General features: G+C 64.8%; 36 protein-coding genes. 21 read left to right on the top strand and 15 right to left on the bottom strand.

The window, feature by feature from the left end; all coding sequences use genetic code 11:
- Nucleotides 1-317: 317 nt before the first annotated feature.
- On the bottom strand, nucleotides 318-1,529 hold the full coding sequence (gene tyrS / locus ACVWWQ_RS17080; RefSeq protein ID WP_133952410.1) for a tyrosine--tRNA ligase: 1,212 nt from the start codon (nucleotides 1,527-1,529) through the stop codon (nucleotides 318-320).
- Between the two features lie 177 nt (nucleotides 1,530-1,706).
- On the opposite strand from tyrS, the gene ACVWWQ_RS17075 reads away from it, so the two are divergent.
- Nucleotides 1,707-3,152, top strand: coding sequence for a peptidoglycan DD-metalloendopeptidase family protein (locus ACVWWQ_RS17075; RefSeq protein ID WP_099654745.1), 1,446 nt, complete (start codon nucleotides 1,707-1,709; stop codon nucleotides 3,150-3,152).
- A 34-nt stretch (nucleotides 3,153-3,186) separates the two neighbouring features.
- The gene (locus ACVWWQ_RS17070; protein ID WP_133952461.1) at nucleotides 3,187-4,305 is read left to right on the top strand and encodes an anhydro-N-acetylmuramic acid kinase; all 1,119 of its coding nucleotides are present in this window, start codon (nucleotides 3,187-3,189) and stop codon (nucleotides 4,303-4,305) included.
- Here ACVWWQ_RS17070 and ACVWWQ_RS17065 read toward each other — a convergent pair.
- The 3 genes from ACVWWQ_RS17065 to ACVWWQ_RS17055 form a co-directional block, all read right to left on the bottom strand.
- Nucleotides 4,269-4,577: a hypothetical protein gene (locus ACVWWQ_RS17065; RefSeq protein WP_457383495.1), complete on the bottom strand. Its 309-nt coding sequence runs from the start codon at nucleotides 4,575-4,577 to the stop codon at nucleotides 4,269-4,271. The two genes, ACVWWQ_RS17070 and ACVWWQ_RS17065, sit on opposite strands and share 37 nt — an antisense overlap.
- A gap of 153 nt (nucleotides 4,578-4,730) precedes the next feature.
- Nucleotides 4,731-6,047, bottom strand: coding sequence for an AmpG family muropeptide MFS transporter (locus tag ACVWWQ_RS17060; RefSeq protein WP_457383494.1), 1,317 nt, complete (start codon nucleotides 6,045-6,047; stop codon nucleotides 4,731-4,733).
- A complete protein-coding gene (locus ACVWWQ_RS17055) occupies nucleotides 6,037-6,807 on the bottom strand; it encodes an exodeoxyribonuclease III (protein WP_133952412.1) in 771 nt (256 codons plus the stop codon). Before ACVWWQ_RS17055 ends, ACVWWQ_RS17060 begins: the two co-directional genes overlap by 11 nt.
- Nucleotides 6,808-6,953: 146 nt before the next feature.
- Between ACVWWQ_RS17055 and pyrE the strand changes: the two genes are divergently transcribed.
- Entirely contained in the window at nucleotides 6,954-7,601 is a 648-nt protein-coding gene (pyrE, locus tag ACVWWQ_RS17050) for an orotate phosphoribosyltransferase (protein ID WP_133952414.1), read from the top strand.
- A 127-nt stretch (nucleotides 7,602-7,728) separates the two neighbouring features.
- A complete protein-coding gene (locus tag ACVWWQ_RS17045; RefSeq protein WP_133952416.1) occupies nucleotides 7,729-8,373 on the top strand; it encodes a DUF4124 domain-containing protein in 645 nt (214 codons plus the stop codon).
- A 135-nt stretch (nucleotides 8,374-8,508) separates the two neighbouring features.
- Here the strand turns inward: ACVWWQ_RS17045 and ACVWWQ_RS17040 are convergent, their stop codons facing one another.
- From ACVWWQ_RS17040 to coaBC, 3 genes are all read right to left on the bottom strand, one after another.
- On the bottom strand, nucleotides 8,509-10,839 hold the full coding sequence (locus ACVWWQ_RS17040; RefSeq protein WP_133952418.1) for a phosphomannomutase/phosphoglucomutase: 2,331 nt from the start codon (nucleotides 10,837-10,839) through the stop codon (nucleotides 8,509-8,511).
- Between the two features lie 61 nt (nucleotides 10,840-10,900).
- Entirely contained in the window at nucleotides 10,901-11,359 is a 459-nt protein-coding gene (gene dut, locus ACVWWQ_RS17035) for a dUTP diphosphatase (protein WP_133952420.1), read from the bottom strand.
- A complete protein-coding gene (coaBC, locus tag ACVWWQ_RS17030) occupies nucleotides 11,356-12,561 on the bottom strand; it encodes a bifunctional phosphopantothenoylcysteine decarboxylase/phosphopantothenate--cysteine ligase CoaBC (RefSeq protein WP_133952422.1) in 1,206 nt (401 codons plus the stop codon). Before coaBC ends, dut begins: the two co-directional genes overlap by 4 nt.
- Nucleotides 12,562-12,659: 98 nt before the next feature.
- Between coaBC and radC the strand changes: the two genes are divergently transcribed.
- From radC to ACVWWQ_RS17010, 4 genes are all read left to right on the top strand, one after another.
- The gene (gene radC, locus ACVWWQ_RS17025) at nucleotides 12,660-13,331 is read left to right on the top strand and encodes a RadC family protein (protein ID WP_133952424.1); all 672 of its coding nucleotides are present in this window, start codon (nucleotides 12,660-12,662) and stop codon (nucleotides 13,329-13,331) included.
- Nucleotides 13,332-13,835: 504 nt separating this feature from the next.
- Nucleotides 13,836-15,524, top strand: a complete 1,689-nt coding sequence (gene argS, locus ACVWWQ_RS17020) for an arginine--tRNA ligase (protein ID WP_099654753.1) — start codon at nucleotides 13,836-13,838, stop codon at nucleotides 15,522-15,524.
- Nucleotides 15,524-16,234, top strand: coding sequence for an SPOR domain-containing protein (locus ACVWWQ_RS17015; RefSeq protein WP_099654754.1), 711 nt, complete (start codon nucleotides 15,524-15,526; stop codon nucleotides 16,232-16,234). The genes argS and ACVWWQ_RS17015 overlap by 1 nt, the downstream gene beginning before the upstream one ends.
- Before the next feature lie 31 nt (nucleotides 16,235-16,265).
- Entirely contained in the window at nucleotides 16,266-17,021 is a 756-nt protein-coding gene (locus tag ACVWWQ_RS17010) for an SDR family NAD(P)-dependent oxidoreductase (protein ID WP_133952426.1), read from the top strand.
- A gap of 87 nt (nucleotides 17,022-17,108) precedes the next feature.
- Here the strand turns inward: ACVWWQ_RS17010 and ACVWWQ_RS17005 are convergent, their stop codons facing one another.
- From ACVWWQ_RS17005 to speA, 3 genes are all read right to left on the bottom strand, one after another.
- The gene (locus tag ACVWWQ_RS17005) at nucleotides 17,109-18,290 is read right to left on the bottom strand and encodes a patatin-like phospholipase family protein (RefSeq protein ID WP_133952428.1); all 1,182 of its coding nucleotides are present in this window, start codon (nucleotides 18,288-18,290) and stop codon (nucleotides 17,109-17,111) included.
- Complete coding sequence (locus tag ACVWWQ_RS17000) at nucleotides 18,287-19,072, bottom strand: 3-hydroxybutyrate dehydrogenase (RefSeq protein WP_133952430.1); 786 nt, start codon at nucleotides 19,070-19,072, stop codon at nucleotides 18,287-18,289. Before ACVWWQ_RS17000 ends, ACVWWQ_RS17005 begins: the two co-directional genes overlap by 4 nt.
- A gap of 109 nt (nucleotides 19,073-19,181) precedes the next feature.
- A complete protein-coding gene (speA, locus tag ACVWWQ_RS16995) occupies nucleotides 19,182-21,071 on the bottom strand; it encodes a biosynthetic arginine decarboxylase (RefSeq protein ID WP_133952432.1) in 1,890 nt (629 codons plus the stop codon).
- A 290-nt stretch (nucleotides 21,072-21,361) separates the two neighbouring features.
- On the opposite strand from speA, the gene speE reads away from it, so the two are divergent.
- The gene (speE, locus tag ACVWWQ_RS16990) at nucleotides 21,362-22,231 is read left to right on the top strand and encodes a polyamine aminopropyltransferase (RefSeq protein ID WP_099654759.1); all 870 of its coding nucleotides are present in this window, start codon (nucleotides 21,362-21,364) and stop codon (nucleotides 22,229-22,231) included.
- A 70-nt stretch (nucleotides 22,232-22,301) separates the two neighbouring features.
- Here the strand turns inward: speE and ACVWWQ_RS16985 are convergent, their stop codons facing one another.
- Nucleotides 22,302-22,496: an antitermination protein NusB gene (locus ACVWWQ_RS16985; protein WP_099654760.1), complete on the bottom strand. Its 195-nt coding sequence runs from the start codon at nucleotides 22,494-22,496 to the stop codon at nucleotides 22,302-22,304.
- A 157-nt stretch (nucleotides 22,497-22,653) separates the two neighbouring features.
- On the opposite strand from ACVWWQ_RS16985, the gene ACVWWQ_RS16980 reads away from it, so the two are divergent.
- The 4 genes from ACVWWQ_RS16980 (at nucleotide 22,654) to ACVWWQ_RS16965 (ending at nucleotide 26,990) form a co-directional block, all read left to right on the top strand.
- Nucleotides 22,654-23,694: a hypothetical protein gene (locus ACVWWQ_RS16980; RefSeq protein WP_133952434.1), complete on the top strand. Its 1,041-nt coding sequence runs from the start codon at nucleotides 22,654-22,656 to the stop codon at nucleotides 23,692-23,694.
- 154 nt (nucleotides 23,695-23,848) lie between these two features.
- On the top strand, nucleotides 23,849-24,481 hold the full coding sequence (locus ACVWWQ_RS16975) for a ParA family protein (RefSeq protein ID WP_133952436.1): 633 nt from the start codon (nucleotides 23,849-23,851) through the stop codon (nucleotides 24,479-24,481).
- 58 nt (nucleotides 24,482-24,539) lie between these two features.
- On the top strand, nucleotides 24,540-25,013 hold the full coding sequence (locus tag ACVWWQ_RS16970; RefSeq protein ID WP_133952438.1) for a SixA phosphatase family protein: 474 nt from the start codon (nucleotides 24,540-24,542) through the stop codon (nucleotides 25,011-25,013).
- Between the two features lie 102 nt (nucleotides 25,014-25,115).
- A complete protein-coding gene (locus ACVWWQ_RS16965) occupies nucleotides 25,116-26,990 on the top strand; it encodes a phospholipase D-like domain-containing protein (RefSeq protein WP_133952440.1) in 1,875 nt (624 codons plus the stop codon).
- A gap of 63 nt (nucleotides 26,991-27,053) precedes the next feature.
- Here the strand turns inward: ACVWWQ_RS16965 and ACVWWQ_RS16960 are convergent, their stop codons facing one another.
- Nucleotides 27,054-27,605 (bottom strand): TonB family protein, encoded by a 552-nt coding sequence (locus tag ACVWWQ_RS16960; protein WP_133952442.1) that lies wholly within the window; start codon nucleotides 27,603-27,605, stop codon nucleotides 27,054-27,056.
- A gap of 15 nt (nucleotides 27,606-27,620) precedes the next feature.
- Nucleotides 27,621-28,907 (bottom strand): acetyl-CoA C-acetyltransferase, encoded by a 1,287-nt coding sequence (locus ACVWWQ_RS16955; RefSeq protein WP_099654766.1) that lies wholly within the window; start codon nucleotides 28,905-28,907, stop codon nucleotides 27,621-27,623.
- A 179-nt stretch (nucleotides 28,908-29,086) separates the two neighbouring features.
- Between ACVWWQ_RS16955 and ACVWWQ_RS16950 the strand changes: the two genes are divergently transcribed.
- Together ACVWWQ_RS16950 and ACVWWQ_RS16945 are read left to right on the top strand one after the other, a co-directional pair.
- On the top strand, nucleotides 29,087-30,229 hold the full coding sequence (locus ACVWWQ_RS16950) for a hypothetical protein (RefSeq protein ID WP_133952444.1): 1,143 nt from the start codon (nucleotides 29,087-29,089) through the stop codon (nucleotides 30,227-30,229).
- A 91-nt stretch (nucleotides 30,230-30,320) separates the two neighbouring features.
- Nucleotides 30,321-32,804 (top strand): GGDEF and EAL domain-containing protein, encoded by a 2,484-nt coding sequence (locus ACVWWQ_RS16945; protein ID WP_133952446.1) that lies wholly within the window; start codon nucleotides 30,321-30,323, stop codon nucleotides 32,802-32,804.
- Between the two features lie 68 nt (nucleotides 32,805-32,872).
- Here the strand turns inward: ACVWWQ_RS16945 and ACVWWQ_RS16940 are convergent, their stop codons facing one another.
- Nucleotides 32,873-33,334: a GNAT family N-acetyltransferase gene (locus ACVWWQ_RS16940; RefSeq protein WP_133952448.1), complete on the bottom strand. Its 462-nt coding sequence runs from the start codon at nucleotides 33,332-33,334 to the stop codon at nucleotides 32,873-32,875.
- Between the two features lie 199 nt (nucleotides 33,335-33,533).
- On the opposite strand from ACVWWQ_RS16940, the gene ACVWWQ_RS16935 reads away from it, so the two are divergent.
- Nucleotides 33,534-42,167, top strand: a complete 8,634-nt coding sequence (locus ACVWWQ_RS16935) for a cyclic beta 1-2 glucan synthetase family protein (RefSeq protein ID WP_133952450.1) — start codon at nucleotides 33,534-33,536, stop codon at nucleotides 42,165-42,167.
- Nucleotides 42,168-42,197: 30 nt separating this feature from the next.
- On the opposite strand, the gene ACVWWQ_RS16930 is transcribed toward ACVWWQ_RS16935, so the two are convergent.
- Entirely contained in the window at nucleotides 42,198-43,193 is a 996-nt protein-coding gene (locus tag ACVWWQ_RS16930; RefSeq protein ID WP_133952451.1) for an integron integrase, read from the bottom strand.
- Between the two features lie 838 nt (nucleotides 43,194-44,031).
- Between ACVWWQ_RS16930 and ACVWWQ_RS16925 the strand changes: the two genes are divergently transcribed.
- The 5 genes from ACVWWQ_RS16925 (at nucleotide 44,032) to ACVWWQ_RS16905 (ending at nucleotide 46,957) form a co-directional block, all read left to right on the top strand.
- The gene (locus ACVWWQ_RS16925; protein WP_133952453.1) at nucleotides 44,032-44,460 is read left to right on the top strand and encodes a hypothetical protein; all 429 of its coding nucleotides are present in this window, start codon (nucleotides 44,032-44,034) and stop codon (nucleotides 44,458-44,460) included.
- Nucleotides 44,461-44,494: 34 nt separating this feature from the next.
- Nucleotides 44,495-45,001 (top strand): hypothetical protein, encoded by a 507-nt coding sequence (locus ACVWWQ_RS16920; RefSeq protein ID WP_133952455.1) that lies wholly within the window; start codon nucleotides 44,495-44,497, stop codon nucleotides 44,999-45,001.
- A gap of 562 nt (nucleotides 45,002-45,563) precedes the next feature.
- On the top strand, nucleotides 45,564-46,076 hold the full coding sequence (locus ACVWWQ_RS16915) for a hypothetical protein (RefSeq protein ID WP_133952457.1): 513 nt from the start codon (nucleotides 45,564-45,566) through the stop codon (nucleotides 46,074-46,076).
- Nucleotides 46,077-46,138: 62 nt separating this feature from the next.
- The gene (locus ACVWWQ_RS16910) at nucleotides 46,139-46,594 is read left to right on the top strand and encodes a hypothetical protein (protein ID WP_133952458.1); all 456 of its coding nucleotides are present in this window, start codon (nucleotides 46,139-46,141) and stop codon (nucleotides 46,592-46,594) included.
- Between the two features lie 54 nt (nucleotides 46,595-46,648).
- Nucleotides 46,649-46,957 (top strand): hypothetical protein, encoded by a 309-nt coding sequence (locus ACVWWQ_RS16905; protein WP_133952460.1) that lies wholly within the window; start codon nucleotides 46,649-46,651, stop codon nucleotides 46,955-46,957.
- Nucleotides 46,958-47,072 lie beyond the last annotated feature (115 nt).

Genomic DNA, 47,072 nt, shown 5'->3' with positions numbered 1-47,072 from the left:
GCGCACACTGTCAAAGATCGTTCGCTTGCATCCCGTTTCCGGTTTGCGCCCCAAGACGTTTCGTCCTAGGTGAGCCGCCCATTCTACATCGCTTTCCGTGTCCGTCAACACCCTTGAGAAGAAATCTTCGAGGTTGTTGCGACCCGTTTGGCGATGTCTGCTGCGGCGGGGAGGCGAATAATAAAGGCTGTGTCGTTTTTGGCAAGCGTTTCTTTAAGGAAATTTTCCAGATATCGCGCAAGCCATGGACAGCACTGGAATTTATTCTTTTCGGAAGCCCGTTTCCGGCGTCCCGCGGGGTTCAAACCCGCCCAGGATCAGCCCTGCACCAGCCTTACCCGGGCAAAGTTGCGCTTGCCTACCTGCAGTACGCCCTCGAAACCGGGCACGTGAGCTTGCTGGCCATCCTCGACCACGACCGCATCGATGCGTACCGCGCGCTCTTTCAGCTTGCGATTGGCTTCGGAGTTGCTGGCGGCTAGCCCGGCTGCCACCAGCAGCGCTGCCAGCCGCAGGCCCTCGGCAGGCACGGCAATCTCGCTCAGGGGCAGCAACGCGGTATCACCCTCCCCACGTACGACCGCATGCCAACCGGCGATGGCCTGTTCCGCGGCGGCGGCGTCATGGAATCGGGTGGTGAGCTCGCGAGCCAGGCGCAGCTTGGCGTCACGCGGGTTGAGCGCGCCACTGGCAATGTCGCGCTTCATGCGGGCCATCTCATCCAGCGACACGTCGAAGCTGAGCAGCTCGAACCAGCGCCACATGAGGTCATCGCCGATCTTCATCGTCTTGGTGACGATATCTATGGCCGGCTCATTGATGCCGATGTAGTTGCCCAGGGACTTGGACATCTTGTTGATACCGTCCAGACCCTCGAGCAGCGGCATGGTCAACACGACCTGCGGCGGCTGTCCGTAGTGCTCCTGCAGGCCACGCCCCATCAACAGATTGAATTTCTGATCGGTGCCGCCCAGTTCGACATCGGCCTTCAGGGCCACCGAGTCGTAGCCTTGGGTCAGCGGATACATGAATTCGTGAATGGCGATCGGCTTTTGCGCGGCATAACGCTTGGCGAAGTCATCGCGTTCAAGCATCCGCGCCACCGTGTGCTGGGCGGCCAGCTTGATCATGTCAGCCGCCGTCATCTGGTCGAACCACTCCGAGTTGAAGCGCAGTTCGGTGCGTTCGCGGTCCAGCACCTTATAGACCTGATTGGCATAGGTCTCCGCATTGACACGCACGTCCGCGCGGGTGAGCGCCTTGCGCGTGGCATTCTTGCCGGTCGGATCGCCAATCATCCCGGTGAAGTCGCCAATCAGGAAGATCACCTGATGACCCAGGTCCTGAAACTGACGCATCTTGTTCAACAGGACCGTGTGACCGATATGCAGGTCCGGGGCGGTCGGATCGAAGCCCGCCTTGATCCGCAGCGGGCGCCCCATCTTGAGGCGTTCAGCCAGATCTTCCCGCTTGATGATTTCGTCGGCGCCACGCGCAATGGTGGCCAGCGCCTGCTCAAGCTCGCTCATGTCGTTTTCTCAGCTCGTGAAAGTGGGTCACGGTCAACCATGTGACCGTGCCGTCAACGTTAATTGTGTGTTAACAAGGAATGTGTTGCAAACCCTTGATGGGAAAGGCGTTGACGCCCTTTACACATCACCGTTATGGTACGCGCAGTTCGTACTTTGTAACGTGGGCGACACAGCATGGCAGAAGAAAAGCAGGGGACGCGGCAAAACCGCAAGCAGGCGATCTGCCGCAAGGCACAGCGCCGACACTCCAACTTCTACGAACGCTGCGCGCACTGGTCGTTCAACCGTTCCACGGAGATCGAACCCATCCGCTGGCATCGCGAGCGGCTGGTGCTGGCCGGCACTGCCCTGCTGATCACCGTTCTATCCGGCTTCATCATGCCGGCCTGGGCCAGCGCGATGCGTCCCTCGCCCACTCCCGAATTGCATTCATTGCTTCCGCTTGCACTGCCCAAGGTAGCGCACGCCGGGGTTACCACGCCGACGGTGGACGACTGGCAAGTGGTTCGGGTGCAGCCCGGCCAAACGCTCTCCGACATCTTCAACGCGCGCGGTCTGGGCATGACCGATCTGCAGCGCGTCATGGATGCTGCCGGCACGGCGAAAACCGCGCTGCACAGCATCCGTCCTGGCCAGGAATTCGACTTCCTGCTCGGTAGCGACGGCAGCCTCAAGGGTTTTCGTTTCGACCAGGACCAGGCCAGTCGCGCCATCGTTCGCCTTGATGGCGCAAAGCCGACGCTGGCGATCCAGAAGAGGGACATGGATCTGCGCGAGCAGGTGGCGCACGGCGTCATTCGCAGCAGCTTGTATGCCGCCGGTGACCAGGCCGGAATGGACGCCTCCATGGTTGGCAAGCTTGCCGACTTGTTCAAATACGACATCGATTTCGTGCAGGACATTCGCTCCGGCGACACCTTTACCGTGATCTACGACGACATCTATCGCGATGGCATGCGTTACGGGCAGGGCAATATTGTCGCCGCCGAGTTCATCAACCAGGGCAAGCGTTACACCGCGTACCGCTTCAAGAAAGGTGACGGCAGCTACGGCTGGTACAGCGAAGATGGCCGCCCCATCCAGAAATCGTTCCTGCGCATTCCGGTCGACTTCACCCGTATCTCCTCCACGTTCAGCACGGCACGTCTGCATCCGATCCTCGGCCGCATGCGCGCGCACAAGGGTGTCGACTACGCCGCGCCCAGCGGCACGCCCATCCATGCCGCCGGCGACGGCGTGATCAAGTATCACGGTTGGGAGCGCGGCTACGGCAACTTCGTGGTGATCCAGCACGACAAGACCATCAGCACCGCTTACGGCCACATGTCTCGCTTCGTGAAGGGACAGCATGTCGGTGAGCGGGTTCGTCAGGGGGAAGTGATCGGTTTTGTCGGCATGACAGGTCTGGCTACCGGTCCGCACCTGCACTATGAGTTCCGTGTCAACGGCCAGCAGCGCAATCCGCAGACGGTCACGTTGCCGAAACCCGAGCCGCTGCCGCCCACGCAAATGGCGCGCTTCAGGGCCGAGGTCGTCAAGCCGCAGATGGCGCGCCTCACCGAACTGGACGCGCGCATCAAGCTGGCTCGCGCCAGCGCCCCGACCAACCACGACAACTGAGCATCGACAGCCCGTGGGTGACGATGCTTCGGCGATGTACCTCGGGCTGATTTCCGGTACCAGCGCGGACAGCATCGACAGCGTGCTGGTCAGCTTCCAGCGCGGTGTTCCGCTGTTGCTGGCCAGTCATTCGCATCCCTGGCCAGATGCCTTGCGCGAACGGATGATTGCCGTTGCGCAGGGTGAAACCGCTCTGGATATCGATGCGCTGGGGCGTCTGGACGTGCAGATCGGCCTCGGCTTCGCCGACGCGGCGCTGGCCCTGCTTGAACACAGTGGTACATCGGCCAGCGCCGTCCGCGCGATCGGCTCGCATGGCCAGACCCTGCGCCATCGCCCTGGCGGCGAACACCCCTTCACGCTGCAACTGGGCGACCCCAGCATCATTGCCGAACGCTGCGGCATCGACGTCGTGGCAGATTTCCGGCGCGCCGATATCGCCGCAGGCGGGCAGGGTGCGCCGTTGTTGCCGGCCTTGCATGCCATGCTGCTGTCCCGCCCCGGCCATACCCGGGTGGTACTCAATCTCGGCGGCATTGCGAACATCACCGTCCTTGCTGCCGACGGCCGCGTGATCGGATTCGACACCGGACCGGCCAATGGCCTGCTCGACGCGTGGTGCCAGCGCCAGCGGGGCGAACCGTTTGATCGGGATGGCGCGTATGCGGCCAGCGGAGATTGCGACGACGAGTTGCTCGCCAGCCTGCTGAGCGACCCCTATTTCGCGCTGGCACCACCCAAAAGCACCGGCCGTGAGCACTTCCATCTGGACTGGCTGGCCCGTCATCGCCGAGCGGCCGCGCTGGCCCCCGCCGATCTGCAGGCGACTTTGCTGGAACTGACCGCCCGGAGCGTTGCCGCAGCCATCGCGCAGCATGCGCCGGAGGCGCAGGAAGTACTGGCTTGCGGCGGTGGCGTGCACAACGGCGCCTTGATGCGACGCCTCGCCGAATTGCTTGCTCCCAGCGTGCTTTTGAGCACCTCGCGCTACGGCATCGATCCGGACTTCCTCGAAGCCACGGCTTTTGCCTGGCTGGCACGCCAGCGGCTGCTTGGACTGCCGGGCAATCTTCCCTCGGTGACGGGGGCACGCGGCCCCCGCGTGTTGGGTGCGGTTTATTCCGCGCCCGCCCCGGCGGCGGGTTCGTTGTAACGGATCCTTTCCGGCGCCAGCTGGGTCGGTCGCGTATGCGCCAGCGCCCGCAACGCCTCCTGGAATACGCCCTGTTCGGCATCTTCCCATTGCCCTTCAAGCATGCCCAGCGCATCAGGATCACGCTGGCTTTCGCTGAACTGATGCGCCACCGAGATACCCAGTCCGCTACGCAATGCCTGCAGCATCACGTCGTTGATGGAACAACGGCGGTGTTTGGCCAGCGACCTGATGCGCTCGGTCAGCAGGCTGTCGACGTGTTGCAAAATCATGTCCGGCACAAGCGTCACTCCATGTTGCACATGCCCTGTGGCTCCGATGCTTGCACAGCTGTCGCACAACGCAGCAGCCGGAGCATAAATCCGTGGGCCAATTGGCAATAGGCTTGTGAACAGCGTCGCGAGAGTGCCTTCAAGGCATGGCCTTCAGCCCTGTTCCTCGCTGGCGATACGCACCCGTTCAACGCCACGGAAATATCGCCAGAGCCACGCGAACAACATCATCGACGGCAACACGGCCAGCACGGTGATCACGAAATAGCCGCCGTAGCCGGTGGCTGTGGCGATGCCGCCGGCAAAAAAGCCGAGCAATTTCCCGGGCAGATTCACCAACGAGCTGAGCAGCGCGTATTGGGTGGCGGTGTGCTTTCGATTGACCAGGGAAGAAAGGAACGCCACGGTCGGCGGCCCGAGCATGCCGAGGGTGAGATTTTCCCCGGAAATCACCAGGGTCAGCACCAGCAGGTTGCCGGGGTGCGCGATCAGCAACAGGTACAGCAGGTTGCTGCAGCCACACAGCACGATCGTGACGCCCAGCGGTCGCCAGGCACCCCAGCGCGCCACCGCGGCGCCGCCGAGAAACACGCCGACGATGCCGATCCAGATCCCGTAGATCTTGGTGATCGTGCCGATCTCGGTCTTGGAAAAGCCCATGTCGCGGTAGAACGGGCTCATGATGCCGCCGATGGTCGCCTGCTCCGGCATCTTGAACAGCAGCAGGAACAGCAGGATCACGCCCGCCAGTATCCAGCCGTAGCGACGAAAGAAGTCAGCAAACGGGTCGATCACGCTTTCCCGCATCGCATCGCGCCAGCGCGCCGCGCGGACCCGCAACACGTCCGGCTCGCGCGCCATCAGCGTCGTTGCCACCGGCACCGCCATCGACAAGGCCATCAATGCATACACCGTTCGCCATGGCAGGTGATCGGCCAGGATCAGGGCCACGGCACCGGCCAGCAGCAGACCGATCCGGTAGCCGAGCGAGTAGGTCGCCACCAGCGCGCCCTGGGCCTCGATCGGGGCGATCTCGATGCGGTATGCGTCGACCGCGATGTCCTGGGTCGCGCCAAAAAATGCCACGACCAGGGTTGCCACGACGAACGGGGTCAGCTGGGCCGGCGTCAGCAGCGCCATGGCCAGCAGCCCGACGATCACGCCCAACTGCGCGAACAGCAGCCAGCCGCGGCGCTGCCCCAATCGGGCGAAGCCAGGAATCCGGCCATGGTCGAGCAAAGGCGCCCAGACAAACTTGAACGCGTAGGTCATGCCCGCGCTGGCGATCATCGTGATGTCCGCCAGCTTGATGCCGTTTTCCTTCAGCCAGTACGCCAGCGTGCCCGCCACCAGCAGGAACGGCAGCCCCGACGAAAAGCCGAACAGGAACATCGTCCACGCGGCCGGTTGGGCAAAGGCGCGCCATATCGACGGCTTGGCCGGTCGGGCCGGCGCGAGCTCAGTCGGCATAGTCGACGATGTACGGTGCGTGGTCCGAGAAACGCTGGTCACGGTAGACCGAGCAGGCCTGCATGCGTTCGCGCAACGACGGCGTGCAGACCTGGTAGTCGATCCGCCAACCCACGTTGTTGGCGCGTGCCTGACCACGGTTGGACCACCACGTGTATTCGACCGCATCGGGCTTGATCGCGCGGAAGCTGTCGACCCATCCGCGCTGCTGGAACAGCAGATCCAGCCATGCGCGCTCCTCGGGCAGGCAGCCGGAATTCTTCTGGTTGGACGACCAGTTCTTGATGTCGTTCTTCGTGTGGACGATGTTCCAGTCGCCGCAGATCACGTAGTCGCGGCCACTTTCCAGCCACTTCTGGAAGATCGGCGTGATCCATTCCATCGCCTTGAATTTGAACTGTTGGCGTTCCTCGCCGGACGAACCGGAAGGGAAGTACAGCGACACCACGCTGAGGTTGCCGAAACGCGCTTCGATGTAACGCCCTTCATGGTCGAATTCGTCCCAGCCCAGCTCGGTCAGCACCTGGTCCGGCTCGCGCTTCGCATAGATCGCCACGCCGCTGTAGCCCTTCTTGCTGCTGGCGTCGCGATAGAAACAATGATGACCATCCGGACGAAACATCGGGTCGGTCAACTGGTGTTCCTGCGCCTTGGTCTCCTGCAGGCAAACCACGTCGGCATCCTGCAAGCGCAGCCAGTCGAAGACACCCTTGGTTGCAGCTGAACGGATGCCGTTGGCATTGAGGCTGATGATGCGCATGAAAGCTCCCGAAGCGAATGAGCCATCATAACAATCATGCCCGCCGTCCCCGTCATCCGCATGGCGGCAGTGACGGCTGTACCATGGCGCCCGCGACGCGCCGCACACGGCGGACGCGGCAACGAATCGACTTGCACGAGACCACCATGCACGCTTATCAACGCGATTTCATCGAACTGGCCTTGCAGCGCGACGTGCTGCGCTTTGGCGAATTCACCCTGAAGTCCGGTCGCCAGAGCCCGTATTTCTTCAACATGGGTCGCATCGATTCTGGCGCCGCACTGGCCCAGTTGGGGCGGGCATACGCGTCCGCACTGGTCAACGCGGACATCGGCGTCGACATGCTGTTCGGTCCGGCCTACAAGGGCATCGCGCTGGCCGCAGCCACTGCCATCGCTCTGGCCGAGCAGCACCAACGCGACCTGCCGTGGGCGTACAACCGCAAGGAAGCCAAGGCCCATGGCGAGGGCGGCATGCTGGTGGGTGCTCCGCTGAAGGGGCGCGTGCTGATCGTCGACGACGTGATGACCGCGGGAACCGCGGTGCGGGAATCGTTGGCGCTGATCCGCGAGCACGGCGCCACGCCGGCCGGCGTGCTGATCGCTCTGGATCGGCAGGAACGCGGTTTGGGCGAACGCTCGGCCGCCCAGGAAGTGGCCGCCGACCACGGCATTCCGGTCATTGCGATCACCAGCCTCGACGACGTGCTGGCCTACGCCGGCGAGCAGCCCCAACTGGCGAACGAGCACCACCGACTGGTCGCCTATCGGCAGAGCTACGGGGTTCAGCGTTGAGTTCAGCCAGCATCGATACACTGCGGCGACACCGGTCACAATCGCGACAGTTGCCCTTGCATCCCGCCAGGGTAGTGGCTAGCCAGTGCAATGAGCACGGCTATACTGGCCCACGAGGGGGGAATCCATGCGTAAACCATTGATCATCATTGCTGCCTTGGTGCTGGGCGCGAGCCTGTCGGCACACGCGCAGAGCGGCGGCGTTCGCTACAAATGGCATGACAACCAGGGTCTGGTTCACTTCAGCGACAGTCTGACCGCCGAGGCGATGAAGTACGGCTATGAACTGGTCAACGACCGGGGTCTGGTGGTGCAACGCGTGGCGCGTCAGTTGAACGCCCAAGAGCGCGCCGCGGCAAACAAGCTGGCCGCCGAGCAGGCCGCGAAGGACCGGGTCATCCAGGACCGGGCCAATGCCGATGCCCAGATGCTGTCGGCTTATCCCGACGAAGAGTCTTACCAGATCTCGCTGCAGCAAGCGCTGGGCACTTACGATCAGCAGATCAATACGACCCGCATCAATCTGCGCAGCCAGGAGAAGGCGTTGACCGATCTGCTCGGCCGCGCGGCGGACCTGGAGAACGCCAAGGAGGCTGTGCCGAAATCCCTGGCCGACAGCATCGCCAAGCAACGCAACGTGGTCGCCGCCCAGCGCGACACCCTGCAACGCCAGCAGGCGTTCCGGGCCCAGTCGGTGCAACAGCAGGCACAGGCGATGGCGCACTACCGCGTGGTCAAGGCAGCGCACGACAAGCAGCAGACCGGCGAATAGCGGCGGCCGGCAGTTGGCCGGATCAGCCGGAATCTCCGATCCTGCGGGATGGCCCAGGGCCATCCCGTTTTCTTTGGGCTCGATCCGGACAAGCCGCTCCGGCGGCGGCCGCGGGCTGGTCCGCACGCGTCTCCTCTAGAACGGCAGCTTCAACTTGAAGTCGACTGCCAGCAGCTGTCTGCGGAAGACCTGCTGGATGCGGCTGAGCGCCGCGGCGTTGTCGGCCTCGAACCGCAACACCAGCACCGGCGTGGTATGGGACGCGCGCACCAGACCCCAGCCGTCCGGCCAGTCGGCCCGGACGCCATCGATCGTGATCAGGGTGGCGTCCTCGAACGTCGCCTGCTGCCGCAGCTTGTCCATGAACTGATAGTGCTCGCCTTCGGCCAGCTCGATCTTCAACTCCGGCGTGGAAATGCTCTTGGGCAGGGTGGCGAAGATCTCCTCCGGACTGCGTCCGTGCAGGTCGCCGGCAAGAATTTCCAGCAGGCGCGCCGCGGCGTAAATGCCGTCGTCGAAACCATACCAGCGCTCCTTGAAGAAGAAGTGACCGCTCATTTCGCCAGCCAGCTCCGCCCCGGTCTCGCGCATTTTGGCCTTGATCAGCGAGTGACCGGTGCGCCACATCAGCGGGCTGCCGCCGGCATCGAGTATCTGGCCTTTCAAATGGCTGGTGCACTTCACGTCGTAGATGACCGTGGCACCCGGTTGTCGCGACAACACGTCGCGCGCGAACAGCATCAACAGGCGATCCGGATAGATGATTTCGCCGGCCTTGGTCACCACGCCAAGGCGGTCGCCATCACCGTCAAACGCCATGCCGAGATCGGCGCCGGTCTGTCGCACGGAAAGAATCAGGTCTTCGAGGTTGGTCGGATCGGACGGATCCGGGTGGTGGTTCGGGAAGCTGCCGTCGACATCGCAGTAGAGCGGAATCACCTCGCAACCCACGCCCTCGAGCACCTGCGGCGCGATCGCACCGGGAATGCCGTTGCCGCAATCCAGCACGATCTTCAGCCGACGCTCGGCCAGCACGTCGGAAACGATCTTCTCGATGTAGTCGGGCGCCACGTCGACCTGACGCAGTCCACCTGCGCCACCACTGCTCAGCGCGCCGCTGGCGATCCGCTGGTAGAGATCCCGGATCGCACCCTCGGACAACGTCTCGCCGCCGACCACGATCTTGAAACCGTTGTAGTCGGGTGGGTTGTGGCTGCCGGTGACGACCACGCCGCAGCCGGTATTGAAACGATAAGCGGCGTAATAGACCACCGGCGTGGGCACGGCGCCCACGTCGATCACGTCGATGCCGGCGTCACGCAGGCCCTCCGTCAGCGCAGCGGCCAGTTCCGGACCGGACAGCCGGCCGTCGCGACCCACCACGATTTCCCGCAGTCCCTTCTCGCCCATCAGCGTGCCGATGGACTGGCCCAGCATTCGCGCCACGTCCGCGTTCAAGGTCTTGCCGACCACGCCACGAATGTCATAAGCGCGGAATATGGCGGGATCGACGCTGGTTGGCGCCACCAGCGGAGGCGCGGGAGCGGCCGCCGGCGGCGTGCGAACCCGTGTCGGAGGAGCAGCGGGCGCGGCCTGTTCGACCAGCGGGGGCGGCAACTCCTCTTCCGGCTCGTCAGCCAGCTGCTGGCGACGCAGGCGCAGCCAGCAAAGGTAGCCGCCACCACCCAGCCCGAGCAGCGCCAGCAGGGCGCTCAATGCCACCGAACGCGGCAATACGATGAAGGCGCGGGGAAGGCCGGCGCCCACGCTGAACGCACTGCCGGGGACCGGCTTGCCGATCGCCTCGATTTCCGCCGAGTTCGAACCGTTGGAAAGCAGTTGTATGTAGCCGCTGGCGTCGCCCTGGCGCAGCTCGATCCGGCCGCCCGCGGGCGAAATGGTGTCGAAGCGCTGCTTCATCGGCGCGAACGGCAGCTCGACCCACGCCCATGCCTGGGTCTGTTGCGGCAAACCCAGCGGAATCACCAGGCTTAGTCGACGATCACCACTACCGTACGACACACTCTGCGCCGGCGGCAGGCCATCGGCACTCTGTGCCGCCATCAGCTGGGCGGCCTTGGCATAACCGAAGTCGCGATAGTTCGCGCGCAACACTTCGGCCAGATCCCCGCTGTACAGCTCCAGCTTCCTGGCCTGGGGCAGTTGCTGGCGCAGCGCGGCAGCCGACTGCGCCGGATCACTCATCAAGGTGGCCGGATCCACCCGTGCCAGCACCGCTTCAACCGACTGGCGCTGGCTGGCGATCTCCTCGGACATGGCGTTGACCGCCTGTTCCTGAGCCTGGTGGACACGGGCGATCGCGCTGCCCTCATCGGCAATCAGCCAGGTTTGCCATGCGCAGAAAAGTCCGAGCAGCAGCAGCACGGTGGCGCCGGCAAGCGGCAACAGCGTCCACCAGTCGATCCTGATGTTGCTCAAGCGCTCTCTTGCAATGTTCAACGCCATATTCCGCCCCCGCGGCTGAAGCTGCAAAGCCGGCTCGATGCGATCGAACCGGCTCGTCTGTCTATCGGATGCCCGTGGAACCGAAACCGCCTTCCCCGCGCTGGCTGGGCGCGAACTCGGCAACGATGTTCAGTCGGGCTTGTGCCACCGGCACCAGCAGCAACTGTGCGATGCGGTCGCCCACGGCGATGGTGTAGGGCTCCCGCCCGCGATTCCAGCACGAAATCATCAACGGCCCCTGGTAGTCGGCATCGATCACTCCCACCAGGTTGCCCATCACCAGGCCATGTTTGTGGCCCAGCCCGGAGCGCGGCACGATCAGTGCGCACCAACCCGGGTCGTCGATGTGGATGGCGATGCCGCTGGGAACCAGTGCGCTTTCGCCCGGCGCCAGGATCAGCGGCTGATCCAGCGCCGCTCGCAGGTCCATGCCGGCGCTTCCGGAAGTAGCAGCCTGCGGCAGCGGAATGCTGTCACCCAGACGCGGGTCGAGGATTTTCATCGCCACATCGAGGTTCATGCGCGTACTTCCCGGAACCGCTTTGCGACCCGGGCAATCAGCTGGCGTGCCAGTTCCGTCTTCGGCGCCCGCGGCAATTCGGCGGAGCCCTCAGCCCAGTAAAGCGTCAACGCATTCTCGGCCGCCTCGAAACCGAGGCCACCGCCCACCTGATTCGCCGCAATCATGTCCAGCCCCTTGTGGCGCAGCTTGCCCTGCGCATACGTGGCCACATCATGCGTCTCGGCGGCAAATCCGACCAGGAACGGGTGCGCGGTTTGCGCCGAAAGACTGGCCAGGATGTCCGGATTTTCACCCAGATGCAGGACCAGCTCGCCGCCATCGCGCTTCTTGAGCTTCTGCGCGGATATCTCTTGTGGCCGATAGTCACCTACCGCCGCCGCGCCGATATAGATGTCCGCATGAGCCGTCGCCTCAAGCACCGCGGCATGCATCTGCGCCGCGCTGCGCACGTCCATCCGTCGACTCATGCCCGCCGGGGTAGCCAGGCTGACCGGTCCTGCCACCAGGGTCACCTCGGCACCGGCCTCGGCCGCGGCGGCCGCCACCGCGAAGCCCATCTTGCCGGAGCTGCGATTGCCGATGAAACGTACCGGGTCGATGTCTTCGTAGGTTGGCCCGGCGCTGACCACCACCTTCAATCCGGCCATCGATCGCTCACCGAACGAGGCCACCAGCGCATCGCGCAATTCATGGGGCTCCAGCATGCGTCCGCTGCCCACGTCACCGCAGGCCTGGTCGCCCACCGCAGGGCCCAGCAGGGTCGCACCGTGCTGGCGCAGGATGGCGATATTCGCCTGCACCGCCGGATGCGCCCACATCTGCTGATTCATCGCCGGCGCCAGATACAGCGGCGCGGCGCTGGCCAGGCACAGCGTGGTCAACAGGTCGTCGGCCATGCCTTGGGCCAGCCTCGCCAGCAGGTCGGCGCTGGCCGGCGCCACCAGGATGCGCTCGGCCCACCTCGCCAGCTCGATGTGACCCATCGCCGCCTCGGCCTGCGCATCCCACAGACTCACCCGCACTGGCTGGCCGGACAACGCCTGAAACGTGGTCGGGCTGACGAAGTGCGTGGCGCCTTCGGTCATCACCACGCGGACTTCGGCGTCGAGGTCTCGCAAACGACGAACCAGTTCGCACGATTTATAGGCAGCAATGCCGCCGGACACTCCCAGCAGGATGCGGCGTTGGGCAAGACTCATATGTAAGGTGGGCCTGACAGTCGGGCAGTGGCCTAGCTTACCGGATTCATGCCCGCTCACCGCTGCCCCGCACGGCCCTGCTCCGGCAACTTCAGCGGATGAGCATTCGCGACTGGCCCGAGGGTGAACGCCCCCGTGAAAAACTGTTGTCCCGAGGCAGCGCGGCACTGTCCGATGCCGAGTTGCTGGCGGTGCTGCTGGGCAGTGGCAGCCGCGGCAAGGATGCACTGGCGCTGGGTCGCGAGTTGCTGGCCAACGCCGGCAGCTTGGGCACGTTGCTGGGCCGCCCGGAGCAGCAGATTCGTGCCGGCGGCCTGGGGCCGGCCAAACGCGCGCGGATCGCCGCAGCCCTGGAGCTGGCCCGCCGCAGCCTGGCCGAACAATTGCTGGACAAGCCCAGCCTCGGCAATCCGCGCGACAGTGGCGACTATCTGCGCGCCCGCCTGCGCCATCTGCCATACGAGGTATTCGGATGCCTCTATCTGGACAATCGCCACCGCGTGCTTGGCTTCGAGGAGTTGTTTCGCGGTACGGTCGATGGCGCCAGCGTGCATCCGCGCGAGGTGGTCCGTGCCTGCCTCCACCACAACGCCTGCGCCGTGATTTTTGCCCACAATCATCCCTCCGGCGTGGCCGAACCCAGCGCTGCCGACCGGGCGATCACCCATGAGCTGCGCGACGCGCTGCAACTGGTCGGCGTGCGGGTGCTCGACCACCTGGTCATCGGCAGCGGCGAACCGGTCTCGATGGCTGCCCGCGGCCTGATCTGAAATACCTGGCACGGAGGGCGATCGCGCAAAAAGACGGCGTGGCAGAGCCACGCCGTGAGGCCGATTGGGGAGGAGAGAGCGGCGTCTCCGTTTGCCAGGATCTGGAGGGGAGTTCATCTCATGGCCAGATTAGTGTCGCAGCGCCGCATGACAGCTCGATGACGAGGCGGCGGCTCACGGGTGGCTGCCAAGTGGCCGAAACTTATACACAAATCGGGGATACCTGCCACGCGGGGCGAGTTCACCATCTCACCTGAATTGCATCGGCCAAGTGTATGAAATTGCTGGTTAAATTCTTTTGTCAAGACCACGAAACGAAGACGGGGAAGCACGCCCCGGCGCCCCGAACAGCTTTCCCCACAGACTTATCCACAGGCAGGCTCGCCGCGACGCAGCACGGGGCACGGCTGCCGACATGCTGTTCTGGCCGAGCCGTACGGGCGCGTTTCGTCACCATGGCGGTCTGTTAGGATTGGCGGTTCCATCACGAAACCGACCCCACCCGTGAAAGAACAGCTGCGCGATCTGGTGCTGCAGGCGATCAAGTCCCTGCAAGACAATGCGACCCTGCCGAACGACCTGGCGTTGCCCGGCTTCGTGATCGAACGAGCGCGCAGCCGCGAACACGGTGATTTCGCCTGCAACGTGGCCATGCTGCTGGCCAAGGCCGCCCGCGCCAAACCGCGCGAACTGGCCGAGAAGCTGGTCGCCGCGCTGCCGGCCAATGAGTTGGTGGCGAAGACCGAAATTGCCGGTCCCGGCTTCATCAATTTCTTTCTGGCCGCCGGTGCCTACCATGCCGAAGTACGCCAGATCCTGAGCCAAGGCGACGCCTACGGTCGCGGCACCAGCGGCGGCGGCAAGACCGTTGGCGTGGAGTTTGTCTCGGCGAATCCGACCGGTCCGCTGCATGTCGGCCATGGCCGTGCCGCGGCGATCGGCGACTGCCTCAGCCGTTTGCTTGGTGCCACGGGCTGGAACGTCAAGCGCGAGTTCTACTACAACGATGCCGGCGTGCAGATCGCGAACCTGGCCACCTCGGTACAGGCCCGTGCACGCGGGATTACTCCGGATGACAGCAGCTGGCCGGAGAACGGCTACCGCGGCGACTACATCGCGGACGTGGCGCGCGCCTATCTCGATCGCGAAGCGGTGGTCGCCGATGGCGAGACCGTGACCGGTGCGGGCGACGTGGACGACCTCGACGCGATTCGCCGCTTCGCCGTCGCCAACCTGCGCCGCGAGCAGGATCTGGACCTGCAGGCCTTCGGCGTCGGTTTCGATACCTACTTCCTGGAGTCCTCGCTGTACAGCGACGGCAAGGTCGAGGAAACCGTGCGCGAGCTGGTCGCCCACGGCCATACCTATGAGGAAGGCGGCGCCCTGTGGCTGCGCAGCACCGATTTCGGTGACGACAAGGACCGCGTGATGCGCAAGTCCGACGGCACCTATACCTATTTCCTGCCCGACGTGGCCTATCACCTCAGCAAGTGGCAACGCGGTTACGAGCGCGCGATCACCGAACTGGGTTCGGACCACCACGGTTCGCTGGCACGGGTAAAGGCCGGCCTGCAGGCGCTCGATGTCGGCATTCCGAAGGGCTGGCCGGAATACGTGCTGCACCAGATGGTCACGGTGATGCGCGGCGGCGAGGAGGTGAAAATCTCCAAGCGCGCGGGCAGCTACGTCACCCTGCGTGATCTGATCGACGAAGTCGGCCGCGACGCCACGCGCTACTTCCTGATTTCGCGCAAGAGCGACTCGCAGCTGGTCTTCGACATCGACCTGGCTCGTTCGCAGTCGAACGACAACCCGGTGTACTACATCCAGTACGCCCACGCCCGCGTGTGCAGCGTGCTGCGCCAGGCGCCGGAGAAGGGCTTCACGTTTGACCTTGCCGACGGGCTGGCTCACCTGGACCGGCTGGACAACGAACACGAGCAGATCCTGCTCACCGAACTGTCGAAATATCCCGAGCTGGTCGAGGCGGCTGCCGCCAACCTGGAACCGCACCTGGTTGCCGCATGGCTGCGTGAACTGGCCAACGCGTTCCACACCTACTACAACTCGCACCAGTTCCTGGTCGAGGACGCGACCTTGCGCAACGCGCGTCTGGCGCTGGTAGTGGCCACGCGCCAAGTGTTGAAGAATGGTCTGGATTTGTTGGGCCTCGGCGCCCCGGAGAAGATGTAATGGCAGCACGCAAGGGCAAGGGCCGACAGGCCGTGCGCAATGGCAGCAACGGTTTCCCGGGCTGGGGCTACGCGGTCATCGGCTTGCTGGCCGGCGCCATCCTGATGGCGGTGATCACCCGTGGCAGCCTGCTGACCAGCTTGCGCAAGGCCGATGGCCCGCAAGCCAATCCGCAGGCCACCGCTGAGCACGGCAGCGCGCCGGGCGTGCTTGAATCGAACAGCGCCGACGCTCCGCCGAAGAAGCCGCAATTCGACTTCTACTCGGTGCTGTCGGAAAAGGAAGTGCGTATTCCCGATGCCGAGATCAGCGCACAGGCGCGGGTCGAACAGCAGCAGAAACAGGCGGCACAGGCGCAGGCACAGCAAGCGCAGCAGGCGGCGCAGCAGGCCGCGGCGACGGCGAACGTGCCGCAGGTGGCCACCCAGAACATCACCGCCGCACCGGCCAGCGCGGTTGCCCAGTCCGGCAGCGGCAGCGGCTATCTGCTGCAGGTCGGCGCATTCCCGAATGCATCCGACGCGGAGACGCTGAAGGCGAAACTGGCGCTGCAGGGCTTCGTGGCCAATGTGCAGTCAGTCAACATCAGCGGGCAGACCTATCATCGCGTCCGGCTGGGACCGTTCCGCTCGGCCACCGATCTCGAATCGACCAAGCAGCGGCTGGCCAGTGCCGGCATCAATGCGATCGCATTGAAAGAAGGCCGCTGATCCCGCTTCACTTTTCCAGGAAGTTGCGCGCATGAGCCTCAAGACCGCATGGATCACCGGCGCCAGCTCCGGCTTTGGCGCCGCCACGGTGGAACGTTTCGTGGCCGGTGGCTGGCGGGTCATCGCCAGTGGCCGTCGTGCCGAGCGATTGCAGCAGCTGGTGGAGCGTCACGGCGCCGACCGCGTGCATGCCACCGCGTTCGACGTTCGCGATGAAAAGGCCATGCACGCGGCGCACGCGAGCCTGCCACCGGCGTTCGCCGCCATCGACCTGCTGGTGAACAACGCGGGATTGGCGTTGGGGACCGCGCCGGCACAGCATGCCGACCTTTCGCAATGGAAGCAGATGATCGACACCAACGTCACCGCGCTGGTGTCGTTGACCCACCTGCTGCTGCCGCAGCTGATCGAACGTCGCGGCGCCATCGTCAACATCAGCTCGATCGCCGGCAGCTATGCCTATCGCGGCGGCAATGTCTACGGCGCCACCAAGGCGTTCGTCACCCAGTTCTCGCAGAACCTGCGCACCGACCTGCACGGCACCGGCGTGCGGGTCAGCTCGATCGAGCCCGGCATGGCCGAAACCGAATTCACCCTGGTCCGCACCGGCGGCGACCAGGCCGCCTCGGACCAGCTCTACGACGGTTCCCATCCGATCACCGCCGGCGATATCGCCGACACCATCTGGTGGATCGCCAACCTGCCGCCGCACCTCAACATCAATCGTGTGGAAGTGATGCCGGTCAGCCAGTCCGCGGCGGGGCTGCAGGTCGCGCGGGACAGCTGAAACACACCGGTGCCGGCGGCGCGGGCCATGTTCAACGCGAACAGTGGGGCGGCCTGAAGCCGGCGCCGCTGATCTCAGGCCTTCAACTCAACCCGCCTGATCCCGATGCACGTCGTGTGCCGCGAAGGGATGTTCGGGATCGGGTGCGGCCAGCCACTGCGGATGCGCCAGCGTGTGACGCATGTCGTCCAGACCACTCTGCCAGTGGCCGCGCATGCTGGCGGCGCTGAATTCGTAATCCTTGAAATGGCCTTCGTGCGGCCGGTTCTGGTAGATCAGCTGGATCACGTTGGTCATCGCCGCTGCCGCGCGTGCTTCGGCGTGGCGATAGGCCGGCTCGTTGCGCCGGTTCTCCGGCACCAGCGCCATCACATCGTGCAACAGGCGGCGCTGTTCCTGCGTGCGGCGCATGAATTCGGTGACCAGTCGGGTACGGCTGGAGTACTGGATCTCCTTGCTGCGCTCGGCCACATCGGCCAGGTCGCGCGGCAAGCTGCCGCGAGCGCTCCACAGGTCCACCTGGAATACCAGCGTGTCGCAACCGGGTCGCTCGCTCAGCACTTCGTACAACGGCGTGTTCGAGACCATGCCGCCATCCCAGTAGAACTCGCCATTGATCTCCACCGCGGGAAAGCCCGGCGGCAGCGCGCCGGAAGCCATGAAATGCTCGGGGCGCAGGCGTTCGCGGCGGTTGTCGAAGTAGGCGAAGTTGCCGGTACGCACGTTCACCGCGCCGACCGCCACACGCATCGCGCGCGGATCATTGATCCGGTCGAAATCGACGAGCCGCTCCAGCGTGTCGCGCAGCGGCGTGGTGTCGTACCAGCTCACGTTGTCCGGCGTGGCGTGCGTACCCAGGAACGGCGGTGGCTGGCGCGGATGGAAAAAGCCGGCCTGGCCCTCGGTCATCGCACGCCAGGCGGCCAGTCCGCTCAGCCCGTTGAGCCATGACGTGGGCCACGCCACGGCATCGAACCACGGCAGTGTCGGCGCGCCCGGCCACAGCGGTGACTGGCAGATCGCCTCCCAGAATTCGCGCAATCGTTCCACCCGTCGTTCCGGCGCATTGCCGGCGATGATCGCCGCATTCAGCGCACCGATCGAAATGCCGGCCAGCCGGGTCGGCTGCAGATCCGCCTCGGCCATCGCCTCGAACACCCCGGCCTGGTACGCGCCGAGCGCGCCACCGCCCTGCAACACCAGGGCGATGGTGCGGTAATCCCGCGCTACCGTGGTGGCCAGCGGCGCCGCGGGCGCGGACTTCGTCACTGCATGAACCAGCCGTGGCTGACCACGATGGACTGACCGGTCAGCGCCGCGGACGGGAAAGTAGCCAGATACAGCGCGGTCTGGGCGATGTCCTCGACCGTGGTGAACACGCCGTCCACCGTGTCCTTCAGCATCACGTTCCTGATCACCTCGTCTTCGCTGATGCCCAGCTCCCTGGCCTGCTCGGGAATCTGCTTCTCGACCAACGGCGTGCGCACGAAACCGGGGCAGATCACGTGCGAGCGCACGTTGTGCGGCGCGCCCTCTTTTGCGAGCGTGCGCGCCAGCCCGAGCAAACCGTGCTTGGCGGTGACGTACGGGGCTTTCAGCTTCGATGCCTCGTGCGAATGCACCGAACCCATGTAGATCACGATGCCGCCGCGATCATCCTTGTACATGTGCTGCAGCGCAGCCTTGGTGGTGAGGAAGCCGCCATCCAGATGAATCGCCAGCATCTTTTTCCAGTCGGCGAAGGCGAACTTGTCGATCGGGTTGATGATCTGCACGCCGGCATTGGAAATCAGGATGTCCAGATGGCCAAACGCGGCGACCACCTTGTCAGTGCCGGCTTTGACCGCGTCCTCGTTGGTGACGTCCATCGCCACGCCGATCGCCTTGCCGCCGGCGGCGTTGATTTCCGCCGCCGTCTTGTCGGCAGCGTCCTGATTGATGTCGGCGATTGCCACGCTGGCGCCGTTTTTCGCATACAACTCGGCGATCGCCTTGCCGAGGCCGCTGGCCGCTCCGGTGATCAGGGCGACCTTGCCATTGAGACTTGTCATGTGCTGCTCCCGTAGCGGGTGATTTGCGATGTGTAGGAGCGCACCCCGTGCGCGATGCTTTTTCACGGCGTAACGAAGAGCATCGCGCACAGGGTGCGCTCCTACACGGTTACTTGGTTTCTTCGGCGAGGTAGGTATACGCGGTGAGGCCGCCGTTGAGCGCGTCGTACAACTTCGCAGCTTCCGTACCGCTCACACCAGCAGCAGCGATGCGTTCACGGTAACTCTGCCGCAACACCTCCAGGTCATAACCGACATAGTCGAGCATCAGGTCGGTGGTGTCGCCGCTGCGCTTGTGCGCGAACACGTAGCTGTCGCCATCGACGCGCACGTTGACCGCGTCGGTGTCGCCGAACAGGTTGTGGATGTCGCCGAGCGTCTCCTGGTAGGCGCCCACCATGAAAATGCCCAGGCAGTAGCTTTCGCCGCTTTTCAACTCGTGCAGCGGCAGGCTGACGTCGACGCCATCGGCATCCACGTAATGGTCGATCCGGCCATCCGAGTCACAGGTGAGGTCGACGATCACGCCGCGGCGGGTCGGCTCCTCGTCGAGCCGGGCAATCGGCGCGATCGGGAAGATCTGGCCGATCGCCCATACGTCGGGAATCGACTCGAACACCGAGAAATTGACGAAATACTTGTCGACCAGTTTCTCGTCCAGCTCGTCCATCGCGGAGCGGTGCGAGCGTTCGGCGGGCAGCAGACGTGTGCGCACCGCATTGGCGATGGCGTAATACATCTCGTCCAGCCGCGCGCGATCGGCCAGCGCCAACTGGCCCAGCGCGTACAGCGTCTGGCCTTCGCTCAGGTGATGCTGGGCCTCGTGGAACAGTTCCAGCGCGGGACGCCGATCCAGTTCGTCCCAGGTTTCACGCAGCCGGCGCAGTACCGGCGGCTCGTCGGCGCACGGCGGCGGAATCGCGCCGGCCGGCACTTCTTCCACTTCGGTCACGTTGACCACCATCACCGCGTGATGCGCGGTCATCGCGCGACCGGCTTCGGTGAGGATGTGCGGCGCGTCCAGCCCTTCGGCGGTGACCGCCTCGGCCAGCGACTGCACGATGGTCGAGGCGTATTGCTCGATCGAGTAGTTGATGGAATTGTGGCTGCGCGAGCGCGAGCCTTCGTAATCCACGCCCAGACCGCCACCGACGTCGACGATCTCCAGCGGCACGCCCATCCGCCGCAGCTCGACGAAATAGCGGGTCGCCTCGCGCATGCCGTTGGCGATGTCGCGCACGTTGGAGATCTGCGAGCCCATGTGGAAGTGCTGCAGCTTCAGGGTGTGCATGAGGCCGGCCGCATCGAGCCGCTCGATCAGGCTCAGCACCTGGTTCGGCGACAGCCCGAACTTGCCCTTATCGCCGCCGGTGTTCTGCCACTTGCCGGCACCGATCGAGGCCAGCCGCACGCGCACGCCGAGCAACGGCTCCACACCCAGCGCCTTGGCCTCGCTGAACACGTGGTCCAGCTCGGACAGCTTCTCGATCACGATGTGCACGCGCAGGCCGAGCTTCTTGCCGATCAGCGCCAGTCGAATGTATTCGCGATCCTTGTAGCCATTGCAGATCACGATGGAGCCAGGCCGGGCCATCGCCAGCACCGCCATCAGCTCGGGCTTGGAGCCGGCTTCGAGGCCAAAGCCCTGCGTGCCGGCGGCGACCAGCTCGCCCGCCACGCCGCGCTGCTGGTTGACCTTGATCGGATAAATCGAGGTATAGCCGCCGGCATAATCATGCTCGGCCATGGCCTGGGCAAACGCGCCCTGCAGGCGCGCCAGCCGGTCGGCCAGGATGTCGGGAAAACGGACCAGCAGCGGCAGCCGCAGGCCCTCGGCGCGGGCGCGCTCGACGATTTGCGGCAGCGACAGCGCCGGGCCATTCACGCCGCGCGGGCGCATCACGATGTCGCCGGCGTCGTTCACATCCACATAGCCGTCGCCCCAATGAGGTACGGCATAAGTGTGGCGGGCAGCGTCGGTATTCCAATGGTTCGCCATGTAGAGAGATCTCCTCGATGGAAAAGGATGATGTCGTCGCAGCGGCGAGCCTTGACGTCTTGCTCAACAACGGGAGCACGAGCCCGAGCGACCGGAAGCCTCGCACGCCGCGGGGCCGATCGGACTGGTCGGCCCCGCGGCGGACAACGCCGGCGTGACCAGCCGCCATTGTAATGGCCGCGTGTGACGATATGCGCAAGAGGCGCCGCCGTCCTGTCGGGACGTTCACGGCCGTTGTCGCTACAATGGACAGTCTTGCTTTCCCACCCGGCACGTCAGGAACGTCCATCATGTCGCAGCAATCCACCTCGAATGAAGCCAGCTGGTTCACCGAAGCCCACCAGGCCTCCGGTTCCTCCATCGGTTTCCGCACCGAGCAACTGCTGCACGCGGAGAAGACCCCGTTCCAGACCATCGAGATCCACAAGACCACCGACTGGGGCAACCTGATGGTGATCGATGGCTGCGTGATGCTGACCACCCGCGACAACTTTTTCTATCACGAGATGATGACCCACCCGGCACTGTTCACCCATGCACGGGCCAAGCGCGTGGTGATCATCGGCGGCGGCGACTGCGGCACGCTGCGCGAGGTGCTCAAGCACGAGGAAGTCGAGTCCGCAGTACAGGTGGAGATCGACGAGCGCGTGACCCGCCTGGCCGAGGAATATTTCCCCGAGCTGTGCGAATCGAACAACGACCCGCGCGCCGAACTGCTGTTCATCGACGGCATCAAGTACATGGCCGAATGCGAGCCCGAGTCGCTGGATCTGGTCATCGTCGACTCGACCGACCCGGTCGGCCCGGCCGAAGGCCTGTTCAACGCCGCGTTCTACGCCAGCTGCTTCAAGGCACTGCGCCACGGCGGCCTGCTGGTGCAGCAGAGCGAATCGCCGCTGGCGCATATCGACCTGATCAAGTCGATGCGCTCAGCGATGCGCACGTCCGGCTTCAGCGCGGTGAAGACGCTGCCGTTCCCGCAGCCGTGCTACCCCACTGGCTGGTGGAGCTGCACCATGGCACGCAAGGGCGGCGATCTGTCCGGTTTCCGCGAACGCGGCGCGCTGGGCAAGAACTTCCCGACCCGCTATTACAACGCCGAAATCCACAAGGGTGCCCTGGCCCAGCCGGAATTCATGCGCGAAGCATTGGGCGAGTAAAAACCGCGGCTCGGCATGGGGATGGGGAAGATCCACGATCTGCCGCTTTTCCCATCCCGAATCCCGGCGATCAGAACATCTTCGAACGCACCTTCGGCAACAGCACCAGCAGCAAGGTCGCCAGCGGTCCACCCAGCAGGGATATGAAGAACCACAGCAGTCCGCTGCGGTTCTTGCCTTGAGCCAGCGCGGCGTTGATCAGGGCCAGCGTGCCCCAGCCGACAAACCAGGGTGCGCCGTCGGCGAATGTCGACAGATGGTTCACTACGCGTCTCCCGCAGGATGGTCATGGGGCGCGGTCCTGCGCCGGGGATGGTCATCCTAGCAAGCCTTGTGAAGATGGCGCGCTTTTGTAGGCCGGCGGATCAGCCACGCTTAATCTGTGGCAGGTATGCTTCACGCTTTGACTGCGGAGCATGCCCATGCCGCGCCGACTGCGCCACCTTGTTCTTGCCTGTTCGTTGTCGCTGTTGGCGACGCCCGCGCTCGCCGCCAAAACCAAGCCGGCCGAAAAGAGCCGCGGACCCAGCCCGTCAGCGCAGACGCGGGACAAGGCACAGCTGGCTTTCCAGCGTGATCTGGTCACCGTGCTGGCCCCGGGCGGGGATCCGACGCGCCTGCTCGGCGCCGCCCTGCTGGCGCGACCGTTGTTCAACCAGCCACCCAGCAACAGCTTCCATCGACTGATCGAGCGCGCCAGCCAGGCCGAGGGTGCCAGCGTGGCGGTCAACTGGGTTCAGTTGGCCGATTGCGACGCCGAAGCCGATGCCTGTCCGAACAACGACGCCCTGTCATCCCTGTTGAAACGCGCTCCGGACAATGCGGCCGTGTGGCTGGTCAAACTGGGCGATGACGCGCGCGGCATGAAGCAGGACGACGCCCGCGAGGACCTGGCCAAGGCCGCCGCAGCGAAGCTTTATGACGATTACAGCGGCGCCAGCCTGCAGGCCCTGGCCAGCTCGGTTGGCGTGCTGCCACCGCCGCCCGATACGCTGGACCCGGCTCATCCGGGCGGCGCGGTGGGCATGCAGACCGTGATGGTGTTCGGCCTCGCCGACAGTCAGCCGCAACCCAGCCTGCCGCTGGTCGCCAAACTCTGCGAAAACGCGGGCAAGGACGCTTCCATCAAGGCCGACTGCCTGGCCCTGGGCAAGACCCTGGAGTGGGGTTCCAGTCCGTTGGCACGCTCGCTGGGTCTGCACCTGCGCGAAGTGCTCTCCGACGATCCGGCCGCGCAACAGGAAGCCAAGGCAGCCCGACGCACCCTGGTCTGGCAGGTGCAGAACTTCACCCAGTTGCTGGCGCGCGCGCCCGACGATGCGGCGCTGTCGCAGCGGCTGCTGACGCTGGCACGCAAGGGCGGTACCCAGATGAGCCTGCAACTGGCCGCGCTGCGCGAGAACCATATCGCCATTGATCCGCCGGCCGACTGGCAGCCACGCGCCGCCGGAAGTCGGGAATAGCGCTCGGGGAAGGGTCAAGGGCGCGCGTCGGACACGCTGCCATGCGGCGTTTTCCGACTCGCCCTGACCCATTCCCGATTCCCGAGTCGACCCCATTCCCCTTTCACGCCGGGGCCGGTAGGCTGGGATCACCTTCCGTGGCAAGGGTGATCCGATGCTTACGACGCTGGTGGCAAGCAGCAAGGGTGGTTGCGGCAAGAGCACATTGGTGACGCAACTGGCGTCACACTGGTCACAGGCGGGGCAACACACCGCGATCGTCGACGCAGACCGGCAGCACTCCAGTTTCCACTGGGCCGAGTTGCGGCCGGAGAATGTTCCCGGCGTGCTGGCGCTGGAAGGCGGGCGGCGAGGCCTGCAGCGAGTACCACCAGACACGCAGCAATTGCTGATCGACACCCCCGCCGGTTCCGGCGAGCGCGAACTCGAACCTTATCTGGAACTGGCCAACGTCATGTTGGTGCCGGTGTTGCCGTCGTCGTTCGACATGGACGCCACGCTGCGTTTCATCGACGAGTTGCGCTCGATCAACCGCATCCACCGGGGCAAGCTGCCGGTGGCGCTGGTGGCCAACCGGCTCAAGCCGTGGACCCACGCCAGCCAGGATGCGGTGGCTCAACTGGCCGAGCAATCGCCTTTCCCGATCGCCGCGCAACTGCGCGACAGCCAGGCCTACGTGCTGCTGAGCAGCCTCGGCAAGGGCATCTTCGATTACCAATCCGAACAAGTGCGCAGCCATCAGCAGGACTGGAAAGCCCTGCTGCGCTGGATCAAGCGCCAGTCATGAAGCGCGCCTTTCCACTCAGCTTCCCGCGCGCCTCGCGCAACCACCGCCGGAGTTCCCCATGCACGAACTGATCCTGTTGCGTCACGCCGAAGCGGTCCCGATAGAAACCAGCGGCGACGATCAGCAACGCCCCCTGAGCAGCCGCGGCGAGCAGGAGGCCCAGGCGGCGGGCCTGTGGCTGGCCTCGCACAAGCTGCGTCCGGATCGCGTGCTCTGCTCGCCGAGCCGGCGCACCGAGGAAACCACCCGACTGGCGCTGGCGGCCATCGACAATGCGCCGGTTCCGCAACTGGCCACCGAGATCTACGACGCCTCGCCCGGCGAATTGCTGGCCCTGCTCGACCAGCACAGTGAGGCCGGCACCGTGTTGCTGGTCGGCCACAACCCCGGCATCGAGCGCCTGGTCGCACTGCTGGTGGAAGGGCGCTCCGACGAATTCCGCGGCATGCCTCCGGGCGCCTTGGCCGTGCTGCATCTGAATGGTTCGCTGGAACCGGGCAACGCGCGACTGGACGCCTTCTGGTCGCCCTGAGCTCTTCACCGCCCTGCCTGACGAACCCGGGCCTTGCCGCCCGGGCGGACGGCGGCAAGTCGACGGTCGCCGCATTCTGATCGCAGCACGTATCATCCAGTCATGTCCGTCCTGCATCGATTCGCTTTCCCCGTGCTGCTTGCCTTGCTGTTGCTGCAAGGCTGCACGGTCTCCCGCTCGCAGATTCGTCGCGCCGATGCGGTGGTGGTGGCCACCACCAATCACGACAGCAGCTGCGACCGCTCCGATCACTGCGCTATCCCGTCGCCCTTGCTGACCGCCGCGGCGAGTGCCGTGGCGGCCTCTACCGCCGAACTGCCGGTGCACGTGGTCACCCTGCTCGACGACAGCGAGCCGGCGCTGGCTGCGCGCGTCAATCTGATCCGCGCGGCGCGGCGCTCGATCGACGTGCAAACCTATATCTGGGACCAGGACGACGTCGGCCAACTGGTGCTGGACGAACTGGTGCGCGCGGCACGCCGTGGCGTGCAGGTGCGCATTCTTGCCGACCAGCTGTTTTCGCTGGGCGACCTGGACCTGCTCGACCGGCTGGCCCGGATCAGCCCGAACCTGAAAGTGCGCCTGTACAACCCGACCTTCCACAAGGCGCGCACGCAACCGCTGGAATTCGCCGCCGGCGTGCTGTGCTGCTTCATGCAATTCAATCAGCGCATGCACAACAAGGTCATGCTGGTGGATGACCTGATCGGCATCACCGGCGGGCGCAATTATCAGGATCGCTACTTCAACTGGGATGACGACTTCGATTATGTGGACCGCGATGTGATGGTCGGCGGCCCCGCGGCCAAGTCGATGGCGGTCAGCTTCACCCTGTTCTGGAACCACAAGCGCGCGGTGCCGCTGACCCATCTGCGCGACGTCAACCGGCGCATCCTGGCCGACACCGCGATACCGACCTGGCCGGCACCTCGTTACCGCCGGCCGCAGCGGGTGGCACAGCTGCAGCATGACGCCGAAGACCCGGCCTGGCTGAAAGCCTGGCTGATCGATCCGACGCTGCGCGTGGGCAAGGTCGACTTCTTCAGCGACCTGCCGGCCAAGACCGACAACCCGGACAAGCGGCGTGCGCTCGACTACACGCGCCATATCATGCGCATGGTCAGTGAGGCCAGGCACGAGGTGTTGCTGCAAACACCGTACCTGGTGATGAGCAAGCGCGCGCAGCACATTTTCCGCGTGCTTCATCGCCTGCCCGAGCCGCCGCGCGTGATCGTGTCGACCAATTCGCTGGCCTCCACGGATGCGTTCGCGGTGTATGCCATGTCGTACAAGCACCGCAAGCGCTACCTGACCAAGTTCGGTTTCGAGATCCACGAGTTCAAGCCCCACGCCCCCAGCGCCGAGGTGGACAACGAGCTGGCCAACCTGGACACCAGCGTCGAACCCGTGCCACCGGACGTGGTCAGGCCCGACAGTCCGTCACGCACGCATTTCCACCTGCTCGGAAGTCGCGGCAGCAGCAACCGTCCGGCGCCGCTGCAGAGCGAAGGGCGCCGTTACGGCCTGCATGCGAAGTCGATCGTGATCGACGATGCGTTCGCGATGGTCGGCTCGCACAATTTCGATCCGCGCTCGGACCACTACAACACCGAGGCGGGTGTGATCATCTACGACCACACCTTCGCCGACCAGCTGCGTCACAGCATCATGCGCAGCGTGCAGCCGGAAAGCGCCTGGGTGGTCGCACCGCGCGAGTCGAAAGTGCCGGTGCTGACCGACATCAACCAGGCCATCGGCACGGTCTCCGAAAGCCTGCCGCTGTTCGACCTGTGGCCATTCCGCTACGCCACCAGTTACGACCTCAAGCCCGGTTGCCAGCCGATGCGCGCCACCGATCCGAACTTCCATGCGTGCTACCAGCCGGTGGGGGATTTTCCCGACGTGGCGCTGTCACCGAAGCTGATCATCACGCGCATGGTGACGGCCTTCGGCGTGGGCGCGAAAGGCGTGTTGTAGGAGTCCACCCGGTGGGCGATGCGCTCGAGCGGGGAACATATCTGCAGGGCGGGCTTCTGCAGGTCAGGGCATGCGGGCGATGCGGTCGCCCTGCGATGAGAAGCGCATCGGCAACTCGCCGCTCATGCCGTCGGGGTGATCCGCCGGCACCGCAAAGCGCCACGCCCGCGCACTGCGCAATGCATGTTGATCGAGCACCGGATCGCCACTGGATTGACTCAGGCTCACGCTGGTTACCCGCCCGTCGCCGTTGACCTCCACATGCAACACCACGCGACCGTCGAGGTGGCCACGCATCTCGTCCCACGGCTGCGAGTTGTCCGACGGCATGGCCACCGGCACCAGCTCGGGCAGCGGAGCCGCGACCGGCGTGGAGGCGACATCAATGGATGGACGGTAGACCGGTCGGTGCGACGCCCGCGCCATCCGCGCGGGCGGATGGCCGGCATGACGGGGGCGGGGCGGGGTTCGGCTTGGCGCCGCGTGGGCACCGGTCAGGTAACGCTGCGGCGGGCCCGGCCATACGCCGGTCAGCGTGCTGAGCCAGCCAGTGCCGCCAATGCCCAGCGCCAGTGCCAGCAGGCTGAGCCCCGTGGTGACGCGCAAACGCAGCACGTCAGGGTGCCGTGGTCATGGCCGCTCGAGAATCGCGGTGACACCCATACCGCCGGCGGTGCAGATCGAGATCAGGCCACGGCCCGAGCCTTTCTGCTCGAGCATCCTCGCTAGCGTGGCGACGATGCGGGCGCCGGTCGCCGCGAACGGATGACCCACCGCGAGGCTGGAGCCATGCACGTTGAGTTTCGCCGGATCGATCGAGCCCAGCGGCGCGTCCAGACCGAGGCGCTGCTTGCAGTAGTCCGCCGATTCCCATGCGCGCAGCGTGCATAGCACCTGCGCCGCAAACGCCTCGTGGATCTCGTAGAAGTCGAAGTCCTGCAGGGTCAATCCCTGGCGCGCCAGCATCCGCGGCACCGCCACGGTCGGCGCCATCAGCAGGCCCTCGCCATGCACGAAGTCCACCGCCGCCACTTCGGCATCGCGCAGATACGCCTGCACGGTCAAGCCACGCTGCGCTGCCCAGGCGTCGCTGCCGAGCAGTACCGCCGCGGCGCCATCGGACAGGCCGGTGGAATTGCCGGCGGTGAGCGTGCCGTGACCGGAGCGCTTGTCGAACGCCGGCTTCAGCGAGGCCAGCTTCTCCATGCTTGAATCAGGGCGCAGGAAACCGTCTTGCTTGAGGCCGCGGAATGGCACCAGCAGATCGTCGAAGAAACCCTCGGCATAGGCGGCGGCCAGTTTGTGGTGGCTTTCCAGCGCCAGCTGATCCTGTGCCTCGCGGCCGATATGCCACTCCCGCGCCATCTGTTCGCAATGGTCGCCCATCGACTTGCCGGTGCGCGGCTCGGCCACGCCGGGGAACGAAGGCTTCAGTTCGCTGAAGGAGAAGCCGTGGACCGCGGCTTTCAGCTTGTCCATCGGGGTCCTGGCGCGATTCATCGCCAGCAGGCGCTTGCGCAGGCGGGTGCCGTAGACGATCGGCACGTCCGAGGTGGTGTCCGAACCACCGGCAATGCCGGCGTCGATCTGTCCGACGGCGATCTTGTTGGCGATGATGATGGTGTTGTCGAGCGAGGTGCCGCAGGCGCGCGCGGTGGTGATGCCCGGCGTGGTCGGCGCCAGGCCGGAACTGAGCAGCGCTTCGCGCGCCAGGTTCCAGTCGGACGCGTGCTTGATCACAGCGCCCATGGCCACTTCGCCCAACTCCACGCCGTGCAGGCCGAAGCGCTCCACCAGCGCGCCGAGTACTTTCACCGACATGCCGAAGTTGCCGACGTCGGCATAGGCCGTGTTGTTGCGGCAAAACGGAATGCGTACACCGCCGATGATGCCGACGCGCCTCTGCGTGTTTTCCATGCTCAAAACAGTCCACCACCCAAGTGGGTCAAGGCTAACCTGCCATGCCGTGCGGCGAAAGCCCAAAACGCCCGGGAGCGTCCTGATCCGTTCAGCACGGTCCCATGCTGTCCTTGCCGAACGGGTCGGAGCATCGTCATTGGTAGAATGGCGCTCTTTGTCAGTCGGACTCCAATCCCGTGGAAGTGCAAACGTTGGTCGCCCTGCCTGTGGTGCTCGCTCTGGAACCGGTCGAGGGCGAGCCGCCTGCGCGATTGACGCTCAGCCGTGACGAGGCCGCCGAACTCGCCGCGCTGGTCGCCAGCGACCTGCACGCGCTGGTGCCGCAGGTCGACGCCGCCCGGCTCGCGCTGGTCGGGGCGTTGTTCGACCAGGTCGAATTGCTGCGCCCGGGTTTCCCGGTGTGGAGCGCGCTCGATGAACTGGCTCGACGCGTGCCGCGCGGCCATCTGCAAAATGTGGTGGCCTTCGGCAGTCACGAGGGGCACATGCCGGCGCAGCCGCTGGAGCCTTCGGCCATCCATGCCGGTGGCCCGATGCGATTGTTGCCGATGAGCCTGCTGGCACCCGCGGAACTGGCCGGGGAACTGTCCGAGCAACTGGAGATCCAGCTGGTTGGCCGCGGCGAGGCGGGCACGCTCACTGCCGACTGGCTGATGCGCACGCTCGGCATCCGGCTGGAGCATGTGCGCTACCTGAGTCGCAACGACCTGCTCGCGCTGACCTGCGTGCAGTACGAACACGTCAACCTGGCGCCGTTGTGGTCGCTGCTGGAAGCCGCGCTGTTGACGCCGGAGCGCGAGGAATCGGTGATGAGTGCGCGCGGCCTGACGCTGCGCTATGCCGAGCGCAAGGTGTGGGCCCAATCACCCGCGCAGTGGCTGGCCAGGCAGGGCGGCGAACCGGCCGAGCGCGCTCACGGGCTGGCCGGCATCGTGTTCGAGCTGCGCCAGTACGCGGCCTTGCTGGACGCCCACCAATTGCCGCTGCACTTGCAGCCCGCGCCGCCGCTGGCGACCGAGGCCAGCGCAAATTACCTGCTGGAAACCCTGGCCGAGGCGGACCCCCGCTACGATCCACCCCGCCTGTTCGCGCACGAAGCCCCGGGCCTTGGCGTGATCGCACTCACCGTGGCGCAGCGCGGCGAGCAAGGCCAGTCGCGCGCGTTGGCGCATGCCTGGCCGTTGCATCCCAAGGCGCTGGGCGAACTGCTGGCCTTGCTGTCGGCCCGGTATGCCATGGCCGGTGAGCTGCACAGCCTGGGCCGGATCGTGCTTGATGATCACGGCGGGCTGGGTGCACCGGCCACGATCCTGCATTGAATGGCGATGCGTCCGTGCCGACTGGGCAAACGTCGGCACTGGGCGCATGATGATCGGGCGCCACAGGGGGCGCCACGCTGACGGAAGGACCATGCGTTCGCACAAGCCAGCCGAGGTGTTGCCTTCGCTTGCCAATCGCCCGGACTGGGCGGAAAAAGTGCTGCGCGGCACGCCGGTGCTGCTGGCCTATCTCGATCACGAGCAACGCTTCCGCTACGCCAATGAAACCCATCGCAGCTGGCTGGGCCTGGATCCGGAGCGGCTGATCGGCCAGCGCCTGCTCGACGTGGTCGGCGAACGCAACCACCAGCTGGCCCGATCGGCGCTGGACCAGGCTTACGCCGGGGCGGCGTCCAGCTACGAGGGCGAACTGTTCGACGGCAATGAGCGACGCTATGCGCATGCCAATTTCCAGCCCGACTTCGATGACGACGGTTGTGTCTGCGGGATCTTCACCGCGCTGACCGACATCACCGAGCGGCGCACCCTGGAATTGCAATTGCACGAAAGCGAGCAGCGCTTTTTCAGCGCGTTCCAGCATGCCGCGATCGGCATGGCCCTGACCCACCCGGACGGCCAGTTCCTGCGGGTCAATGCGGCGGTCTGCCAGATGCTGGGCTATTCGGAGCAGGAATTGCTGCAGCAGGACATCGGTCGGCTGACCCATCCCGAGGACGCCGCCATCGATGACGCGCTGATGGCCCAGCTGCTGACCGGCGAGCGCGATTCGTATCAGCTGGAGAAGCGCAACTTCCACAAGCACGGTCACGTGGTGCACATCCTGCTCAGCGTGTCGCTGGTGCGCGACGCGATGGGTGCGCCGCTGTATTTCGTTTCACAGGTGCAGGACATCAGCCAGCGCAAGGCGTTCGAGGAGGCGCTGCACCGCGAGCGCGAACTGGCCGAGGTCACCCTGCGCTCGATCGGGGATGCGGTGATCACCACCGATCCCGAAGTCCGCATCACCTCGCTCAACCCGATCGCCGAGGCGATGACCGGCTGGAGCAATGCCGAGGCCAGCGGTCGGCCGATCGAGGAAATCTTCCAGCTGTTTGACGCGCAAGACGGTCAGGCGGTGGCCAATCCGCTGCGCTCGGCGATCGAGCGGAATGCCATCATCGATCTGGCGGGCAAGACGCTGCTTCGTCATCGCCATGGATTCGACACGCCGGTGGAAGACTCCTCGGCGCCGATCCACGATCACGCGGGCAACGTGATCGGCGGCGTGCTGGTGTTCCACGACGTCAGCGAAAACCGCGCGCTGGCACTGAAGATGATCCACCTGACCCAGCACGACAGCTTGACCGGCCTGCCCAACCGCAGCCAGCTGCCCGGCCAGATCAACCGCGCCATCGAAACCGCCCGCCGGCGCCGGCAACGCGCGGCCGTGATCTACATCGACATCGACAATTTCAAGCAGATCAACGAAATGGTCGGCCACACCGCCGGCGACCAGGCCTTGCGCTCGTTTGCCAGCCAGCTGCAGCGGTGTCTGCCCGGGGATGGATTGCTCAGTCGTTACGGCGGCGACGAGTTCATCGTGGTGCTGCCGCACGTGGACAGCGCCGGCGAAGCAGCCGGCCTGTGCCAGGATCTGATCACTTACGGCGAGCAGACCCGCATCGCCGGGCTGCCTGGGCTGTCGCTGCATCTCAGCATTGGCATCAGCGTCTATCCGGACGACGCCACCAGCGCCGAAGAACTGCTGCAGCACGCGGAAACCGCGCTGGTGGCAGCCAAGGCCCAGGGCCAGCACGGCTACCGCTTCTTCACCGCCTCGATGAGCGAGCGGGCGCGCGCGCAGCGGCAAATCGAAGCCGGCTTGCGCGAAGCGCTGTCGCGCAGCGAGCTGAAACTGCACTATCAGCCGAAAGTGGACGCCGACAGCGGGCGCATCGCCGGTGCCGAGGCCTTGCTGCGCTGGCAAGTCAACGGACGCGACGTGTATTCCCCGGATCAGTTCATTCCCGTGGCGGAGGATTCCGGACAAATCCTGGCGATCGGTGCCTGGGTGCTGCGTCAAGCCTGTCGGCAGGCACGCTTGTGGCAACAGGCCGGATACGAGATCCCGATTTCGGTGAACGTGTCGCCGCGACAGTTCCAGCACGCGGATTTCTACAACTGGCTGGACGACGTGCTGGCGGAAAGCCAACTCGAGCCGCACCTGCTGGAACTGGAACTGACCGAACGCATGGTGATGTCCGGCGGCGAAGCCACCACCCGGTTGCTGCAACAAATCAAGCGTCGCGGCGTGCGTCTGTCCCTGGACGATTTCGGCACCGGCTATTGCAGCCTGTCCTATCTGAAACATTTTCCGATCGACGCACTGAAGATCGACCGGGTGTTCGTGCGCGACATCATCGGCGATCGCGACACCGCCACCATCACCAGCGCGATCATCGCGATGGCGCGCGGCCTCAACAAGGAAGTGATCGCCGAAGGCGTGGAAACGCACGAGCAGGGCAGTTTCCTGCGCCATGCCGGCTGCTCGCAGCTGCAGGGCTTTCTGTATGGCATGCCGATGCCGGCCGCCGACTTCCAGCAGCTGCTGGGCGGGTCCGCGCACAGACCGTAGGGCGGACACCGTCCGCCGCTCACGTCCCCTCGCGCCCCAAGAGCGAAAGCCGGCGGGCCGTGCCTGCCCTACGAAGCAGCCGGCAACGGCATCTCGTACATGAAGTAATGGCAGCGCTGCATGCCCAGATCGGTGTAGGTCGCCTGGGCGCGCCGGTTTTCCGTTTCCACGTACAGCCGCAAGCCGACCGCGCCAGCGACGAGGGCGCGGCGCTCCACCTCGGCGTACAACGCGCGGAAAACGCCGCCGCGACGGGCCGACGGCACCACATAGACACTCTGGATCCACCAGAAGTCGCCGGCACGCCAGTCGCTCCACTCGCGCGTCACCAGCAGGCTGCCGACCGCCTCGCCCTCATGTTCAGCCACCAGATAAAACCCGCGCCGGGGTTCCTCGAACACGCCGCTGATACCGCGCGCCAGGATCGCCGGATCAAGCTTCTTCTGTTCGGTTTCCCAGGCCATCGCCGCATTCCACTGAATCAGGGCGGCAAGGTCGGCGGGCACGGCGGCACGAATCTGCAAGGGCACGGCTCACACTCCGGTCGGTCAGGGCCGCCATCGTAGCGTGCATGTCCTTCACATGCGGACGCGTAGCTTGTTCGCCGAGGCAGGCGGCGCCTGAGCAGCTCAACGCCAGCCTGCCATGCCCGGCCGGCCCGATCTTCACGTTCGATCCCCACGGTGGTGCCTGCCATCGCCCACCGGCAAGCCACAAGGACATTCTCGTTTGAACATTGGCAATTTCCTCGACCTGCTGAAGTTGCGCCGGTTGAACGCGTTCCGGCGACGACGTGCCGCCGCTCGGACCCGGCCGGAACAGGAGCCGGCACTGCGCGCCGAATTGTTCAGCGCCGAGCAGATGGAGCGGCACGGGCGGGTGCTTGCCGGCCAGCACCGGCTGAGCATGCACCGGAATTCGGATTTGTTGCTGGCCCGCCTGGCCGACAACGAGGCGGTGCTGGCGCATACCTGCGAGCGCCTGACCCACGCGACCCGCAAGCGACTGCGAATCACCCCGGCGGGCGAGTGGCTGCTGGACAACTTCTACCTGATCGAGGAACAGATCCGGATCGCCCGGCGACATCTGCCCAAGGGCTACAGCCGCGAGCTGTCGCGGCTGGCGCAGGGGCCGTCGGCGGGCCTGCCACGTGTTTACGACATCGCGCTGGAAGTCATTTCGCACGGTGACGGACGGGTCGATGCGCACAGCCTGCAGCCGTTCATTCAGGCTTATCAGGAAGTATCGCCGCTGAAGCTGGGCGAGCTGTGGGCCATTCCGATCATGCTGCGGCTGGCGCTGATCGAAAACCTGCGCCGGGTGGCCGCCCGGGTGATGGCGGACTGGCGCTACCGGGGCCGGGCGGCACGCTGGGCCGACAGCCTGATCGCCACGACCGAGCGTGACCCGAACTCGGTGGTGCTCGTGGTCGCCGACATGGCGCGCTCCGATCCGCCGATGAACGGCCCGTTCGTGGCCGAGATGGCGCGCCGGCTGCAAGGCCAGAGCCCCGCGCTGGCGCTGCCGCTGAGCTGGATCGAGCAGCGTCTGGCCTTGTCCGGGCAGAGCATTGAACACCTGGTCCAGGTGGAGGCTCAGCAGCAGGCCACCAATCAGGTCACCATCAGCAACAGCATCGGCAGCCTGCGCACGCTGGCGGCGATCGACTGGCGCGACTTCACCGAACAATGCAGCCTGGTCGAGCACTGCCTGCGCGGCGACCCGGCCGGCACCTATGCCGCGATGGATTTCGCGACCCGCGACCGCTACCGCCACGTGGTGGAATACATCGCACGCCACCACAAGCTGACCGAGTTGGCCGTGGCGGAGGCGGCGATCGCACTGAGTGCGTCCGCCACCTTCGGCGACAACGCGCTGGCGCAACATGTCGGCTACTTCCTGGTCGGCGATGGTCGGGTTGAGCTGGAGCACAAACTGGGCATCCGCCCGCGACTGGGCATGGCCTTGCGCCGTGCGTTCGACCGTGCGCCGCTGCCGATCTACCTCGGCGTGCTGGCCGTGCTCACCTTCGGCTTCACCCAGCCGCTGGTGGCGGCCGCCGCCCATGATGCGTTGCCGTGGTGGGCGGTGGTGGCCATCGCCATTCCTTCGACGATCCTGGCCAGCCAGCTCGGCATGAGCCTGCTCAACTGGCTTGCCACGTTGTCCATCGCGCCACAGCAGTTGCCGCGCATGGACTATTCGCGCGGGATCCCCGCGCAGGCACGCACGCTGGTCGCCATTCCCACGCTGTTCGCCAGCGAGCAGGACGTGGAGGAACTGGTCGAGGCACTGGAAGTGCGTTTCCTCGGCAATCGCGACGAACACCTGCACTTTGCCCTGCTTACCGACTTCGCCGATGCCGACAGCGAGACGCTTCCGGGCGACGAGGACCTGTTGCGACTGGCCCAGCGACGTATCGAGGCACTCAACGACCGCTACGCCAGCGCCGCGGCCGATCGCTTCTTCCTGTTTCACCGCCCGCGCCGCTGGAACCCCGCCGAGCAATGCTGGATGGGCCACGAACGCAAACGCGGCAAGCTGGCCGATCTGAATGCGCTGTTGCGCGCTGGCGACAGCGCCGCGTTCATGCTGATCGTGGGCGACATCGCCACCCTGCCGCGGGTGCGCTACGTGATCACCCTGGATACCGACACCGAGCTGCCGCGCGATTCGGCGCAGGCCTTCGTCGGCACCATCGACCATCCGCTCAACCGCGCCGTGTACGACCCCGCGTTGCGTCGGGTGGTCAGCGGCTACGCGATCCTGCAGCCGCGCGTCGGCATCAGCCTGCCCAGCACCGCCCGCTCGCGCTATGCCCAACTGTATGGCAGCGATGCCGGCATCGATCCGTATACGCAGATGGTGTCGGACGTCTATCAGGATGTGTTCGGCGAAGGTTCGTTCATCGGCAAGGGCATTTATGCCGTGGATGCCTTCGAACGCACGCTGGATGGCCGCTTCCCGGAAAACCGCATCCTCAGTCACGACCTGGTCGAAGGCTGTCATGCGCGCTCGGGGCTGCTCAGCGACGCGCAATTGTTCGAAGCCTACCCCTCGCGCTACAGCGCCGACGTCAAGCGTCGCCATCGCTGGATTCGTGGCGACTGGCAATTGCTGCCGTGGCTGCTGCCATGGGCTCCGACCGCGCGTGACGGCTGGCGCCGCAATGCACTCACCGCGTTGTCGCGCTGGAAGATCCTCGACAACCTGCGCCGCTCGCTGGTGCCCGCGTCGCTACTGGTGCTGCTGCTGGTCGGCTGGCTGGTCATGTCGCCGGTGCTGTCGTGGACGCTGGCGGTGCTGGCGATGGTCCTGGTGCCGCCGGTGCTTTCGGCCATGCTGGACCTGGTGCAGAAGCCGCGCGACGTCGAGCTGGACCAGCACCTGCGCGCCGGCCTGCATGACGGCATGCTGCACTTCGCGCGCATGGGGCTCGGCCTCGCCTGGCTGCCGCATGAGGCGCAATACCACCTGGACGCGATCGTCCGCACGCTGTGGCGGATGGCGGTCAGCCGCCGCTACCTGTTGCAGTGGCAGACCTCCAGCGACGTGGAAAAGCGCAGCAGCAATGCCGCATCGGCGATGTGGCGCTTGATGTGGATCGGCCCGGCGCTGGCTACTGTGATGATCGTGGTGCTGGCGCTGCAGCGACCGATGGTGTTGTGGCTGGCCGCGCCGCTGCTGCTGTTGTGGCTGGCGTCGCCCGCGCTGGCGTGGTGGATCAGCCAGCCGCGCAAGGAAGACGCTTTTGTGCCGGACGCCCAGCAGCGACGCTTCCTGCGCACCCTGGCGCGGCAGACCTGGGCGTTCTTCGATGTGCACGTCAACGCCGAAGATCACTGGCTGGCGCCGGACAACCTGCAGGAACAGCCCGGCCCGGTGATAGCCCATCGCACTTCGCCGACGAATATCGGCATGGCCTTGCTGGCCGGTCTGGCCGCGCACGATTTCGGCTTTCTGGGCACCGGCCGACTGCTGGAACGCACCCGACTGACGCTGGCCAGCATGCAGCGCCTGTCGCGCCATCGTGGCCACTTCTACAACTGGTACGACACGCAGACGCTGCAGCCGCTGGCCCCGCTGTATGTATCGGCGGTGGACAGTGGCAACCTGGCCGGCCATCTGCTGACCCTGAGCCCGGGGCTGCTGGAATTGATCGACGCGCCGGTTTTCAGCCCGGAACTCCTGCAGGGGCTGCTCGACACGCTGGAGCTGCTGCACGATGCAAGCGAAGCCGAGGCGGAAGACCAACTGGCACCGCTGCAGCACATCCTCACCGACGCCATCGAAGCTCCACCGGCAACCACCGGCGCCGTGGTCATCCTGCTGGATCAGATCCGGCAGATGACCCATGCCCTGGCGACGACACTGGAGCCACCCGCAGAAAGCGACGCCCGCTTCTGGCTGGACATGCTGCGCGACCAGGCCAGCGAACTGCATGCCGACGCCGTGCAATTCAACCTCGACCCGCCGGCGGACGAAGTGGTGGGCTTCAGCGGCATACCCACCTTGCAGCAACTGGCCCGGGTCGAGCCATTGTGCTGGCCCGATGGAGCCAACGCGGAGGGCGTCCGCGAGCGCGCTTCATCGCGCATTGCCCTGATCGAGCAGCTGGCGCATCTGGCGGTCGAGCTGGCGCAGATGGATTACCGTTTCCTGTACGACAGCACGCGCGACCTGCTGGCGATCGGCTACAACGTCGACCAGCACCGGCTGGATGCCAGCTATTACGACCTGCTCGCCTCCGAAGCGCGGCTGGCCAGTTTCGTCGCCATCGCCCAGGGCCAGCTCCCGAAGGACAACTGGTTCGCGCTGGGACGGTTGCTGACCACCGTGGGCGGCGAACCGGTGTTGCTGTCCTGGACCGGTTCGATGTTCGAGTACCTGATGCCCACGCTGGTCATGCCCGGCTTCGAAGGCACCCTGCTGGACCAGACCTGTCGCGCCGCCGTGGCGCGGCAGATCGAATACGGCAACCAGCTCGGCGTTCCCTGGGGCGTGTCGGAGTCCGGCTACAACACGCTGGACGCGCACTTCACCTACCAGTACCGCGCCTTCGGCGTACCCGGTCTGGGCCTGAAGCGCGGGCTGGGCGATGACGTGGTGATTGCACCGTATGCCAGCGCATTGGCGCTGATGGTGGCGCCCGCGGCGGCCACCCGGAACCTGCAACGGCTGGCCGAGGTGGGCGCGCAGGGTCGTTACGGCCTGTACGAAGCGATCGACTACACCCCGGCCCGGTTGCCGGTGGGACAACCCGCCGCGGTGGTGCGCCAGTTCATGGCCCATCACCAGGGCATGACCTTGCTGGCGCTGGACTACGCCCTGCGTGACCGGCCGATGCAGCGACGCTTCGAGTCGCACCCGCAGTTCCAGGCCAGCAGCCTGCTGCTGCAGGAGCGCGTGCCGAAAACCGCGGCCGAATACCTGCACGCCACCGGTTTCCCCGAGCGCGACGGCGGGATCCGTGCCGAAGCCCGTCTGCGCGTATTCACCGACCCGGATCGTGCGCTGCCGGCCGTGCAGCTGCTGTCCAATGGCCGCTACCACCTCATGCTCAGCAGCGGTGGCGGCGGATACAGCCGGCGCGGCGAACTGGCGCTGACGCGCTGGCACGAAGACATCACCCGGGACAACTGGGGCACGTTCTGTTACCTGCGCGAAGTGGCCAGCAACGCGTGCTGGTCCACCGCCTATCAGCCCACCTGCCGCAAGACCGACTTGTTCGAGGCCATTTTCTCCGAGGCCCGCGCCGAGTTTCGCGTGCGCGAAAACGAGTTCGACGCGCACACCGAAATCGTGGTGTCGCCCGAGGACGACATCGAGCTGCGTCGCACCCATTTGACCAACCGCGGACGCACCCGCCGCACCATCGAACTGACCAGTTACGCCGAGGTGGTGCTGGCCCCGCCGATCGCCGATGCGTTGCACCCGGCCTTCAGCAAGTTGTTCGTGCAGACCGAGCTGGTGCCCGAACTGCAGGCGATCGTGTGCACGCGCCGGCCCCGCGCCGCCGGCGAGCACATGCCATGGATGTTCCATCTGCTGGCGGTGCACGACGCCGAGATCGACGAGATCTCCTACGAAACCGATCGTGCCCGCTTCATTGGACGTGGCCGCAGCACCGCCAACCCCCAAGTACTCGACGCCGGGCAGGCGCAACTGTCCAACAGCGACGGCTCGGTGCTTGATCCGGTGATGGCCATCCGCTGCCGCATCACGCTGGATCCCGATCAGACCGCCACCATCGACTTCGTCAGCGGCATCGCCGAGCAGCGCGACGCGTGCGTCCAGCTGATCGGCAAGTACCGCGACCGCCATCTGGCCGATCGCGTGTTCGACCTGGCCTGGACCCATAGCCAGGTCCTGCTGCGCCAACTCAATGCCAGCCTCGCCGATGCGCAGCTGTACGAACACATGGCCACCAGCATCCTGTACCCCAATGCCAGCCTGCGCGCCCAGTCCGCCGTGCTTCGCGCGAACCGCCGCGGGCAATCCGGGTTGTGGGGGCAATCGATTTCCGGCGACCTGCCGATCGTGCTGCTGCAGATCGCCAGCCAGTCGCGGATCGAACTGGTGCGCCAGCTGGTGCAAGCCCACGCGTATTGGCGCCTCAAGGGCCTGGCCGTGGACCTGGTGATCTGGAACGAGGATCGCGCCGGCTACCGGCAGGAGCTGCAGGACCAGATCATGGGCCTGATTGCCTCCGGCAGCGAGGCCAGCCTGCTTGATCGACCCGGTGGCATTTTCGTGCGGCCCTCGCAGCAACTGTCCGGCGAAGACCGCGTGGTGATGCTGGCCAGTGCACGGCTGATTCTCAGCGACGGGCGAGGCAGCCTGGCCGAGCAGATCGGGCGGCGCCAGCCCGAATTGCATGCGCCGCGGCTGGAGCCGTCGCGTCCCGCACCCGGCGCTGCACCCGCCTCGACCGTGGATCACCAGGCGCGGCCGCCACTGCAACTGGCCAACCCGCACGGCGGCTTCAGCCCCGATGGCCGCGAATACGTCATCGTGCAGCGCGCGGGCCAGACCACCCCCGCGCCGTGGAGCAACGTGCTGGCCAACCCGCATTTCGGCACCGTGATTTCCGAAAGCGGCAGTGCCTACAGCTGGGCCGAAAACGCCCATGAATTCCGGCTCACCCCGTGGCACAACGACCCGGTCAGCGACGGCGGCGGCGAGGCACTGTATCTGCGTGATGAAGAAACCGGCGAGGTCTGGTCACCCACGCCGCTGCCACGACGCGGCAGCGGCACCTACGTCACCCGCCATGGCTTCGGCTACAGCGTGTTCGAACATGTGGAAGACGGCATCCACTCCGAGTTGTGGATCTACGTGGCGCTGGACGCCTCGGTGAAATTCTCGGTGCTGAAGCTGCGCAATACCTCTGCTCGATCGCGCCGCCTCAGCGTCACCGCCTATGTCGAATGGTTGCTCGGCGACCTTCGCGAAAAAACCGCGATGCACGTGGTCACCGAGTCGGACCCGGCCAGCGGCGCGGTGTTCGCGCGCAACGCCTACAACACCGAGTTCCCCGGTCGCGTGGCCTTCTTCGATGTGGACGACGATGCGCGCAGCATCGATGGCGACCGCAGCGAATTCCTGGGACGCAACGGCAGCATGCATGCCCCGGCCGGGCTGGGCCGCGCCCATCTGTCAGGGCGCCTGGGCGCGGGACTGGACCCCTGTGCCGCCTTGCAGTCGCATCTGACCCTGGAAGACGGTGCCGAGCGGCAGCTGATCTTCCGCCTGGGCCTGGGCCGCGACGCCGCCGACGCCAGCACCCTGGTCCAGCGCTTCCGTGGCATGGGCAGCGCGGTCGAGACGCTGGCCAGGGTACGCACACACTGGGCACGCACGCTGGGCGCCGTGCAGGTGCACACGCCGGAGCCGGCGCTGGATGTGCTCGCCAATGGCTGGCTGCTGTACCAGACCATCGCCTGTCGCATCTGGGCGCGCAGCGGTTATTACCAGTCCGGCGGCGCCTTCGGCTTCCGCGACCAGTTGCAGGACTCGATGGCCACCCTGCATGCGGCCCCGGAACTGTCGCGCGCGCAACTGTTGCTGTGTGCCGCCCACCAGTTTGTGGAAGGCGACGTGCAGCACTGGTGGCATCCACCGCTGGATCGCGGCGTGCGCACCACCTGTTCGGACGATTACCTGTGGCTGCCGCTGGCCACCGCCCGCTACGTACTGGCCAGCGGTGACCGCGGCGTGCTGGACGAACCCGTCGGCTACCTCGACGGCCGTCCGCTGCAGCCGGGTGAAGAGTCGTATTACGACCTGCCGCAACCCTCCAGCCTGCGCGAAACGCTGTACCAGCATGGCGTGCGCGCGATCAACCACAGCCTGGGCCAGCGTGGCGTGCATGGCCTGCCGTTGATCGGCGGCGGCGACTGGAATGACGGCATGAATCGCGTCGGTGAAGCCGGTCGCGGCGAAAGCATCTGGCTGGGCTTCTTTTCCGGCGAAGTGCTGACCCGCTTCGCCGAAGTGGCGCGACTGCACGGCGACGAAGCATTCGCCCAGCGCTGCGACAACGAAGTCACCCAGTTGCACCTGGCGCTGGAACAGCACGGCTGGGACGGCGCCTGGTATCGGCGTGCGTATTTCGACGACGGCACGCCGCTGGGTTCGGCCGGCAGCGAGGAATGTCGCATCGACTCGATTGCGCAAAGCTGGTCGGTGCTGTCCGGCATGGCACCGGAACAGCGACGGCTGCAGGCGATGGAATCGCTCGATCAGCACCTGGTGCGACGGGATGCCGGCCTGGTCCAGCTGCTGGATCCGCCCTTCGACAAATCCGCGGTCGACCCCGGTTACATCAAGGGCTACGTCCCGGGCGTGCGCGAAAACGGTGGTCAATACACGCATGCCGCGATCTGGGCCACGATGGCCTTCGCCGAACTCGGCGACAGCGCCCGCGCGTGGGAACTGCTGCACATGATCAACCCGGTCAACCATGGCATCGACGCGGCGCAAATGGACGTCTACAAGGTCGAACCCTACGTGGTCAGCGCCGACGTCTACGCCGTGGAGCCGCACATCGGTCGCGGCGGCTGGAGCTGGTATACCGGCTCGGCCGGCTGGATGTACCGCCTGATCGTCGAATCCCTGCTCGGCCTGAAACTCGAGTCCGGCAAGCTGCGTTTCGCGCCGGTACTGCCGACGGACTGGGACGGCTTCCGGATGGCGTATCGCCATCGCGATACGCTGTATCGGATCGACCTGCGGCAAAGCGACGTCGGCACGGCGCCCGCCGTGTGGCTGGATGGGGAAGTTCAGCCCGACGGCGGCATTCCGCTGGGTGACGATGGCCTCTCGCATGAGGTGGAACTCAACTGGCCCAGGGCAGGGTGAGCCCCAGGCAAACCTGTCTGCCCGCACGACTCAACGATCCAACGGGCTCAGCACGCCGTGGCCCCCACGGTTGAGCACATGGGTATAGATCTGCGTGGTGGCCACGTCCTTGTGGCCGAGCAGCTCCTGGATGGTCCGGATATCGTGTCCCGCTTCCAGCAGATGGGTGGCGAAGGAATGACGCAGCGTGTGGCAGGTGGCCGGCTTGACGATACCGGCCTTTTGCCGCGCATGGCGCACCGCGCGCTGCAGGCCGCCTTCGTCGAGATGATGGCGACGTCGCTCCCCGCCCAGAGGATCACGCGACAGCTGATCAGATGGAAACACGTACTGCCAGCCCGCCTCGCGGGCCGCAGACGGGTATTTGCGCGCCAGCGCGTGCGGTAGCCATACCGCGCCAAGACCGGCCGCCAAATCCTGCTGGTGAATCAGCCGAACTCTCTCCAGTTGCGCCCGCAGCGGCTCCCGCAACCGCAGCGGCAAAGGCACATGGCGATCTTTCCCGCCCTTGCCATCGCGCACGCAGATCTGGCCGAGCTCGAAATCCACGTCCTTGACGCGCAGACGCACACATTCCATCAGCCGCATGCCCGATCCGTACAGCAACGAGGCCATCAGACCGAACCGGCCACTCATCAGCGTCAACAGCCGATTCACCTCATCGCGCGAAAGCACCACCGGCACCCGTTGCGGACGCTTTGCACGCACCACGCTCTCCATCCATGGCAAATCGATGGACAAGACCTCGCGATACAGAAACAACAACGCCGACAGCGCCTGGTTCTGGGTGCCCGCCGCCACATTGCCGTGGGTCGCCAGTGAACTGAGGAAACCCTCAACCTCCGCCACACCCATCTCGCGTGGATGACGTTTTCCCATAGCCAGAATAAACCGACGGATCCAGCCCACATATGCCTGCTCCGTTCGCAGGCTGTAGTGCCTGAGCCGAAGTCGCGCACGCACCTGATCCAGCAATCGCGGCGATTTCGCCCCCGTTACACCCTCACCTCTGCCTGCGTAACTCATACACCCTCAAAAGTGCCGGATAACGCAGACAGCTTGCTCTTCCACCAAGCCCGTCGCAGCAGCGCAATCCCATGATTCGATGTAGGAATTACGCGCTTGTGCGGTCAGGAGCAGCCCTGCATACTCCGTGCAACACCTCACTTATGGGGTCTACTAAGCGTTAGGCGGCAGAGCATTTTCCTTCGTAGTGCTTCGCGCGTTTCACGTCTTGGCTTCGCGTGGCAAAGCGGCGGTTTGCTGTTCCAGGCTGGCCTGCGTTGTTGCCTTTCGTGCGCTTGGTCGTCTGTCGTGTCTTGCGCGCGTTGGCGCATGTCGCATCTTCATACTCTGTCGTGCGCGCGGTTCGCTGCAACGTGACGCTCGTCGCCAGCGGCTCGTTCTTCGCGCGCAGGCCGCAAGCTTCACGGCATTGCCGGGCTTTCAAAGCAGCGCTATCGTGTTCGCACACGGCGGGGTAACCGTGCTGCCGTCTAACATCTCGTTCAAGGCGGACGGCTACGCCGCCGCTTAACTCCAGCGTTAGATCCCATGGGCAGAACTTGCGACAGTTCGATGCATAGAAGCCGGCTCCTCGCCAGCCAAATAGCCGTCTGCTACTACTGCTTCGCCGAGTTCCCACCGTCGGCTATTACTGAGTGGTGTGACGCAATCGGCGAGGAGCTTGGGCAAACTGCAATATGTCCTCAGTGCAGCGTAGACGCGGTTGTTGGTTTCAACGGTCAGGTCGATGCTGCATGGGTTCAAGCTGCGCATCAAAAAGGGTTCGGCTAGCATGGGTTCTAACCACTCGTTCGAGGCGGACGGCTCCGCCGCCGCTCAACTCAAGCGTTAGGCCACTATGAAAGCTCTGTCGCGAGTGCTTCTCCTTCTACTAATCATTGTTGTGGCGTTTGCTGCGAGCGCTTACGCACAGCACTTCACTCGCACGCTTGTCTTCGGCGCCCAGATCCCGCGCAGCTACCTTGACATGATTACCTGTGCGCTGGTCGGAGCTTTTGCTGCTACGGTCGTTGCTTCGGCTCCACTAGCAGCCGCATTCCGCAAGCAAGCATGGCTGGCTGCGATCGTCGTCTCAGTTCCCGTTATCGCGTTGCGCGCCAATGAGTTCATTACGTACACCGGCTCGCTCTCCACACAGGTTAAGGTCATGGCAATCTTGGAGGCATCCAGCTACCTTGGCTTTCTTGTGGTGGGCGCATGGTGTGTATCGCGTATCTGGCCGCGGCCTAACAATTCGTTCAAGGCGGACGGCTACGCCGCCGCTTAACTCTAGCGTTAGCCCTATGAACCGGATCTTTCTCGTGTTGCTTCTCGTTCTAGCTTCTTGGTCAGCACCTGCTGCAGATGTCTGCGGTAGTCCAGGAGAGAAGCCGAGCGTCAAATCCACCCTTGTGCATCTTCAGGGCAAACCAACAGGGCCGGCTTTCTACTACCGAACCGATCTTTACTATGTGGTATTTATTAGCCAAGCTTCGATGACCGCCTTCCTCAACAAGCTGTCCATACCTGATTCCGCTACCGCTGCAAAAGCACTGGTTGATTCCATACGCGCCGACATGCCATTGCGCGAAGATCGCGATCTTTTTCGCTACAACTTTTCGGACTGGTGGAATATGAATCTCATAGAGTCGATGGTGGTGGACCTCTTGCAGCATGGAAACGTGGCTTTGGTTGGGGCGGGTGAAGACCCAATGGATAAGATCACTATTGTTCACGAACGAACGCCCGAAATAACTCTCACACGCATCTACGCTGGAGAGAAAGGCGAAAATGAAATATTCACTCTTCGCGGCTGCATTGCGGACTGACCCAACTGTGCAAGGTCAACAGCGCAAGAAGAATCGTACGATGTCTATCGGGCGAGTCGCCTAACATCTCGTTCAAGGCGGACGGCTTCGCCGCCGCTTAACTCAAGCGTTAGACCTCACAACATGACTCCTCTGCGCGTGCTGGTCTCGATCATCGTCCCTCTCGTCGTCAGCGCTTGCGCTGGCCCGAGGTTGGCCGCAACCGCCGCAAAGCCAGCAATTCCGCAAACGGCAGCCGAGTGCACCGCGCGAGGCGGCAACTGGACAACGCTCGGTCTTCCATATCCTGGCAAACCAAAAGTCTGCGACCTCAAGGCTACTGACTCCGGCAAGGTCTGCTCAGACTCCAGTGAATGCCAAGGTTCGTGTGTTGCACCAGACGGTATTGCCAGCGGTGTTAAAGCAAGCGGCACCTGCTCGGCGTACGTATCCAATTTCGGCAACGTCAAACGAGTCGCGCATGGCAAAGTTGTCTCGCTCAACGTAGAGTGAGGTCTAACCAATCATTCGAGGCGGACGGCTTCGCCGCCGCTCAATTCCAGCGTTAGGAGTCAGAAGCAGGATGTTGGCTCTCGAAAGTTCTTTTTGGTCCGAGCTTCGGCATGCCTACGGAGCCGCAACAAATATTCCGGCGCTGTTGAGTCAACTCACGAGTTACCCGGACGAGGCGTCCTACCAAGACGAACCTTGGTTCACGTTGTGGAGTTCGCTCTGCCACCAAGGCGATATCTACTCTGCATCTTTTGCGGCAGTTCCCCACATTGTCCACGCGCTAGCTGCCAACACTTCCCGCGCATCTGTCAGCTATTTCCTATTGCCGGCGAGCATCGAGGTAGCACGTGCCTCAGCCAATGCGGCCGTTCCCCCGTCGTTGTCCGTCGCCTACTTTGCAGCGCTCGCTCAACTCCCTGCGCTTGCAGGGGCTGCCGCGCGGCCGGGGTGGGACGCCTCGCTGTGTACTTCGGCTCTCGCAGCAACCGCTGCTGCCACTGGCAACCATCAAACTGCACGGCTACTGTTGGAGGCGGAGCAAAGCGATATTCCTGAGATCATCAATTGGCTGCAGTCGCGCTGACTCCTAACCACTCGTTCAAGGCGGACGGCTACGCCGCCGCTTAACTCCAGCGTTAGACGCCAATGTCAACTCAATCGCCGATCGAACAACTTGATGGATGCGAGTACCTCTTTCTATCCAGTATTTCGGAGCCGGAAGAAAACGGTCTGCTCATCCTCGTACAAGAGGGTTTGCCGGCGGGTGAGCCAGAATCCCTTCAAGTTGGCTCGGGTAGCATAGATGGAGTCGTGCCTATCGACGTCACGGCACAGTCTCGAACTTTCGAGCTGCATTGGCCGCTGTATATAAGCTACGCGGTCCGGAACGAGTCTTTCTGCACATGGGACGAGGAAGAGGAATGGGTTGGGTTCGCGTTTCGCGTATACACTCAATCCAAATTTCTAGATTTCGTCGCGCGTGGCACCTTTGCTTCTACAGAATATCCGGGACTTTTCAAGCACTACCAAGTGCTGTGTGCCAATCACATCATTGATGTTGCTGCTCAAGAGGCGCCCGTTGTTCGCGTAGTTGGCGTCTAACCACTCGTCCAAGCGGACGGCGTACCGCCGCCGCTTAACTCCAGCGTTAGGCATATGGATATACGACTTCTAAAGAAAATGCGTCGGCGTCGCCGCCTCTTCCGCCTCGGGGTCTTGGTGGGGCTGTTTGGCGCTGGAATGATGTTGGTGTATTTCGTCTTTCTCGCCTTGGACCCGAGTGCATCCATTGTCTACAACGGCGTACCCACTACGGCGTTTAATGAAAAGCTATCTGCCGCCTTGATCCCTGGTGTGGTGTTAGTCGTCTTCCTTGGCTTGCTACTCTTGCCGGATCGCGCAATTGATCGCACCTTCGTCAGGCGTCAGCACACGCTGTCTACTCTTTCTTCTTGGCTGCGATAGCGCCTAACATTTCGTTCAAGGCGGACGGGACAGTTCCTACGCTTTAGTGGACACCCTGAACTACCACTTCAGGAGTCCACACCATGCCGAATCCAGGCCCACGAACGACCTATCG

Source organism: Rhodanobacter sp. TND4EL1 (assembly GCF_054061035.1).
The sequence above is the reverse complement of the archived record's forward strand: the minus strand, read 5'-3'. Positions and strand labels throughout refer to the sequence as shown.

Excerpts from the sequence above, each read along its gene's own strand:
- coaBC (WP_133952422.1), bottom strand. The coding sequence starts at position 12,561 with ATGAGTCTTGCCCAACGCCGCATCCTGCTGGGAGTGTCCGGCGGCATT.
- ACVWWQ_RS17065 (WP_457383495.1), bottom strand. The coding sequence starts at position 4,577 with ATGATTTTGCAACACGTCGACAGCCTGCTGACCGAGCGCATCAGGTCG.
- ACVWWQ_RS17000 (WP_133952430.1), bottom strand. The coding sequence starts at position 19,072 with ATGACAAGTCTCAATGGCAAGGTCGCCCTGATCACCGGAGCGGCCAGC.
- ACVWWQ_RS17055 (WP_133952412.1), bottom strand. The coding sequence starts at position 6,807 with ATGCGCATCATCAGCCTCAATGCCAACGGCATCCGTTCAGCTGCAACC.
- ACVWWQ_RS17040 (WP_133952418.1), bottom strand. The coding sequence starts at position 10,839 with ATGGCGTTGAACATTGCAAGAGAGCGCTTGAGCAACATCAGGATCGAC.
- ACVWWQ_RS17060 (WP_457383494.1), bottom strand. The coding sequence starts at position 6,047 with ATGCCGACTGAGCTCGCGCCGGCCCGACCGGCCAAGCCGTCGATATGG.
- ACVWWQ_RS16980 (WP_133952434.1), top strand. The coding sequence starts at position 22,654 with ATGCCGCGCCGACTGCGCCACCTTGTTCTTGCCTGTTCGTTGTCGCTG.
- ACVWWQ_RS17075 (WP_099654745.1), top strand. The coding sequence starts at position 1,707 with ATGGCAGAAGAAAAGCAGGGGACGCGGCAAAACCGCAAGCAGGCGATC.
- ACVWWQ_RS17070 (WP_133952461.1), top strand. The coding sequence starts at position 3,187 with ATGTACCTCGGGCTGATTTCCGGTACCAGCGCGGACAGCATCGACAGC.
- ACVWWQ_RS16945 (WP_133952446.1), top strand. The coding sequence starts at position 30,321 with ATGCGTTCGCACAAGCCAGCCGAGGTGTTGCCTTCGCTTGCCAATCGC.
- ACVWWQ_RS16905 (WP_133952460.1), top strand. The coding sequence starts at position 46,649 with ATGGATATACGACTTCTAAAGAAAATGCGTCGGCGTCGCCGCCTCTTC.
- ACVWWQ_RS16915 (WP_133952457.1), top strand. The coding sequence starts at position 45,564 with ATGTTGGCTCTCGAAAGTTCTTTTTGGTCCGAGCTTCGGCATGCCTAC.
- radC (WP_133952424.1), top strand. The coding sequence starts at position 12,660 with ATGAGCATTCGCGACTGGCCCGAGGGTGAACGCCCCCGTGAAAAACTG.
- speA (WP_133952432.1), bottom strand. The coding sequence starts at position 21,071 with ATGGCGAACCATTGGAATACCGACGCTGCCCGCCACACTTATGCCGTA.
- ACVWWQ_RS16925 (WP_133952453.1), top strand. The coding sequence starts at position 44,032 with ATGAAAGCTCTGTCGCGAGTGCTTCTCCTTCTACTAATCATTGTTGTG.
- ACVWWQ_RS16970 (WP_133952438.1), top strand. The coding sequence starts at position 24,540 with ATGCACGAACTGATCCTGTTGCGTCACGCCGAAGCGGTCCCGATAGAA.
- speE (WP_099654759.1), top strand. The coding sequence starts at position 21,362 with ATGTCGCAGCAATCCACCTCGAATGAAGCCAGCTGGTTCACCGAAGCC.
- ACVWWQ_RS16955 (WP_099654766.1), bottom strand. The coding sequence starts at position 28,907 with ATGGAAAACACGCAGAGGCGCGTCGGCATCATCGGCGGTGTACGCATT.
- ACVWWQ_RS16910 (WP_133952458.1), top strand. The coding sequence starts at position 46,139 with ATGTCAACTCAATCGCCGATCGAACAACTTGATGGATGCGAGTACCTC.
- tyrS (WP_133952410.1), bottom strand. The coding sequence starts at position 1,529 with ATGAGCGAGCTTGAGCAGGCGCTGGCCACCATTGCGCGTGGCGCCGAC.
- pyrE (WP_133952414.1), top strand. The coding sequence starts at position 6,954 with ATGCACGCTTATCAACGCGATTTCATCGAACTGGCCTTGCAGCGCGAC.
- ACVWWQ_RS16965 (WP_133952440.1), top strand. The coding sequence starts at position 25,116 with ATGTCCGTCCTGCATCGATTCGCTTTCCCCGTGCTGCTTGCCTTGCTG.
- ACVWWQ_RS17010 (WP_133952426.1), top strand. The coding sequence starts at position 16,266 with ATGAGCCTCAAGACCGCATGGATCACCGGCGCCAGCTCCGGCTTTGGC.
- ACVWWQ_RS17015 (WP_099654754.1), top strand. The coding sequence starts at position 15,524 with ATGGCAGCACGCAAGGGCAAGGGCCGACAGGCCGTGCGCAATGGCAGC.
- ACVWWQ_RS16930 (WP_133952451.1), bottom strand. The coding sequence starts at position 43,193 with ATGAGTTACGCAGGCAGAGGTGAGGGTGTAACGGGGGCGAAATCGCCG.
- ACVWWQ_RS17045 (WP_133952416.1), top strand. The coding sequence starts at position 7,729 with ATGCGTAAACCATTGATCATCATTGCTGCCTTGGTGCTGGGCGCGAGC.
- ACVWWQ_RS16975 (WP_133952436.1), top strand. The coding sequence starts at position 23,849 with ATGCTTACGACGCTGGTGGCAAGCAGCAAGGGTGGTTGCGGCAAGAGC.
- dut (WP_133952420.1), bottom strand. The coding sequence starts at position 11,359 with ATGAACCTCGATGTGGCGATGAAAATCCTCGACCCGCGTCTGGGTGAC.